Raw genomic sequence first — 56955 nt, forward strand, 5'->3', positions numbered from 1 at the left:
TCGTACGACACCATGCAGCCGCTGGAGAGCACCTACGGCGGCTATGTCGCCCAGCAGACCTCGCTGGCCCTCGAAGTCACCCCGGAGACCACCGACCTGCTGATGGGCCTGCCCTTCTACCACGAGAAGGGGTTCGGCCACTGGGAGCACGCCGAGACCGTCGCCGCCGCCGTCCGCGGCGTCCGCCTCGGCCTGTCCCGCACGGACGCCGACCGTGCCAACTTCGGCGTCGCCGCCTACGTGGACTTCGCGGCGAAGGAGGAGGACTGGACGGCGTACCGGGAGGGCTGGGTGCGGTGAAAAACCGCCTGCGCCCGGGCGGAGCGCGGTGCGACGATCCGGCGCATGACCGCCGACTCCGCGCCCTCCACCGCCGAACCGCTCACCCGCACCCCGCTCACCCGTGACGACCTCGCGCCCCTCGCCCGGGCGGCGACCGGCCGGCAGCACGGTCTGGCCGGTGTCGCCCGGCTGCGCGGCGGCACCAAGAAGGGCGTCTACCGGCTCACCTTCGACGACGACACGACGGCCGTCGCCTACGTCTGGTCGCCGGACGAGGACTACTGGGACGCCGGGCCCTCCGACCCCCGCGACCCCCTGTCCCACGGCACCGGCCTCGCCCTCCTCACCGCCGCGCACGACCGTCTCACCGCCGCCGGCGTGCGCACCCCCCGCCTCCTCCACGCCGACGCCACGCACACCCACCTCCCGGCCGACGCCGCGGTCGTCGAGGACCTGCGCGGCGGGAGCCTGGAAGCGGCCCTGGAGCGGGACCCGGACTCCGGGCGCGCCCGCCTGGAACAGCTGGCGGAACTCCTCGCCCTCCTGCACGCCCACGAAGGCCCGGCCTTCGGCAAGGTCGCGCTCGTCGACAACGGCGGTGTGTCCTCCGCCCCCTCCTGCGCACAGCGCGTCACCGAGGGCGCCCTGCGCGACATCGCCGCAACGGCCGTACGGGATGCCCGCATCGCCGCCGCCCGAGACGAACTCGAGGCCGCCGTACGGGAGATGGCCGCCGCCGTCCGCCCCCGCGCCCGGCACACCCTCATCCACGGCGAACTCGGGCCCGACCACGTCCTGCTGGACGACCGGGGCCGGCCCGCGCTCATCGACATCGAGGGCCTGATGTACTTCGACGCCGAGTGGGAGCACGTCTTCCTGGAACTGCGCTTCCACGAGGCGTACGACGCCCTGCGCGCCCCCGGTCTCGACGCGGACCGGCTGCGCCTCTACCGCCTCGCCATGCGTCTGAGCCTCGTCGCGGGCCCGCTGCGTCTGCTCGACGGCGACTTTCCGCACCCGGGGCCGATGCGGGCCATCGCCGAGCACAATCTGCGCATGGCGCTGCGGCTGATCGGACGCCCGGTACCGGGAACTTAATCTTCCGGTCGTCCGGACATCATGCGTGTTTTCCCTCCACGAACGACTGCGTTGGTTGTGCATGGACTGGGGGCGTCCTAGCGTCCACTTCTCCTATCCCTGTGAGGGTCACATTCTGATGCGATCGCTACTCACCAGTAAGGCCGTCCGTCGAGCTCTGCGCCCGGTGGCCGAACTCATCGACCAGCGCATCGAACGCCAGGTCCGGCGCATCGTCGGCACCAGCTCCGGCGGGAGCGCCGTCGGGACCGGGAGTGTCGCGAGCACCTCGTCCGACGCGCTGCAGAAGGAGCTGAAGACGCTCCGCGACCGCCAGCGCCCCCTGGAGCTGTTCTTCGACGGAACCGGGCGCGGCGCGTCGCGGCTGCCGTCCGCGCCCCATCTCCGCCGCACGATCGCGGAGCTGGCCGAGGTGACCGGGGACAGAGACGGCGCCGAGCGCAACGTCGCCCAGGCCTTCCGGCTGCTCATCGCGATGGAGGCGCTCGGGGTCGGCCGGATCGCCGGCGGCACCATGAACATCGTCGGCAAGCTGTCCGCCGTACCGCTGCTCGACCCGCCGAACGACGAGGTGCTGGAGATCGGCACCCTGTACGGGATGTTCGGCGCGGCCCTGATCCGGATGATGGAGCGGGCGGGGCGGGATCCCAGGCTGACGATCGTCGATCCGCTCGCGGGCACGCAGCTGCAGCCCGGCACCAGCATCGGCGACGACGCCTCCGGCACCCCCGTGCGGGGAGCGGCGGTCCGCACCAACCTGTCCCTGGCGGGCGCGGCCGGCGCCGCCGCCCGGATCCAGCAAGGCTTCTCCGAGGACCCGGAGGTCCGCGCCCTGGTCTCCGACCGCTCCTACGGCGTGATCATCGTCGACGGCGACCACTCCGCCGCCGGTGTGGCGGCGGACCTGGAGTGGGCCGAGAAGATCGTCGCGCCGGGCGGGATCGTCGTCCTGGACGACTTCGGGCACCCCAAGTGGCCGGGCATCAAGGAGGCGTTCGACAAGCACATGGCCACGGACACCCGGTTCACCTTCCTCGGCCAGGTGGCGCACTCGGGCTATCTGCGGGCGGAGGCCGCCTGAGGCGGCCCCGCGCCCGGGAAACCCCTCAGGACCGCCGACGGATCTTGTTCCCGAGCCACACGAGCGGGTCGTACTTGCGGTCCACGGCCCGCTCCTTCAGGGGGATCAGCGCGTTGTCCGTGATCCTGATCCCCTCGGGACAGACCTCCGTGCAGCACTTGGTGATGTTGCAGTAGCCGAGGCCATGCTCGTCCTGGGCCGTGCGCCCGCGGTCCAGGCCGGTCTCCTCCGCCGCGTCCAGCGGATGCATGTCCAGCTCCGCGACCCGCATGAGGAAACGGGGGCCGGCGAAGGCCTGCTTGTTCTCCTCGTGGTCGCGGACGACATGGCAGGTGTCCTGGCACAGGAAGCACTCGATGCACTTGCGGAACTCCTGCGGCCGGTCCACGTCCTCCTGGAACATGCGGTAGTCACCGGGGCCCAGCCCTTCGGGCGGGACGAACGACGGGATCTCCCTGGCCTTCTGGTAGTTGAAGCCGACGTCCGTCACCAGGTCGCGGACCACCGGGAAGGCACGCAGCGGCGTGACGGTGATCGTCTCGTCCCGCTCGAACACCGACATACGGGTCATGCACATCAGCCGGGGCCGGCCGTTGATCTCCGCCGAGCAGGAACCGCACTTGCCCGCCTTGCAGTTCCAGCGGACGGCGAGATCGGGGGCCTGGGTGGCCTGGAGGCGGTGGATGATGTCCAGCACCACCTCGCCGTCGTTGACCTCGACCTTGAAGTCCTCCAGGTCGCCGCCCTGCGCGTCACCCCGCCACACCTTGAAGCGGGCCTCGTAGCTGCTCACTCGTACAGCTCCTCTTCGGCGAGGTACTTGACCAGCTCCTCCTTCTCGAAGAGGGCGAGCAGGTCGGGGCGGATGGGGTCGGTGGTCTCGCGCGTGAGGGTGATCTGGCCGTGGGCCGGGTCGGTGGCCGCGAGTCCGCCGGTGGGGTCGGTCAGCCGGCACAGCAGGTTGACGTTGCGCCAGGCGCGGTCCATCGACGGGTGGTCCTCGCGGGTGTGGCCGCCGCGCGACTCGGTGCGCTCCAGCGCGGCCCGGGACACGCACTCGCTGACCAGCAGCATGTTCCGCAGGTCCAGGGCGAGATGCCAGCCGGGGTTGAACTGGCGGTGGCCCTCCACCCCGGCCCGCCGGGCCCGTACGCGCAGCTCCGCGAGTTTCTTCAGGGCCTGGGCCATCTCGCTCTCGCGGCGGATGATGCCGACGAGGTCGTTCATGGTCTGCTGGAGTTCCTGGTGGAGGGTGTACGGGTTCTCCGGCGGCGCCTCCGTCGGTTCCTCGACCTCCGCCGAGAAGGGGCGCAGCGCCTCCGCGGCGGCCGCGTCGACCTGGACGTCGTCCACCGCCGGGCGCTCGTGGGCGAGCCCCGCCGCGTACTCGGCGGCGTGCCAGCCCGCCCGGCGGCCGAAGACCAGCAGGTCGGAGAGGGAGTTGCCGCCGAGCCGGTTCGAGCCGTGCATGCCGCCGGCCACCTCGCCGGCCGCGTACAGCCCCGGCACCCCGCGTGCGGCGGCTGTGTCGGAGTCGACGGCGATGCCGCCCATCACGTAGTGGCAGGTCGGCCCGACCTCCATCGCCTCGGCCGTGATGTCGACGTCCGCCAGCTCCTTGAACTGGTGGTACATGGACGGCAGCCGGCGCTTGATCACCTCGGCGGGCATCCGCGTCGACACGTCGAGGAAGACTCCGCCGTGCGGGGAGCCCCGGCCTGCCTTCACCTCGGCGTTGATGGCGCGGGCCACCTCGTCGCGGGGGAGCAGCTCGGGGGGACGCCGGTTGTTGTCCGGGTCCTCGTACCAGCGGTCGGCCTCGTCCTCGGACTGGGCGTACTTCTCCTTGAAGACGTCCGGGACGTAGTCGAACATGAACCGCTTGCCCTCGGAGTTCCTGAGCACCCCGCCGTCGCCGCGCACCGACTCGGTGACGAGGATGCCCTTCACCGACGGCGGCCAGACCATCCCCGTCGGGTGGAACTGCACGAACTCCATGTTCAGCAGGGGTGCCCCGGCGAGCAGGGCGAGCGCGTGGCCGTCGCCCGTGTACTCCCACGAGTTCGACGTCACCTTGAAGGACTTGCCGATGCCGCCGGTCGCGATCACCACGGCCGGGGCTTCGAGGACGAAGAAGCGGCCGCTCTCGCGGTCGTAGGCGAAGACCCCGGAGACCCGGTTCCCCGCGGCGGAGCCGCTGTCGGGCGCCGTCTTGAGCACGCGCGTGACCGTGCACTCCTGGAAGACCTTCAGCCGGGACTCGTAGTCGCCGGTCTCCCTGTGGTCCTCCTGCTGGAGGGCGACGATCTTCTGCTGGAGGGTGCGGATCAGCTCCAGGCCCGTGCGGTCGCCGACGTGCGCGAGGCGCGGGTACTCGTGACCGCCGAAGTTGCGCTGGGAGATCCGGCCGTCCTTCGTGCGGTCGAACAGGGCGCCCCAGGTCTCCAGCTCCCACACCCGGTCCGGGGCCTCCTGCGCGTGCAGCTCGGCCATCCGCCACTGGTTGAGGAACTTGCCGCCGCGCATGGTGTCGCGGAAGTGCACCCGCCAGTCGTCGTGCTCGTTGACGTTGGCCATCGCGGCCGCGATGCCGCCCTCGGCCATCACCGTGTGCGCCTTGCCGAACAGCGACTTGCAGATCACGGCCGTACGGGCGCCCCGCTCACGCGCCTCGATGGCGGCCCTCAGGCCGGCGCCACCGGCCCCGACCACGACGACGTCCCACTCCTGCCGGTCGACCACGGACATCACAAGGCCCCACTCATCTAGAAGAAGCGCGGATCGTCGAAGACGCCGGACGCGACGAGATAGACGTAGAAGTCGGCGAGCGCCACGCTCAGCAGCGACGCCCAGGCGAGCTGCATGTGCCGGGCGTTCAGCTTCCCGACCCACTGCCACATCCGATAGCGCACGGGATGTTTCGAGAAGTGCCTGAGCTTGCCGCCGACGATGTGCCGGCAGGAGTGGCAGGAGAGCGTGTACGCCCAGATCAGCACGATGTTGACCAGGAAGACGAGGGTGCCGAGGCCCATGTGGCCCCACGCGTAGTGCTCGTCGCGGAAGGCGAGCACGGTGTCGTAGGTCAGGATCCCGGCGACGAGGATCGCCGCGTAGAAGAAGTACCGGTGGATGTTCTGCAGGATCAGCGGGAAGCGGGTCTCACCGGTGTACTTCTTGTGCGGCTCGGCCACCGCGCAGGCCGGTGGGGACGCCCAGAAGCCCCGGTAGTAGGCCTTGCGGTAGTAGTAGCAGGTCAGGCGGAAGCCGAGCGGGAAGATCAGGATGATGATGGCGGGGGAGATGCCCCACCAGCCGCCGAAGATCTCCCAGTTCGGGCCCGCCCGCATCGGTTCACAGCGCTCGGCCAGGCAGGGCGAGTAGAACGGCGAGACATAGGGCGCCGCGTAGTAGTCCGCGTCCGCGAAGGCCCGCCAGGTCGAGTACACGACGAAGGCCAGCAGACCGGCGGCGGTGGCCGCGGGGGCCAGCCACCACCGGTCGGTGCGCAGATGCGGGGCGTCGATCGCGGCACGCGTACCGGTGCGTACGCCGCCGCTGACGGGTTGAGGTTCCGTACCAGTGGCCAATTCATGACTCCGGTCGGCTCGGGACTCCGGGCGGTTCAGGGGGCACGGCGATCACGGGCGCCGAGTCCCTCGTCGTCCGTGTCGATCCACAGGGAGTCGTCGTAGGGGGTGTCGGGGATCGTGACGAGGTCGGGGCGCTTCTGCGCGGCCGGGGTGGAGGCCGCCTCGCGCAGCAGCGCGACGCTCTCGCGCAGGTGGTCGGCGTCGGCGCGGACGCGGCGCATCTCGAGCCCGCGGGTGCCGAGGTGCTGTTCCAGGCGGCCCACGGACCGCGACAGGTCGTCGAGACAGCGCTGGACCGATGCCAGATCGTCTTGCACGGACATGACGTGACCTCACTTCCGCGGGCCGGTGGCCCTGGACGGCGACGCTCATGTGCGCCTGCGAGTGTTGCGCGTCACACCTGTCGGTGTGAAGGCGTGTGCAGCGATTGGCCGATCGCGTGCCATCGGTGCACACCCGAACGCGCGCTGTGTGCGCCGGGAGCGTGCTGTGCTCCGCACGGGTGGGCTTGTGCGCCCCCGCCGCCGTGTCGCCCCCGGCAGGCGAACCCTTTCCTCTTCAGTGAGCCGTAGATCAGATCAGCTCCAAAATACTGCCAAATGTGAACATAACGCACTCCTATCAGCGGCGGCAGCGGCTTCCCGGAGGTACCTGAGATGTCCCACGACGGCGTCGGACCCCGCGCGGTCATGCGCTCGGTCGCCTTCCTCACCGCGGGTGTGCTCGCGGTCCCCACGCTGGCCGCCTGCGGCGCCGAGGACGAGGCCGGCAAGCCGCTGGCCGCCCAGGACATCGCCCCGGCCGCCCGTGGCCTGGTCGCCGAAGGCGGCACCCTGCGCTGGGCGGTGGACTCCGTACCGGAGACCTTCAACACCTTCCAGGCCGACGCCGACGCCACCACCACCCGGGTCGCCCAGGCCGTCCTGCCGTCGATGTACCGGCTCGACGCCGGCGGGCGGCCCGCGCGCAACGCCGACTACCTGGAGTCCGCGAAGGTCGTCGAGACCGAGCCCAAGCAGGTCGTCCTGTACAAGCTCAACCAGCAGGCCGTGTGGAGCGACGGCCGTGAGATCGGCGCCGCCGACTTCGCCGCCCAGTGGCGCGCCCTGTCCGGCAGGGACAGCTCCTACTGGACCGCCCGCAACGCCGGCTACGACCGCATCGAGAAGATCGAGCGCGGCGAGAACGACCTCGAGGTCCGGGTCACGTTCAGCCGCACCTACGCCGACTGGCAGTCGCTGTTCTCGCCGCTGTACCCGAAGGACGTCATGGGCACGCCCGACTCCTTCAACGACGGGGCGCGGCGCAAGCTGAAGGTCACCGCCGGGCCGTTCGTGGTCAAGCAGGTCGACCGGGGGAACGCCCGGATCCGGCTCACCCGCAACCCGCGGTGGTGGGGGCGGCCCACCAAGCTCTCCGAGATCGCGCTGACCGCCGTCAAGCGCGAGCAGCGGGCCGCCGCGCTCGCCTCCGGGAAGATCGACCTGGCCGACATCGACACGGCCACCGCCGAGCGCATCGACGGCGCCGCCCAGGGCGCCGCCGGACCGCTGACCGGCTCCGGCGGCCGCTCCGCCGCCAAGGCGCTGCGCTCCTGGGCCATCGCCCACGGCTCCGACGAGACCGCGGCCGAGGACGAGCAGTACGCCCGCAGGAAGCTGAGCCAGGCGATGGCGACGTGGGAACGCCAGCAGAAGGCGCTGCGCGACTACGAGGTGCGCAAGTCGCTGGAGCCGGCGTATACGCAGCTCGCGCTGAACGGCGCCGACGGTCCGCTCGCCGACGAGCGGGTGCGCCGGGCGGTGGCCCGGGCGCTGGACCGCAAGGAACTGGTCAAGCTGGTGCTGGGGCCGCTGGGCCTGCCCACGGTGCCCGTCGGCAGCCACCTCGCCCTGTCCGGGCAGGAGGCGTACGCCGACAACAGCGAGGCGCTCGGCGGACAGGACACCCAGGAGGCGCAGGCGCTGCTCGCGGACGCCGGGTGGGTGCCCGGCGGCCCGGTCAAGAAGCAGAAGAAGACGGAGAAGGCGGCCGGGGCCGAGGGCAGGAAGGCCGACGCGGACGAGAAGGACGGCACGGACCCCGCCGAGGGCGGCGACGACGGCACCTACATCGTCGGCGAGGACGACAAGGCGCCCGCGGAGACGGACACCGGGCAGCTCGCGCAGGACGGCAGGCAGTCCGTCCCCGGGCACGGCGCGCCCGGCGCCTACGCCCCCCGGGGCACCGCCGCCCCGGGCGGTGCCGAGCGCGGGGCGCTGGCCAAGGACGGCAAGGCGCTCACCCTGCGGTTCGTGCTGCCCTCCGGTCCGGGTGCGGAGCCCCTGCACCTGGTCGCCGGGCGGATCGCGCGGATGCTGGACAAGGTCGGCATCCGCACGGAGCTCACCAAGGTCTCCGACGAGAGCTACTTCAAGGACCACATCGCCTCCGGCCAGTACGACCTCGCCCTGTACTCCTGGCCCTCCTCCGCCTTCCCGGCCACCGACGCCCGGCCGATCTACGCCAAGCCGGTCCCGGCCGCCGACGGCTCGCTGAGCGTCGAGCAGAACTACACCCGGGTCGGCACCGACCAGGTCGACCAGCTCTTCGACGAGGCGATCTCGACCCTGGACGAGGAGGAGGAGCGATCCCTGATCCGCAAGGCGGACTCCCGTATCTGGGCGGCTGCCGGATCGATTCCCCTCTACCAGCGCCCCCAGCTCACGGCCGCGAAGAAGAACGTGGTCAACGCCGGCGCCTTCGGCTTCCAGACGCCGGTTTATGAGGACATGGGCTTTCTGAAGAAGGGCGCGAGGATCCCGGCGAGCGCGCCGGCGAAGAAGTGAGAAAGAAGTGAGGTGACATGAGCCTCGTGGCCCTGTGGAGGTCGTCCGCCGCGGGGCCACGTACCATGGGGTGAGGCCGTGGCGTGTCAAGCCCGGCAGGGCCCGCGTAACACAGACGTACGCAGCAGGGCCGGTCCTCACACTCCGGGAGAACGCCGCTTTATGGCCACGCGCCACGACATTCGCAACGTAGCCATCGTCGCTCACGTCGACCACGGCAAGACGACCATCGTCGACGGCATGCTGAAGCAGGCCGGTGCCTTCGCCGCCCACCAGCTCGACTCCGTCGACGACCGCATGATGGACTCGAACGACCTGGAGCGTGAGAAGGGCATCACGATCCTCGCCAAGAACACCGCGGTGAAGTACCACCCGAAGGACGGCGGGGACCCGATCACCATCAACATCATCGACACCCCCGGCCACGCCGACTTCGGCGGCGAGGTCGAGCGCGGTCTGTCGATGGTCGACGGTGTGGTGCTGCTCGTCGACGCCTCCGAGGGGCCGCTGCCGCAGACCCGCTTCGTGCTGCGCAAGGCGCTCCAGGCCCGGCTGCCGATCATCCTGTGCATCAACAAGACCGACCGTCCGGACGCCCGGATCGACGAGGTCGTCAACGAGACCTACGACCTCTTCCTCGACCTGGACGCGGACGAGGAGCAGATCGAGTTCCCGATCGTCTACGCCTGCGGTCGTGACGGCATCGCCTCGCTGACCAAGCCGGAGGACGGCACGGTCCCGGCCGACTCCACCAGCCTGGAGCCGTTCTTCTCCACGATCCTGGAGCACATCCCGGCCCCCACCTACGACGAGGGCGCCCCGCTCCAGGCCCACGTCACCAACCTGGACGCCGACAACTTCCTCGGCCGTATCGCGCTGCTGCGCGTCCACCAGGGCGAGCTGAAGAAGGGGCAGACCGTCGCCTGGATGAAGCGCGACGGGTCGGTCGCCAACGTGCGCATCTCCGAGCTGATGATGACCGAGGCGCTCACCCGCAAGCCGGCCGAGCAGGCGGGCCCCGGTGACATCTGCGCCGTCGCCGGCATCCCCGACATCATGATCGGCGAGACGCTCGCGGACACCGAGAACCCGGTTCCGCTGCCGCTGATCACGGTCGACGAGCCGGCGATCTCCATGGTCATCGGCACCAACACCTCCCCGCTGGTCGGTCGTGGCGGCACCGGCAAGGGTGCCGACGCCAAGTCGGCCGTCAAGGACCGCAAGGTCACCGCCCGCCAGGTCAAGGACCGCCTCGACCGCGAGCTGATCGGCAACGTCTCGCTGCGCGTGCTCGACACCGAGCGCCCGGACGCCTGGGAGGTGCAGGGCCGCGGTGAGCTGGCGCTGGCCATCCTGGTCGAGCAGATGCGCCGCGAGGGCTTCGAGCTGACCATCGGCAAGCCGCAGGTCGTCACCAAGGATGTCGACGGCAAGGTCTACGAGCCGGTCGAGCGCATGACGATCGACGTGCCCGAGGAGCACATGGGCGCGGTCACGCAGCTCATGGGCGTCCGCAAGGGCCGGATGGACAACATGTCCAACCACGGCTCCGGCTGGGTGCGCATGGAGTTCGTGGTGCCCTCCCGTGGTCTGATCGGCTTCCGGACCGAGTTCCTGACCCAGACCCGTGGCACGGGCATCGGGCACTCCATCCACGAGGGCCACGAGCCCTGGTTCGGCGCGCTCCAGACCCGCAACAACGGCTCCCTCGTCGCCGACCGTGCCGGTGCCGTCACCGCGTTCGCGATGACGAACCTTCAGGAGCGCGGTGTGCTGTTCGTGGAGCCCGGCACCGAGGTGTACGAGGGCATGATCGTCGGCGAGAACTCCCGCTCCGACGACATGGACGTCAACATCACCAAGGAGAAGAAGCTCACCAACATGCGGTCGTCCACGGCCGATGTGGCCGAGTCGATCGTGCCGCCGCGCAAGCTCTCCCTCGAGCAGTCCCTGGAGTTCTGCCGCGACGACGAGTGTGTGGAGGTCACCCCGGAGGCGGTGCGCATCCGCAAGGTGAACCTGGACGCCCGCGAGCGCGCCCGCGCCGCGAGCCGCGCCAAGCACGGCTGATCGCTGCCTGTTTCCCGATGACACCGGGCATCTCGCTGTACGGGGTGCCCGGTTGCGGTCGTAGAGGGCGAGGGTAGGGAAAACCCTTTATTTGCCAGAGCATGCCCCTCCGGGCGGACGGCGCCCACTACCCTGCTGCGGAAGTCGCCCTGACGGCCAGTTCGCGTCGGCCGGTACCGGCCCGCGGCACTCCGCCTTGCTGCGCAAGCGTGTTGAGAGCCCAGGGCCCGGCAGGGCGCCTTACATGGCGACCACGCCACTCGCAACTTGTTTTTTCGCCCCAGTGCGTTCGCAATTCGGACACCCGCCACCGATAGATGTGTAACAAGTCCGTTTCGCAGGGATCTTTCACCAAACCCTTTGTCCGGATTTTGGAAGATGTTAGCGCTAGCTGTGATCGAACCGAGACCTCAAGAGTGTGGTTCGGCCTTGGCGCATAGCAGATAGTTAGGCGCGTAGAGCTCGGATGAACGGGTCACGCGCTTCAGGCGGCACCCACTCACGAGCGCGGGGGCACCTGACCAACTCCGGCACCGGCGACGGGCGGTGCAGTGCTGTGTCGCGTGCTCCCTTTGCGGTGAACCAATGGACTCATGAGGAGGAACCCATGCGCGGTGCCAAGAGCGCCAAGTGGGTGGCAATAGCCGCGGTCGTGGCGCTGGGCGCGACGGCCTGTGGTGGGGGAAGCGGCGACAGCGGGGACGACAGCAAGGCCGCGATCGACCCGAACGGCAAGTTCTCGGTCGAGGTCGGCGAGCCGGAGAACCCGCTGCAGCCCGCCAACACCATGGAGTCCAACGGCAGCATCGTCATCCGCTCGCTGTTCTCCACGCTGGTCGACTACGACGCCAGCGGCAAGATCGTCATGGTGAACGCCCAGTCGGTCGACTCCACGGACAACAAGACCTTCACGGTCAAGCTGAAGCCGGGCTGGAAGTTCCACGACGGCACCCCGGTGACCGCCACGTCCTACGTCAAGGCGTGGAACTGGGCCGCCAATCCGGCGAACAAGCAGACCAACAGCTTCTGGTTCTCGGACATCGAGGGCTACGACAAGGTCGCTCCGGCCAAGGGCAAGCCCACCGCCACGGAGATGTCGGGCCTGAAGGTCGTCGACGACAACACCTTCACCATCACCCTGGCGAAGCCGCTGCCCTACTTCGTCTACAAGCTGGGCTACGAGGTCTTCGCGCCGCTGCCCGAGTCCTTCTACAAGGACCCGGCCGCCGCCGGCCAGAAGCCGGTCGGCAACGGCCCGTACAAGTTCGTCAGCTGGGACCACAAGAAGTCCATCGAGGTCGCCCGCTACGACGACTACCAGGGCCAGAACAAGGCGAAGAACGGCGGTGTGGTCTTCAAGAACTACACCAGCCTGGAGACCGCCTACCAGGACCTGAAGTCCAACAACGTCGACGTCCTGCGCCAGGTGGCCCCGAAGGACCTCCCGGTCTACAAGGCCGACCTCGGTGACCGCGCCGTGGACAAGCCCTACTCCTCGATCCAGTCGATCGCCGTGGCCTACTACACGCCGCAGTGGAAGAAGATCGACCCGAAGGTCATCCAGGGCCTGTCGATGGCCATCGACCGCGACACGATCACCAAGACGGTGCTGCAGGGCACCCGCGAGCCGGCCACCGGCTGGGTCGCCAAGGGCGTCCTCGGCTACACGCCGAACGCCGCCGGTGACATCACCAAGTACGACCCGGCCAAGGCCAAGGCGCTCATCGCCGAGGGCGGCGGCGTCCCGGGCAACGCCATCAGCATCCAGTTCAACGCCGACGGCGGCCACAAGGACTGGGTCGAGGCGGTCTGCAACTCCATCACCAAGGCCACTGGTGTGAAGTGCACCGGCGACTCCAAGGCGGACTTCCAGACGGACCTCCAGGCCCGTCAGAACAAGCAGGTCAAGTCGCTGTACCGCTCCGGCTGGGTGCTCGACTACCCGTTCATCGCCAACTTCATCCGCGACCTGTTCGGCACCCAGTCCGACGGCAACCAGGGCGGCTTCTCCAGCAAGGAGATCGACGACCTGATCGCCAAGGCGGACGCCGCCCCGTCGCTGGAGGAGTCGGAGAAGCTCTACCAGCAGGTCGAGAAGGAACTCCCGAAGTACATGCCGAGCATTCCGCTCTGGTACTACAAGGTCAACGCGGGCTACTCGGAGAACGTCACCGGCGTCGAGTACGCCCAGGACGGCGACCCGATCCTGACCGGCGTTCAGGTCAAGAAGAAGTAACCACAAGCCCGTAGTCCCGGGGCGCGGTCGGACCGCGCCCCGGGGAACGGCAGTGGCCGGGGGGCCCTTTCCGCACGCATCTTCCAGAGGTGCGCGGGGAAAGGGCCCGTCGGTGCTGTCGTGATTGACATGGAGGCACGATGGGGCGCTACGTCGCACGACGACTGCTCCAGATGATCCCGGTCTTCTTCGGGACAACCCTGCTGATCTTCCTCATGGTCTACGCCCTGCCCGGTGACCCCGTGAGCGGGCTGTTCGGCGACAAGGGCGGCAGCCCGCAGGTGATCGCAGCACTGAAGCACGAGTACGGCTTGGATCTGCCGATCTACGAGCAGTACTTCAACTACATGCGGGACATGATCCTGCACGCGGACTTCGGCACCCAGATCGCCAGCGGCCGCCCCGTCACCGACGTCCTGGGCGACGCCTTCCCGGTGACGCTGCGTCTGGCCGGCCTGGCCTTCGCCTTCGAGGCGGTGCTGGGACTCACGCTGGGCGTCCTCAGCGGTCTGCGCGCGGGCCGGGTCACCGACAACGCGATCCTGCTGATCACGCTGCTGCTGATCTCGGTCCCGGTGTTCGTCCTCGGCTTCATCCTCCAGATGGTCTTCGCCGACCAGCTCGGGTGGGTGGCTCCCAGCGTCAACGACGACACGGACCTCACCCAGTTCATCCTCCCGGCCGTCGTCCTGGGTACCGCGTCGCTGGCTTACGTGACCCGGCTGACCCGGACCTCGATCGCCGAGAACCTGCGCGCGGACTACATCCGCACGGCCGTGGCCAAGGGCCTGCCGCGCCGTCGCGTGGTGGGCGTCCACCTGATGCGCAACTCGCTGATCCCGGTGGTCACTTACCTCGGCGCCGACCTCGGTGCCCTGATGGGTGGCGCCGTCGTCACCGAGCACATCTTCAACATCCACGGCGTGGGCGGCACGATCGCCGAGTCCATCGTGCGACGCGAGGGCACCACCCTGATCGGCCTGGTGACCATCCTGGTCCTCGTCTACCTCCTCGCCAGCCTGCTCGTCGACCTGCTCTACGCGGTCCTGGACCCGAGGATTCGCTATGCCTGACGTGACCAAGACGGACGTCAAGGACGCCGTGGCCGAAGCCGCCGAGACTCCGGCGGCGGCACCGGCCACCCCCGCCAAGTCGGAGAAGGCCCGCAGCCTGTGGGGCGACGCCTGGGCCGACCTGCGCCGCAGCTGGATCTTCATCGTCTCCAGCCTGCTGATCCTGTTCCTGCTGACGATCACCTTCTTCCCCGGCTGGTTCACCAGCACGGACCCGATCCTGGGTGACCTGTCGAAGCACTACCTGCAGAAGCCGAAGCTGGGCGAGATAGGTTCGGCCGACTGGCTGGGCTACGACCAGCAGGGCCGCAGCGTGTACGCCCGTGTCATCTACGGCACCCGGGCCTCCGTGGCCGTCGGCTTCGGCACCACCATCGTGGTCACCCTCGCAGGCGGCCTGGTCGGCATGATCGCCGGCTATTTCGGCGGCGTCGTCGACTCGATCCTGTCCCGGCTGACGGATGTCTTCTTCGGCATCCCGTTCCTGCTCGGCACGATGGTCGCGCTGAACTCCTTCGAGCACCGCACGACCTGGGTGGTCATCGGCGCGCTCGGCTTCTTCGGCTGGACCCAGATCGCCCGTGTGATGCGCGGTGCGGTCATCACCACCAAGCAGGCGGACTACGTGCAGGCCGCGAAGGCCCTCGGTGCAAGCACTCCGCGCATCATGTTCCGGCACATCCTGCCGAACAGCCTCGCCCCGGTGATCGTCGTCGCCACCATCTCGCTCGGTGTCTACATCGGCGCCGAGGCCACGCTGTCGTACCTGGGCCTCGGCCTGAGCGGTGTGTCGTGGGGCAACGACATCTCCGACGGCGGCAACCAGATCCGCGTGGCGCAGTGGATCATGCTCTACCCGTCGATCATGCTCAGCATCACGGTGCTGGCGTTCATCATGCTCGGTGAGGCCGTCCGCAACGCCCTCGACCCGAAGATGCGCTGAGGGAGGCGTACGTGACCGTCATCGAAGAAACTTCCGTGCCCTCGCCGCGGGACGGCGGGGCCGACGGCGGCCCGCTGCTCGAAGTGCGTGACCTGCACGTCGAGTTCAAGACCCGGGAGGGTCTGGTCAAGGCCGTCAACGGCGTCAACTACAGCGTGAGCGCCGGTGAGACGCTGGCCGTGCTCGGTGAGTCCGGCTCCGGCAAGTCCGTGACCGCGCAGGCGGTCATGGGCATCCTCGACATGCCGCCGGCGCGGATCCCGCAGGGCGAGATCCTCTTCCGCGGTCAGGACATGCTGAAGATGTCCGCCGAGGAGCGCCGCAGGATCCGCGGACAGCGCATCGCCATGATCTTCCAGGACGCGCTCAGCTCGCTGAACCCGGTGCTGAGCGTGGGCTACCAGCTCGGTGAGATGTTCCGCGTCCACCAGGGCATGTCCAAGAAGGACGCCAAGGCCAAGGCGATCGAGCTGATGGACCGGGTGAAGATCCCGGCCGCCGCGGCACGCGTCAACGACTACCCGCACCAGTTCTCGGGCGGTATGCGCCAGCGCATCATGATCGCCATGGCGCTGGCCCTGGAGCCCGACCTGATCATCGCCGACGAGCCGACCACGGCCCTCGACGTGACGGTCCAGGCCCAGGTCATGGAGTTGCTCGCGGAGCTGCAGCGCGAGTACAACATGGGCCTCATCCTGATCACCCACGACCTCGGCGTGGTCGCCGACGTGGCGGACAAGATCGCGGTGATGTACGCGGGCCGGATCGTCGAGCGTGCCCCCGTGCACCAGCTGTACAAGCGGCCCGCGCACCCCTACACGCGCGGTCTGCTGGACTCGATCCCGCGCCTGGACCACAAAGGCCAGGAGCTGTACGCGATCAAGGGGCTGCCGCCCAACCTGCTGCGCATGCCGAGCGGTTGCGCCTTCAACCCGCGCTGCCCCAAGGCGCAGGACATCTGCCGCGAGGAGATCCCGGCGCTGGTGCCGGTCACCGAGCAGGACGGCAGCGAGCTGGTCGGCCGCGCCTCGGCGTGCCACTTCTGGAAGGAGACGATCCATGGCTGAGCTCAGCAAGAACGACGAGCAGCAGGACGCCACGCCGAACGTCTCCGAGGTGGAGGTCGTGGACGCCCACTCCGAGACGGAGGCGGTCGCCGCGATCGAGGCGCCCGTCGAGCGCGGTGAACCGATTCTCCAGGTGCGCAACCTGCAGAAGCACTTCCCGCTCACCCAGGGCATCCTGTTCAAGCGTCAGATCGGCGCGGTCAAGGCGGTCGACGGCGTCTCCTTCGACCTGCACCAGGGCGAGACCCTCGGCATCGTCGGCGAGTCCGGCTGCGGCAAGTCCACGGTCGCCAAGCTCCTGATGAACCTGGAGCGGCCGACGGCCGGCGAGATCTTCTACAAGGGCCAGGACATCACCAAGCTGTCCGGGCGCGCCCTGAAGGCCGTGCGCCGCAACATCCAGATGGTGTTCCAGGACCCGTACACCTCGCTCAACCCGCGCATGACGGTGGGCGACATCATCGGCGAACCCTTCGACATCCACCCCGAGGTGGCTCCGAAGGGCGACCGGCGCCGCAAGGTCCAGGAGCTGCTGGACGTCGTGGGTCTCAACCCGGAGTACATCAACCGCTACCCGCACCAGTTCTCGGGCGGTCAGCGCCAGCGCATCGGCATCGCGCGCGGGCTGGCGCTCAACCCCGAGATCATCATCTGCGACGAGCCGGTCTCCGCGCTCGACGTGTCGGTCCAGGCTCAGGTCATCAACCTGATGGAGAAGCTGCAGGACGAGTTCAACCTCTCCTACATCTTCATCGCACACGACCTGTCGATCGTCCGGCACATTTCCGACCGCGTCGGTGTGATGTACCTCGGGAAGATGGCCGAGATCGGCACGGACACGCAGATCTACGACCACCCGACACACCCCTACACCCAGGCGCTGCTCTCGGCGGTCCCCGTGCCGGATCCGGACGCACGCGAGCACCGTGAGCGCATCATCCTCACCGGCGACGTCCCGTCCCCGGCCAACCCGCCCTCGGGCTGCCGCTTCCGCACCCGCTGCTGGAAGGCCCAGGACAAGTGCGCCGAGGAGGTCCCCCTCCTCGCCGTCCCCGAGCGCTTCCAGGGTTCGGACACCCCGGCGGCCCACGAGTCGGCCTGCCACTTCGCGGAGGAGAAGGACGTCGTGCACGCGGCGTGACCCGCTGATCGGCAGACGCCGGTGCCCGGCACCTCGAAGAGAGGCGCCGGGCACCGGCCTTTTCCCGGAGGAAGGATGCTTCGAACGGCCCAGCCCAGCCGTTCCGGGTCATCCTCCTGACGCCCTTTGAACCCGTACGGGTGGGGTGAAAGTGCGTGAAAACCACCATGTGTCGATATTGACTGGTAAAGGATCCAGGTCCGGTGCAATACCCGGGTCCGGGCCCGGGTCAGTCAAGAGGAGGCACTCCATGCGTGGAGCCCCACACGCCACATGGGTCGCGTGCGCGGCGGCGCTGACGCTCGTGGCGACCGCCTGCGGGGGCGGGGCCGCCGGCAGCGACACCGGCGCGGTGCTCAGCTCCTCCTGGGGAGACCCGCAGAATCCGCTGGAGCCCGCCAACACCAACGAGGTCCAGGGCGGCAAGGTCCTCGACATGATCTTCAGGAGCCTGAAGAAGTACAACCCGGACACGGGCCAGGCCGAGGACATGCTCGCGGAGAAGATCGAGACGACGGACTCGCAGAACTTCACGATCACCGTCAAGGACGGCTGGACGTTCAGCAATGGCGAGAAAGTGACGGCGAAGTCCTTCGTCGACGCCTGGAACTACGGCGCGAGCCTGAAGAACAACCAGAAGAACGCGTACTTCTTCGAGTACATCGAGGGCTACCCGGAGACGCACCCCGACGACGGCAGCAAGCAGACCGCCGAGACCCTCTCCGGTCTCAAGGTCGTCGACGAGCGGACCTTCACCGTCAGGCTGAAGCAGAAGTTCTCGAGCTTCCCCGACACCCTCGGCTACGCCGCCTACGCCCCGCTGCCCCAGTCCTTCTTCACCGACCACGCCGGCTGGCTGAAGAAACCGGTCGGAAACGGGCCGTACACCATCGAGTCCTACGCCAAGGGCTCCCAGATGGAGCTGAGGACGTGGGAGGACTACCCCGGCCCGGACAAGGCGGTCAACGGCGGGGTGACCCTGAAGGTCTACACCGACAACAACACCGCCTACACCGATCTGATGGCCGGCAACCTCGACCTCGTCGACGACGTGCCCGCCTCCCAGCTGAAGAACGTCAAGAGCGACCTGGGCGACCGCTACCTCAACACCCCCGCCGGCATCATCCAGGTCCTCGCCTTCCCCTACTACGACAAGGACTGGAACAAGCCCGGCTCCGACAAGGTCCGCACCGGCCTGTCCCGGGCGATCAACCGCGAGCAGATCACCGAGACGATCTTCCAGAGGACCCGCACCCCCGCCTCCGACTGGACCTCCCCGGTGCTCGGCGAGGACGGCGGCTTCAAGGAGGGCCTGTGCGGGGACGCCTGCGACTACGACCCCGAGGCGGCCAGGAAGCTCATCGAGGAGGGCGGCGGCCTCCCCGGCGGCCAGGTGAAGATCACCTACAACGCGGACACCGGCTCCCACCGGCAGTGGGTCGACGCGGTCTGCAACTCCATCAACAACGCCCTCGGCAACGAGAAGGCCTGCGTCGGCAACCCCGTCGGCACCTTCGCCGACTACCGCAACCAGATCGGCGACCGGAAGATGCAGGGACCGTTCCGGGCCGGGTGGCAGATGGACTACCCCCTCATCCAGAACTTCCTCCAGCCGCTCTACTACACCAACGCCTCCTCCAACGACGGCAAGTGGTCCGACGAGAAGTTCGACCGGCTCGTCGACGAGGCCAACGCCGAGACCGACCCCGCGCAGGCGATCCGGACCTTCCAGCAGGCCGAGGAGGTCGTGAGGGACAACATGGCCGCCATCCCGCTCTGGTACCAGAACGGCAGCGCCGGCTACTCGGAGCGCCTGTCGGACGTCAGGCTCAACCCGTTCTCCGTCCCCGTCTACAACGAGATCAAGGTCAGCTGACCCGCCATGGGCCGGTATGTGATCCGGCGTCTGCTCCAGATGATCCCGGTGTTCATCGGCGCCACGCTGTTGATCTTCCTGATGGTGAACGTGATGGGCGATCCCGTCGCGGGGCTCTGCGGCGACCGCCAGTGCGACCCCGCCACCGCCGCCCAGCTGAAGAAGGAGTTCGGCCTCGACAGACCGGTCTGGCAGCAATACCTGACCTACATGGGGAACGTCTTCACCGGCGACTTCGGTACGGCGTTCAACGGCCAGCCGGTCACCGAGCTGATGGCGACGGCGTTCCCGGTCACCATCCGGCTCACGATCGTCGCGATCCTCTTCGAGATCGTCATCGGCATCACCCTCGGTGTCGTCACGGGCCTGCGCCGGGGCCGGCCCGTCGACACCGGCGTCCTCCTGGTCACCCTCGTCGTGATCTCCGTCCCCACCTTCGTCACCGGCCTGCTGCTGCAGTTGCTGCTCGGCGTCGAGTGGGGGTGGATCAAACCGTCCGTCTCCTCGGCGGCGACCTTCGACGAACTGATCGTGCCGGGCCTGGTGCTGGCCTCCGTCTCCCTCGCCTACGTCACCCGGCTCACCCGCACCTCCATCGCGGAGAACAAACGGTCCGACTACGTCCGTACCGCCATCGCCAAGGGGCTGCCCCGGCACCGGGTCATCACCCGGCACCTGCTGCGCAACTCCCTGATCCCCGTCGTCACCTTCATCGGCACCGACATCGGCGCCCTGATGGGCGGCGCGATCGTCACCGAGCGGATCTTCAACATCCACGGCGTCGGCTTCCAGCTCTACCAGGGGATCCTCCGGCAGAACACGCAGACCGTGGTGGGCTTCGTGACCGTCCTCGTCCTGGTCTTCCTGGTGGCCAACCTGCTCGTCGACCTCCTGTACGCCGTACTCGACCCGAGGATCCGCTATGCCTGACCAGCCGTACGAACCGGGGGGCGCCATCGCCGGGACCGGCGCGGGCGGTGCGATGGACCTGGCGGCGAGCGAGGGGGCGTCGCTGGAACAGCACCCCTCGGCCGCCTCCGGCGGACGCGCACCGGGAGGCCCGAAGGGCACGGGCCCCTTCGGGCCGGACGCATCGGCCGCCGCCGGCGGGCGCGCACGCTCCCTGGGCTCCGACGCCTGGCGGGACCTGCGCCGCAACCCCGTCTTCCTCGTCTCCGCCCTGATCATCCTCTTCCTGGTCTTCATCTCCCTGTGGCCCTCGGCCATCACCTGGGAGAGCCCTCTCCAGTGCGACCTCGCCAAGGCCCAGGAGGGCTCCCGGCCCGGCCATCCCTTCGGCTACGACGGCCAGGGCTGCGACGTCTACACCCGTACCGTCTACGGCGCCCGGACGTCCGTCACGGTCGGCGTCTGCGCCACGCTCGGGGTGGCGATCCTCGGCTCGGTCCTCGGCGGGCTCGCCGGCTTCTTCGGCGGGACGGGGGACGCCGTCCTGTCCCGGGTCACCGACATCTTCTTCGCGATCCCGGTCGTCCTCGGCGGTCTGGTCCTCCTCTCCGTGGTGACCAGCACTACGGTCTGGCCGGTCATCGGGTTCATGGTGCTGCTCGGCTGGCCCCAGATCTCCCGTATCGCCCGCGGCTCGGTCATCACCGTCCAGCAGAACGACTACGTCCAGGCCGCCCGCGCGCTGGGCGCCTCCAACTCCCGGCTCCTGCTGCGGCACATCGCGCCCAACGCCGTGGCGCCGGTGATCGTCGTGGCGACCATCGCGCTCGGTACGTACATCGCGCTGGAGGCGACCCTGTCCTACCTCGGCGTCGGGCTGAAGCCGCCGACCGTCTCCTGGGGCATCGACATCTCCGCCGCCTCGCCCTACATCCGCAACGCCCCGCACGCGCTGCTGTGGCCCTCCGGCGCGCTGGCGATCACCGTCCTCGCGTTCATCATGCTCGGCGACGCGGTGCGCGACGCCCTCGACCCGAAGCTGAGGTGACGGGCCCGATGCTGCTCGAAGTGCGCGACCTGCACGTGGAGTTCCGCACCCGCGACGGGATCGCCAGGGCCGTCAACGGCGTCACCTACGGGGTGGACGCCGGCGAGACCCTCGCCGTGCTCGGCGAGTCCGGCTCCGGCAAGTCCGTCACCGCCCAGGCGGTCATGGGCATCCTCGACACGCCGCCCGGCCGGATCACCGGCGGCGAGATCCTCTTCCAGGGCCGGGACCTGCTGAAGCTGAAGGAGGAGGAGCGCCGCAAGGTCCGGGGCGCCGAGATGGCGATGATCTTCCAGGACGCGCTGTCCTCGCTGAACCCCGTGGTCTGCGTGGGCGACCAACTCGGCGAGATGTTCGTCGTGCACCGGGGCATGGGGAAGAAGGACGCGCGGGCCCGGGCCGTCGAGCTGATGGACCAGGTGCGCATCCCGGGTGCGAAGGAGCGGGTCAAGGACTACCCGCACCAGTTCTCCGGCGGTATGCGCCAGCGCATCATGATCGCGATGGCGATCGCTTTGGAACCGGCGCTCATCATCGCCGACGAGCCGACCACCGCCCTCGACGTCACCGTCCAGGCCCAGGTCATGGACCTGCTCGCGGAGTTGCAGCGCGAGTACCACATGGGCCTGATCCTCATCACCCACGACCTCGGCGTGGTCGCCGACGTCGCCGACCGCATCGCCGTGATGTACGCGGGCCGCATCGTCGAGTCGGCGCCGGTCCACGACCTCTACAAGGCCCCGGCCCACCCGTACACCCGCGGCCTGCTGGACTCCATCCCGCGCCTGGACCAGAAGGGCCAGGAGCTCTACGCCATCAAGGGCCTGCCGCCCAACCTCATGCACATCCCGTCGGGCTGCGCCTTCCACCCGCGCTGCCCGATGGCCCGCGACGTGTGCCGGACGGACGTACCGCCGCCGTACGAGGTGTCCGAGGACCGCGCGAGTGCCTGCCACTTCTGGAGGGAGTGCCTGGATGGCTGAGCCGGTTCTGGAGGTCAGCGGGCTCGTCAAGCACTATCCGCTGACCAGGGGCATCCTCTTCAGGAAGCAGGTCGGCGCGGTGAAGGCCGTCGACGGCGTCGACTTCACGCTCGGCCGCGGCGAAACCCTGGGCCTCGTCGGGGAGTCGGGCTGCGGCAAGTCGACGGTCGCCAGGATGCTGGTCAGCCTGGAGAGGCCGACGGCCGGGACGATCAGGTACCGGGGCGAGGACATCACCCGGTTGTCGGGGAAGGCCCTCAAGGCCGTCCGCCGCAACATCCAGATGGTGTTCCAGGACCCGTACACCTCCCTCAACCCCCGGATGACGGTCGGCGACATCATCGGGGAGCCCTACGAGATCCACCCGGAGGTGGCCCCGAAGGGCGACCGGCGCAGGAAGGTCCAGGACCTGCTCGACGTCGTCGGTCTCGACCCCGAGTACGTCAACCGCTATCCGCACCAGTTCTCCGGCGGCCAGCGCCAGCGCATCGGCATCGCCCGCGCCCTCGCCCTGCGCCCCGAGGTGATCGTCGCCGACGAACCGGTCTCCGCGCTGGACGTCTCGGTCCAGGCGCAGGTCATCAACCTGCTGGACCGCCTCCAGAGCGAGTTCGAGCTCTCCTGCCTCTTCATCGCGCACGACCTGTCGCTCGTGCGGCACATCTCGGACCGGGTCGGGGTGATGTACCTGGGCAGGATCGTGGAGATCGGCCGGGACACCGAGATCTACGACCATCCCACGCACCCCTACACCCAGGCCCTGCTCTCCGCCGTCCCCGTACCGGACCCGGAGGCCCGCGAACACCGCGAGCGCATCATCCTCGCGGGCGACGTCCCGTCCCCGACGAACATCCCCTCCGGCTGCCGCTTCCGCACCCGCTGCTGGAAGGCCCAGGAGCGCTGCGCCCTGGAGGTGCCGGCCCTCGCGGTCCCGGAGGAGTTCCGCCGCACGACCGGCCCGGCCGCCCATGACTCCGCGTGCCACTTCGCGGAGGATGTATCGATCAGGCGCTCCGCGCCGGAGGTGGTGCTCCCACCCGAGGAGACCCGGGAGGATCATGTCAACGGGAGTGCATAGCAGCACATTTGTGCAGCAACCGCGTTAACACGCAGGCAACTTGGCTGACCCGGTTCCGATATACGGACGCGTCAGGCTGAACAGCGTACGGCCGTGCGGGTGCCGTAAACGGGCCGGGGCGCGCCATGTCGCCCCGGCCCGTTGCTGTTCTTTGCGCCTGAGCCGGCGCCGCTCTCGCGGACCTGGCTGGTGCTTCGTCGTGGTTCCTCGATTGATGGTTGCGGTGCTCCGTGGAGTGTCGCTGCTCAGACCAGATGGAGAGCGCGCCGGAGGAAGTCCACCTGAAGCAGCAGCAGGTTCTCGGCGACCTGCTCCTGCGGGGTCATGTGGGTGACGCCGGACAGGGGCAGGACCTCGTGCGGGCGGCCGGCGGCCAGCAGGGCGGAGGACAGGCGCAGGGCGTGGGCGACGACCACGTTGTCGTCGGCCAGGCCGTGCACGATCATCAGCGGACGGTGCGGCTCGGCGGGGGAGGAGAGCCCCTCGTCCGTGACGAGCGAGCTCCTTGCGTACGTCTCCGCAGCCGTCGTCGGGTCGCCGAGGTACCGCTCGGTGTAGTGGGTGTCGTAGAGCCGCCAGTCCGTGACCGGGGCGCCCGCGATGGCCGCGTGGAAGACGTCCGGGCGGCGCAGCACCGCCAGGGCCGCCAGATAGCCGCCGAAGGACCAGCCGCGGATCGCCACCCGGGTCAGATCCAGGGGATGTGTCTTCGCCAAATCCTGCAGCGCCTCGATCTGGTCGTCGAGGGTGACGGTGAGGTCCTGGTGGATCGCCTTCTCCCAGCCGGGGGAGCGGCCCGGCGTGCCCCGGCCGTCGGCCACGACCACCGCGAAGCCCTGGTCGGCGAACCACTGCGAGGTCAGATGCGCGTTGTGCGCGGCGAGGACGCGCGGTCCGTGCGGCCCGCCGTAGGGGTCGAGGAGTACGGGGAGGGGAGTGGGGTGCGAGGTGTCACCGGGGTAGTCCGTAGGCATAAGCACGGCGCACGGGATCCGCCGTGCGCCCCCCTCGATGAGCTTCACGCGGGGGGACAGACCAGGATCTTCCGCATACGACCGGACAGTCGCCACCGGCTTCCCCTCCCGCAGCACCCGTACCTGGCTCCCCGGCCGGTCCGGCACCGCCGACACCAGCACGGTCACGTTCCCGGAGCGCACCGCCGAGTGGACCCCGGGTTCCCCGGAAAGGCGCTCGACGCCGAGCTCGTTGACGCGGTAGACATGCACCTCGCCGGTCTCGGGGTGCTCGGTGTCCTCTCCGGCCGAGGCGGAGACCAGCACGTCGTCGGCCGTGACGTCCAGCACCGCCCGCACATGCAACTGCGCTCCGGTCAGCGGCCGTTCGCCCACCGCGAGGACCCGCGCACCCCCCTCGTCGGCGATCCGGACGAGCTGTCCCGACGGGCTCCAGCACGGCACCCCAGGGAAAAGATCCAGCCAAATCCGATCTTCGTCGGCGTGCACCATCCGGGTGGCCCCCGAGTCGGTGTCCACCGCCAGGAACAGCTGACTCCGCTGGTCGCGCGCTTGTACGAGCAGCAGCGGCGCACCCGCCGCTGACCAGTGCACTCGCGCCAGATACGGATAGCGCGCCCGGTCCCAGACGACCTCCGTGCGCGCGCCGTCGAGGCCGATCAGGAACAGCCGGACGTCCGCGTTGGCCGTCCCGGCCACCGGATACCGGACGTGTTGTGGGTCACGTTTCGGCTGGGCCGGATCCGAGATCCACCACTGCTCCACCGGCGTGTCGTCCACCCGCGCCACGAGCAGCCGGTCGGACTCCGGAGCCCACCAGAACCCCCGCGAACGCCCCATCTCCTCAGCCGCGATGAACTCGGCCAATCCGTAGGAAACCGACTCCGACTCCGGTTCGGCGAGTGCCAGATCGCCCTCCCCCTCGGCGCCCACGACCCGCAGGGCGCCCTGCGCGACGTACGCGACGAGCCGTCCGTCGGGCGAGGGGCGGGGGTCGATCACCGGTCCGGCGACGGGGAGCTCGCGTGCCGTGCCGGCCCGCAGCTCCGCCGTGAAAAGCCGCCCTGACAAGGCGAAAGCCGCCAACTCGACGGCCTCGTCGGTGGCGTAGCCGACGATCCCCGCACCGCCCTCGCGGCTGCGTTCGCGGCGCGCCCGCTCCTCGGGCGAGAGGTCCTCCGCGGCGTCGCCCAGGAGCGCGCGGGGGTCCGCAGCCACGCGCTCTTGACCGCCCGCCGGATCGAGCACCCACAGCGCGCCCGCGCGGTCCGTGCCGGAGTGCGAGCGCAGGAACACGACACGGGAGCCATCGGGGGCCACCGTGAACGAACGCGGCGCGCCGAGCGTGAAACGCTGGGTGCGGGCGTGCCGCCGGGGGAAGGAGTCGGACTCGGTCGTCATGCCCTGACCATATTGGCCATGCGCCCCCTTGTGCGGCTGTGCGCCACTCGATGCGCACGCACTCATAGTTATGATCACTAGCGCTGTGTGGGTATGAACCTGCTGGCAGTTGTATGGATTTACAAGTTCCCTCGCTCTGTTTCCCCCACGTACCCGGGTTCTTGGAGGTGAGCCGCCGTGGCACTCTCGATTTCGGCGGTGGTGCTGCTGGCGATCATCGTCTTCTTGCTGATCAAGAAGTCAGGACTGAAGGGTGGTCACGCGGTTGTCTGCATCCTGCTCGGCTTCTACCTCGCCTCCTCGACGGTCGCGCCCACGATCAGCGATCTGACGACGAGCGTGGCGAGCATGATCGGCAGCATCAAGTTCTGACGCGGGCCGAGGCTTGGGCTCCGGTGGGTGCGTGACCGGAGCCCGCCCTGCGCCGCCATGACTCGCGCCTTCCCCGCATCCGGGTCCGTAAGCCTGACGGGTCTGGAACGAGTGCGGGGCGGAAGCGGGGGCGCGTGAGATCGGCCGGCAGGCGCGGCTGTCGCCGTCCTGCGGCAGAATGGCGCTGTTCCAGGAGTAACCGCTCGTGTCCGGCTGTCGGTGCCTGCAGCGCTGTGTCTGGTCGCCGTCCTCAGCGGAGCCACGTCCCTGGCCGCGATCGCCCGCTTCGCAGCCGATACCGACTCCGACCTGCGAGGCCAGCTCGGACTGACCTCCGGCATCCCGAACGTCTCCACGCTGGGGCGACTCCCGGCGCGCCTGGACGGCGACGCCCTGGACGACGCTGTGGGTGCCTGGCTCGCCCGGTACGCCGCCGACCCGGTCGACGAACCCGGTGGCACGCTGGTCTCGGCCTGGCGGTCGACGGCAAGACCTTGCACGGATCCCGCACCGACGGCAGCGCAGTGCACCTGCTTGCCGCCGCGCCGCACGCCTACCAGACCGTGATCGCCCAGCGCCAGGTCGCCGCGGGGAGCACGAGATCCGCCTTAGTGCCTGTTTCTCATCTGGGAGGTCGTCGGCAGTTGATCGTCAACGTTAGGGTTGCTTCCTGGATCAAGCGCCTGGGGGGCGGATGAGGCGGGGGCGTTTACTGTGCATGTCGGCCTGTGCTGGGCTGGTTGCGGTCGTCGCCGCAACGACGGGCTGCACGAGCCGTTCGCAGGAGTCATCCAGCGACGACATGGCGCCGGAAGCGCGGACGTATTTGTCGAAGGCGCTGAGCATCATGGAAGAGCACTCTCTTCTCCGGCATCAGGTCGACTGGGCGGACGTGCGGAGCAAGGCGTTCACGCAGGCACAGGGTGCGCGGAAGCCGGCCGACACTTACGGGGCGATCGGCTCCGCATTGCAGACTCTGGGCGACGGCCACAGCGCCTTCTGGGAGCCGGAGCAGGCAAAGGAGAACCTGGGATCCTCCGCGGCCTCTCTCGATGGCCTGCAGGGCCGTTCACTGAAAAACGGTATCGGCTACATCTCTCTCCCCGGAGTGCAGGGATCTCAAAAGGCGTACGACGAGTACGTACGGCAGGGCCGAGATGCCGTGGCGAAGGCGGACCAGGCGGGATCCTGCGGCTGGGTGGTGGATCTGCGTTCGGATACGGGCGGCAACATGTGGCCGATGCTGGCTGTCGTGGGGCCCATCCTGGGCGATGGCAAGGTCGGTATGTTCGTGGATGCCGACGGCAAAAAGTCCGTCTGGTCGATCAAGCACGGTGCCCCGTACGAGGACGGGAAGCTGGTCGGCTGGGACGAAGGCCAGCCGGTGACCAAGAGCATGCCACCGGTCGCGGTATTGACCGGCAAGCGGACAGCCAGTGCGGGTGAAGCGGTCGTGGTGGCCTTCCGGGGGCGTCCGGACACCCGATTCTTCGGCGAGTGGACCTATGGCGTGCCCACGGGGAACGAGGGATACCGCCTGTCTGACGGAGCCATGCTGATCTTGACGGAACTCAAGGACGCGGACCGTACGGGCCGTACCTACGATGCAGCGATCCCACCGGATGAAGAGATCGTCAAGGACCCGCGCCCAGTGGCACGCGGTCGGGACGAAGTTCTGGAAGCAGCCCGGAGTTGGCTACTTGAGCAGAACGCCTGCCGACAACCGTGAACTGCTCAGCCACTCACTGGCGCTGTCTGAACCGGCTGGTTGGGTGCGGCGGTCCGGAGACTGATCAAGCGGCTTCTGGCATCACGTAGCCATGGTCGACGTCGCGGCGTTCGGCTGGACCAGTCTTGCTGCGGGTGGGCCGCCGGGTCATGAGTGTGATCGCTGCCCAGGTGATGAGCGACTCGCTCATTTCGGGCAGGCGTTCGTGGTCGCGGCAGTGCCGGCGGGCCCGCATGATCCACGACCATGAACGCGACCACCCATCTGCGGGGCAGGACGACGAAGCCCTTGGCGTCGGGCGGGCGGCGGACGGTCTTGATGGTGATGTCGAGGTACTTCTTGGCCCAGGTGATCAGCTTGCCGCCGTAGGCGGGTCTGTCTGAACTGCTCCGGGTCTGATGGAGGCTCGATTCCCTGAGAGGGACCGCCAGGCCGAGACCAGCGTGCCACCGGGTTCGTCGACCGGGTCGGCGGCGTACCGGGCGAGCCAGGCACCCACGGCGTCGTCCAGGGCGTCGCTGTCCAGGCGCGCCGGGAGTCGCCCCAGCGTGGAGACGTTCGGGATGCCGGAGGTCAGTCCGAGCTGGTCACCAGCGACTTGCGGAACGCGGATCGGCAGAGGCAACGCGGGTCGCAGCGCTTGAGCTGGACGAGTCCAAGATCTTCGTGAAGCTGCGCCAAGTGGTGCGCTCCGTCATCGCGAACTCCCCGGACGCGGAAGAGAGCGATCAGTCGGTCCGCTTGCTGGTTGAGTAACAAACGGACCAGAGATCGTGATCAGTCCTCGGACGCGAACGACACGAAGTTGGTCCAGGCCTCCGGCGAAAGCTGGAGGCGGGGGCCGGCGGTGTGCTTGGAGTCTCGGACGTGGATGGTGTCGGGGGTGTTGGCGACCTCGACGCAGTCGTTCGGGTTGCTGGTGTCGCTGTAGCTGCTCTTGAACCACACCAGTTCGGAAGCGCCTTCGGTAGAGGCCTTGCGGATCATGCTTCTCCCAGCAGTTGCTCGATGAAGGCCTGTGACTCCCGTGCGGTCAGAGCCTCGGCCCGGATGATGCCATAGCGCAGTTCGAGGATTCGTAGCTGCCTCGGGTCGTGGACGGGGCGGCCGTTGAACTCGTCGTCCATGCGCCCAACCGCCGTGCCGTCACCGAACTTCAGCACCTGGATCCGTCCTCCCGTACCAGGGTGGTCCCAGCGGTCCATCGGCATCACCTGAATTTCGACGTTCCGCAACTGGGCCATTTCAAGGAGGTGTTCAAGCTGCTTTCGGTGCACCATCTTGCCCCCAACCGGGCGCCGCAGCGTCGTCTCTTCCAGGACGAAGCTGAGCTCAGGGGCCGGCGAGCGCTCGTAGATCGCCTTCCTGGCCATGCGCGCGGCCAACGCTTTCTCCAACTGATCCTCCGGGGCCGTGGGGCGCCGTGTCATCAGCAATGCTTTTGCGAACTCCTGTGTCTGAAGGAGGCCATGCAGGGCGTGGCTGCCATATGAGAGCAGCTCGACTGCCTTTGCCTCCAAGTCCGCCAGGTCTCGCACCTTCTTCGGATACCGGACCTTCTCCACGTCCTCCTTCATTGCCGAGAGCAACCCACCCGCCCCCAACACCTCGTCCGCCCTGTCCAGGAACTCTGGCCGGGGGATCCGCTTCCCGCTCTCCAGTTTGTAGACCATGTCCTCGCCGTAGCCGACGGCCTCGCCGAACTTGCTCGCCCGCATCCCCACCGCTTCCCGGCGCAGCTTCAGCTGCCGCCCGACCGTGGCGACGATCGCGAGCCCCCACTCGTCGTCCGGGTCCACCTCCCAACCCGGCTCGTTCCCCTCGCCCTTGAGCAGCACCGCCTCGCCGTCCATCTGCGTCATGCTGGACCCCTCCGTCGTACGAACGTGCCGCGACGCTTACCAGTACGGCGGCTCCGGACAGTTTGTACGCGTCCGGACAACACCCGGACAGTCACCGTACGCAACCGCGTCGTCACTTTTCACGGTAAGCGTTGCTCGCCACTCTGGGTGACGTGATCCACGAAACCGCTGCCCCCGAGGCCCAATCCGACCGTCTCATCCGGAACTTCAGCGTGCGCCTGTCTCCCACGCCTCGCGGGGCACGCCTCAGCCGTCTTCTCGCGGCCGAGCAACTGCACTCCTGGGACATTCCCTTGGACCCGGCACGTCAGATCGTCGCCGAACTCGCGGCGAACGCCACCGTCCACGGTCGTGTCCCTGGCCGTGACTTCCGCCTCAACATGTACGTCCTCGCCAACACGCTGCGCATCGAAGTGACCGACACCCATGGCGATCGACTGCCGAGTCTTCAGCACCCCGCTCTGGACGCCGAGTCCGGCCGTGGCCTCCTCCTCGTCGAGGCCCTGGCCGACCGCTGGGGCGTGACGTCCGAACCGCGCCCGCGAAAAGCGGTTTTTGGGCAGAACTGAACCTCGCACCAGAAGCCGACGCCCCGCCCTTCGGCGCGAGAGGTGCTCTGTCCCAACACACCTAACGGGCCCTGTATGGCCGAAACCCGTACACACCGTTGAACGCTCCTGCGAAGCCCCAGAAGATGGTCATGGACGGGTGACGCGATGCCGGTCCTTCAGGGCTGGTGGGACGGGGGTTGAGCGGTGACGGTGTGCGGCGGCGCGGTGGTGAGCGGTACTCGATGAGGAACCGTATGCAGGTCGCGATCCAGATCATGCTGGCATTGGTCGCCTGCTTACTCGGGATCGCCACCAACTACGCGACCAGCTCCGACAAGGCTCCCTGGGTGCTGGAGGCGATCCAGCGGTTCTCCGTTCCGGCTATCGGTGTGCTGATCGTGGCGCTTGTTGTCGGGCAGGTCGTCGTCTATCGACTGGAGAATCCCGCGCCTCCCAGGATCGAGTGGCCGCGTGCGCGAGTGCCGTATCCGGGGCTCGATGCGTTCGACGAGGACGAGGCAGCCGTCTACTTCGGCAGGGAGGCGCAGGCTGCCGAGCTGACGCGCAGGCTGCACGCCACCGCGGCCCGGCCCGCGGAGCGGTTTCTGGTGCTGGTCGGGGCCTCCGGGAGCGGAAAGTCCTCGCTGGTCAGGGCCGGGGTGATGCCTCGTCTACGGGACCGCCGCTGGACCGTCGTGCCGGCCTTCGCGCCCGGCGTCAACCCGCTGGGCGCCCTCGCGGGTGCGCTGGCGGCTGCCGCCGACAGGCAGGAACCGGCGAGTGCCGTACTGCGCAGACTGCGCCAGGGGCCGGACGCGCTACGAGGTGAGCTGTCGCGGTTGCGTGGTGGACGGTTCCGGCGGGTGCTTCTCGTGGTTGACCAGTTCGAGGAGGTCGTCACTCTGGCGGGGGAGCGTGAACGCGCCCAGTTCCTCGATGCGCTGCGTGCCTGCGTGGAACAGGACCCTGCGGTCCGTGTACTGGTCACCCTCCGAGTGGATCTGCTCGGCAGGCTCCTCGGCGCTGGCCAGGCGGATCTCTTCCAGCACCCCGTCGTCATCGGCGCACTGGGCAGAGCACAGCTCATCGACGTCGTGGAGCGGCCCGGGGCTCTCGTCGGGCTCCGCTTCGAGCCCGGGGTCGTCGACTCCATCGTGAGCGAGACCGGCACGGACGACGCGCTGCCTCTGCTCGCCTACCTTCTCCAGGAGCTGTTCTACGCTTCCGGCCCCGGCGGGACAGTGACCGAGGAACTGTACCGGCGGCTCGGCGGAGTACCCGGTGCGCTGGCGCGCCAGGCGGACAACACCGTTTCCGCGCTGGGCGCGGGTGTGGGGATCGATTTCATCCTCCGCGTTCTGCTCCGGTTCGTCACCGTCGAGGGGCAGGAGGTGGCCCGCCGTCGTGTGCCGCTGTCCGAACTCGACGAGCGGGACCGCCATGTCGTCGATGCCTTCGTCGAGGCGCGGTTGCTGCGCACCGACGTCACAGGCGCAGGCTCCGCAGCCGAAGGCAGCGAGCCCTGCGCGCAGGTGACGCACGAGGCGCTGTTCCGCCAGTGGGCCCCGCTGCGGCAGGAGGTCGAGGCGCGGGCCGAACGACTTCGCGAGCGTGCCGAACTGGAGCGGTGGGCCACCGACTGGGAGCGCGCCGGTCGCAGCGACGACTACCTCCTCACCGGGGAACGCCTCACAGCGGCCCGGCGCTGGCTCGAAGCGCTGGAGGAGGCCGGGCAGGCGTCCGAGGCGACTCGCGCGCTCGTCGAATCCTCGCAGCGTCGTGACCTGACCTTCCTGAGCCAGGTCTCCGACAGCATCGGCCATCAGGTTCTGTTGAGCGCCGAGAGCGAACCAGAGCGTTCCCTCCTGCTTTCGCTTGCCGCGCTCGGCGAGTGCGCGCCCACGGCCTCGGCCCGACGGGGGCTGATGGCGGCACTGGCGGCGAGTCACCTCCGCGCGCGGCTCGACGGGCACACGGACACCGTCCGGCACATCGCCTGGTCCCCGGACGGACGGTTGCTGGCCACGGCGTCCAGGGACGGCACGGGCCGCTTGTACGACGCGCCGTCCGGACGCGCACGGCTGGTGCTGCCCTGCGACGGCGTCATGGTCGAGTCCGTCACCTGGTCGCCGGACTCGGCGAGGCTGGCGACCACCGGCCGTGACCGTGTCGTACGGATCTGGGACGCCGTCTTGGGGGCACCGGTCCGGCTGCTGACGGGTGCCGGGGACCTCAACAGACAGGTGGCCTGGTCGCCGGACGGCCAGCATGTCGCGGCGAGTTCCAAGGACCGGATCGTGCGGGTCTGGGAGGCCGACACGGGGCGGCTCGTGCATGAACTGCGCGGGCACGGCGATGACGTGTGGGGTGTGGCATGGGCGCCGGACGGCGGCCGCCTCGCCTCCGCCTCCCATGATCAGACCGCGATCGTCTGGGATCTGGCGACCGGGTCGCCGGCCACCACACTCACCGGGCACTCGGACTTCGTCGAGGGCATCGCCTGGTCACCGGATGGACGGCACATCGCCACCGGCTCCGGGGACCACACCGCCCGTATCTGGGACTCCGGGACCGGCGACCTGCGCCTGTTGCTGAGAGGACACACCGACTATGTGTGGAACCTGGCCTGGTCGCCGGACGGACGGATGCTGGCCAGCGCCTCCTCCGACCGAACAGTGCGCGTCGTCGACACCGAGGACGCCAAGGTCCTGGCCGTGCTGCGGGGCCACGCGGACACCGTGTGGGGCGTCACCTGGTCACCTTGCGGGACGATGCTCGCCACCAGCTCCACCGACGGCACGGGCAGGGTGTGGGACCTGCGTCCACGCGGCGCCGAGGTCGTCATGGCTGACGGGCACCGAGGCCCGGTGAACCAGGCCGCTTGGTCCGGCGACGGCAGTCGTATCGCCACGGCCTCGGACGACGGCACCGTACGGGTATGGGACCCGGCTACCGGCGTGCCGGCGGGGCCGGTGACCGAGGTGACGGACCGGATCTGGGCCGTCGCCTGGGCTCCACAGGGGGAGCGGCTCGCGTTCGGCACGAACGACGGCCTGTTTCGGGTCGTCGATGGGCGTGGGGGCACGCTGTTTGAACAGCAGGGTGAGGTTGTGGAGGGGTGTGCCTGGTCGCCGAACGGTGGGCGGATCGCCCTCGGAGGTCATGACGGCGCCGTACGTGTTCTGTCCCTACCGGACGGGATCGAGCTGCTGAAACTGACGGAACACCAGGACTGGGTGGGCCGAGTTGCCTGGTCACCGAGCGGACGGCGGCTCGCCAGTTGTTCCGACGACCGTACCTGCCGACTGTGGGATGTCGCGGAGGGACGGCAGTTCACGGTGTTGCGCGGCCACGACAACTACGTGGAGGACGCTGCCTGGTCCCCCGACGAGACGAGGGTTGCCACCGCTTCCGGCGACTGGACGGCCGCTGTGTGGGACGTCCTCACCGGACGGCGTATCGAGGTACTGAAGGGGCACGAGGGACGTCTGCGCGCCATCGCCTGGTCACCCGACGGCCAGCACATCGCCACGGGCGCCGACGACCGCACCGTACGGGTGTGGTCCGCCACCACTCTGGAGGAGATCTCCGTTGTCGGTGTGCACCAGGACAAGGTGACCTCCGTGGCCTGGTCCCCGGACGGTACACGGCTGCTCACCGGGTCGGCCGACGGGACCGCGCGCGTGTGGCGGGCGGAGCCGGACTACGACCGACTGGAGGCGACCGCCCGGGGAAGGGTCTTCCGCACCCTCACTCACGAAGAACGGCGGCAGCATCTGCTGCCGCTCGACCACGCATGACGGGGGGTCAGTAGGCCGACTCGACCGTGCGCTCTTCGGTGCGGACAAGGTAGTCGTCCGGGTTCAGACCCATGGCCTCGCGTTCGGGCGACGACCAGTACAGCGCGTTGCGTTCGGCGAAGGTCTCCGGGCCGTCGTACGAGATCAGCCAGAGGAACTGGTTGCTCTCCCGGTCCAGCCAGGCCCCTCCGATCGTGAACCCCAACTCCAGCCGCAGAGGAACGATTTCCTCCCGCCATCGCCTCGCCCACTCGTCGAGCAGGCCGTCCCGGACCGTGTACGTGCGCAGTTGTGTGGTCTTCGGCATGGCATACATCCTCTCCTGGCGGAGAGGTCCGTGTGCCACCGGAACCCGAGACCTCGTGCTCCGGTGCGAGGGGCGGTCTTTCCCAAGAACCACGGCGGTGAAATGACCTCACCAAGCCCCACCCCGTCCCTCCCGCCCGCAGCGCTCGCTCACTCGCGCGAGTGAACATCACCAACTCGGGTGGAATTTGGGCCTATTGCCTGACCTACTCTCAGCGCAACAGCACCCGCAGAAATGCGACGGCCCCCGCCGGGACGGCAATCCCAGTGCGAGGGCCTGACCACCGAGAAGGAAAGCCCCTTCCTGATGGATACGCAGAACCCTAGCGTGCCCCCGCACGCCCAGTCCCGCTCTGCCGCCAACAAACACCCGAACCGGCGGCACTTCGGCGGACTCGTCCACGACAACGCCCGGCACGCCGAACGCTTCACGGTGATCGGGAATCACCTCGCCCAGCATCAGGAACTGTCTCTCCTGGCGATCGGCCTCGGTGTGCACATCCAGTCGCTGCCCGGCGGCGCCCACATCGACATCAAGTCCCTCGCCATGCGTTTTCCCGAGGGCGCCACCCGCATCGCCGCCGCCCTGCGCGAGTTGGAAGCCCACGGCTACCTCCGGCGCGAGCGCGAGCGCATCCCCGGCGGTCGCATCATCACCCGCACGGTTTCCTGTAACCAGCCCGGCCATCAGCGTCGTACGGCCGTCGAACGCGCCCAGAGGGCTTCCGCCAAGCCGAAGGAGCGCACCCGCACTCCCCACAAGCCCCTCCCCGCCGTCCCGCGCCCCACGCACCTGTACGCCAACCTCCTCAAGGCGGCCACAGACCTCCTCGCCGACCTGCGCCGCCACGACTCCCGTCTGCTCCTCTCTGCCTGTGACGTCACCCACCTGGCCCCCGGTGTCGCCGCCTGGCTGGAGCGAGACGTCAGCCCCACGGCCGTACGCCAGGCCCTGACCGCCGATCTCCCGCCCGAGGGCCTCCGCCGCCCCGCCGCCCTCCTGGCCCACCGCCTCACGGCCCTGCTGCCACCCCCGCCCCCGTTCCGCGCCGCTCCCGCCACGCCGCCGCCGGCCGTCAGGCACCCGCTCCGGAACTGCGACGGCTGCGACCGCGGCTTCCGCTCGCCCGAGCCGGGCGGCCGTTGCCGCGACTGCCGGACGCCATCAGCCGCGGCCTTCTGAAGACCCACCACCACTCAGGCAAGGAACCGCATGGTCAACTCGTCCCACGAGGCGATGCACCGCATCTTCCAGGAGTACCCCGGCCTGTTCACGGGCGTCTCCAAGGTGCTCGGCCTCCCGACCATCCAGCCCACCTCCGTCACGGTGCTCCCCACCGATCTCACGGAGACCCAACCCATCGAACGTCGTGTCGACACACTGTTGCGTTTCGACGGCGACGCCCCGGTCCTGCTGGCCGTCGAAGCGCAGAGCGCGAAGGACCCGCACAAACCCGCCAGCTGGGCCTACTACCTGTCCTTCCTCTACACCAAGTACAAGACCCCGCCCCTGTTGCTGGTGGTCTGCCAGGATCGGGCCACAGCCGAGTGGGCTGCCCGACCCGTGCCCATCGGCCCCGAATGGTGGGCCGCACTGACGCTGCGCCCGCTCGTGGCCGGTCCGCACAACATGCCCTTCATCACCGACCCGGACGAGGCCCGCGCCGACCTGGCGCTGGCCGCCCTGTCCGCCATCACACACGCGAAGGATCCGGAGGTCAGTGGGATACTGAAGGCCCTGTCCACTGCTCTGCGGCACGTGCCGGAAGCCGTCGCCGACCCGTTGTCGAACTCACCACACGAGGCCTGGACAGCGTGCGCCGGGCCGCAGAATTCTGGAGGAACCTGGTGGCCGTGGACCTTTCCTTCTACAAGTCGTCCATCTCCGAAGAGATCCGTGACGAGGGGCGTGCCCAGGGGCGGGCCGAGGACATCCTGCTTGTCCTGGAGGCACGTGACATCGCCGTCCCCGAGGAGATCCGCGAGCGCATCACCGGCTGCGACGACGCCGACCTCCTCCGCCGCTGGCTCACCCGCGCAGTCACCGCGCCGTCCGCCGAGGACATCTTCAAGGAGCCGGACGACAACGCGTGAGCCGCCGGAAGCCGTCCCCCCGGCTCCGGCCGGGCTCGACGGCTCCCGCATTCGGACGAGCCCGCTCCGGAAAACCGAAGGACCGGAATCGGTCACCTTCCTCCGAGCAGCCCTTTGTCGCTTGAAGCCGGCCCGTACGGCTCGGCAACGGCTTCTCTGAACGAAAAGATACTTCGCAGTCGCTATCCGCAGATCACTCGGTGACGCAGCGACTGGATCGAGCGCATCGCGCTCGCCATCGCCCACGTACTCGACGACGAGGGAGGCGAGGCGGCCGGGTAGGAGGCGGGGGGCGGGTGGGGGCCTCGTAGGGTTGCCCCATGACGGAACTGCCCTCCACCGGCCTCCGGCCGGGGGGACCCCCATCGCGCGCCGCTCGGCGTCTGCTGCTGGTGCACGCGCACCCGGACGACGAGTCGATCAACAATGGCGCGACCATGGCCAGGTATGCGGCCGAGGGTGCCCACGTGGCCCTGGTCACCTGCACCCTCGGTGAACGCGGCGAGGTCATCCCGCCCGAGCTGGAGCACCTCACCGGCGCCGCCCTGGGCGGGCACCGCCTGCGCGAGCTGAAGGCCGCCATGGCCGAACTGGGCGTCGAGGACGTCCGGTTGCTCGGCGGCGCCGGCCGCTACGCCGACTCCGGGATGATGGGCATCCCCGACAACGACGACCCCGCCTGCTTCTGGCAGGCCGACGTCGACACCGCCGCCGGCTCCCTCGCCGAGGTCGTCCTCGAGCTGCGCCCCCAGGTCCTCGTCACCTACGACGACAACGGCGGCTACGGCCACCCCGACCACATCCAGGCCCACCGCGTCGCCATGCGCGCCGTGGAGCTCGCCGCGCACGCCGGCTGGAGCGTCCCCAAGGTGTACTGGAACCGCGTCCCGCGCACCGTCGCCGAGGCCGCCTTCACGCGGCTCCAGCAGGAGCTGCCCGGCCTGCCCTTCGCCCAGAGCGCCACCGTCGCCGACGTCCCCGGCGTCGTCGACGACGACCACATCACCACGGAGATCGACGGCACCGCGTACGCCGCCGCCAAGGCCGCCGCCATGCGCGCGCACGCCACCCAGATCGAGGTCGCCCCCGACGGACGCTCCTTCGTGCTCTCCAACCAGCTCGCGCAGCCCCTCTTCGCCACCGAGTACTACGAGCTGGTGCGCGGCGAGCGGGGCGAGCCCGGTGTCCCGCCGGCCTCGGGCCCGGGGAGCGCGGAGAGCGGCGGCCGGGAGACCGACCTGTTCGCGGGGCTGGAAGGGGTGGCCTGATGCCCGACCGCGGTTCGATGCTCACCCAGCCCCTCCCGCGGCCCTCCGCCGGACGGATCGCCGCCTACCTCGGGCTCCTGCTGCTCGGTGCGGTCGCCGGCCTCGCCGGGGCGCTCGTGCAGGCCGGCTGGTTCCCCGGCGGGCTGCTGCTCGCGCTCGCGGGCGCCGCCGGGCTCTTCCTCGGCGGGGCACGCGCCGTCCGCAGCCGGGGCGGGGCCGTCGCGCCCGCCGCCGGCTGGATGGTCTCCGTCGTCCTGCTCACCGCGGGCCGCCCCGAGGGCGACTTCCTGTTCGGCGCGGCAGGCGGCTCCTACCTCTTCCTGCTCGGTGGCATGGCCCTGGCTGTGATCTGCGCCACCCTTGGCTCCGGGCGGCAACCGGTCGGCGGCGACGTCCGACTTGCCAAGTGACGTACCACTTCTCCCTGGCGCGACCGTGCGAGTCCCGTGTGGGTTTCCCCGGCGGTCGTGGGATACGGGCCAGAAGTGGCCAGTATGGTGGTGCGCGCCGCCGAGCTGCCCGTGAGGTTGTGGCGGGCGGCGGAGCCAACCTGGAGAACCTGCCTTGAGTCGTGAAACTGACAGTCCGTCCTCCGGGCCCAACGGGCGCGGCGGAGCCGCATACCCTTCGGGCACGCCGCCGTACGGCATCCCCGTGGTGTCCGACGGCGGTGCGGACGCGGGCCGTTCGGCCGCGCAGCCGGAGGAACGCAAGACCACCGAGACCACGCTGACGACCCGGATCCGGATCAACATCCCCGGGTCGCGGCCCATTCCGCCGGTCGTCGTGCGCAAGCCCGTCGCGGAGGCGGAGGGCGCGGGCGAGAAGGGCGGTGCCGACGCGCAGGCCGCGGGCTCCGCCAAGGGAGCGCGCGCCGCGAAGGCCTCCGGAGCCGCGGGCGGCGGGAGTTCCGCCGCTGCCGCGGGGCCCGTCGAGGCACCCGCCGAAGCGGCGCCGTCGGCCGAGGAGAAGACGAGCGACTGGTTCGCACCGCGCAAGTCCGGGCCGGCCAAGGGCGGTCAGGGCGGCGGCTCCACCAACGGGGCCGCAGCCGCAGGCGGTTCGGCTGCGGGCACCGCGACGGGTGCCGGCGCCGGTTCGCCTGCCGCCGCCAACGGAGGTGCGCGTCCGGCCGGTTCGGCTTCCGGTGCGCCCGGTGGCGCACGTCCGGGGGCCGGGCGGCCCGGCGGTGTCGTCGGTTCCATGAGCATGCCGGGTGCCACCCGCCCCGGCGGTACGAACGGTGCCGGGCTCGCCGGCGCCACCGGCGGTCCCGTGGCTCCGGGACACGGCGGCGGCACCGGCTCCTTCGATGTGACCGAGGTGCTCGCCGCGGGCCCGCTGGGCAACGGCGCGCGTCCGGGGCAGGGTGGTGCCACCGAGCCGCGCCGCGACGACCTGCCGTACTTCTCGGACAACGGCGACGGCCGGAACGGCCACGCCGGGGCCAACGGCCAGGGCGGCGCCCCCGGCGGTCCCGGTGGCCCGGGCGACCCCCAAGACTTCAACGGTCCGGACGGCCCCGGCCGTCGCGGTGGCCGGGGCGGCCCGCAGGGCCCCGCCGGACCGACCACCGGCCCGGTCACCGGCGACGGCCCGTTCGTCCCGCCGATGCAGGGCTCGGCTCCCGGCGCGCCCGCCGGCGCCGTGGGCGCGCCGCACGCGCCCGGTGGCCCCGGCGCCCCCGCCGGTCTCGGCGGCCCCGGCACCGGTCGCCTCCCCGGCGGCGGTCTCAGCGACGACACCGCGATCCTCACCCCGCAGAAGCCGGCCCCCGAGCCCGGTCCGGGCGGCTACGGCCGGCATGACAACGTCTCCGGACAGACCGTCACCAGCGGCATCCCGGTCGTGCCCCCGCCCGGTCAGGGCGCCGGCCCCGGCGGGCCGTTCGCGCCCGGCGCGCACACCGACGGGCCGACGCCGCCCACCCCGCCGAAGCGGTCCGAGCCGACCACGCAGAGCACGCCCGCGGCCGGCTCGAAGAAGAAAAAGAAGAAGGGCCGCAGCAAGCTGGTCCTGCTCGGCGGCGTGGTCGTCCTCGCCGGCGCCGGCGCCTACGGCGCCGGGCTGCTGATGAACCACTCCGACGTGCCCAAGGGCACCACCGTGCTCGGCGTCGACATCGGCGGCGGCACCCGCGACGACGCCGTCAAGAAGCTCGACGACGCCTTCGACAAGCGGGTCACGCAGGCGCTGAAGCTGTCCGTCGACGGCACCACCGTCACCCTGAAGCCGGAACAGTCGGGCCTGCAGTTCGACATGCAGGCCACGGTCGACGCGGCCGCCAAGAGCGACTACAACCCGGTCTCGGTGATCGGCTCGCTGTTCGGGGAGCACCGCGAGGTCGAGCCGGTCATGCCGGTCGACGAGGAGAAGCTGCAGGCCGCCCTGGAGGCCGCCGCGGGCGGCTCCGGCTCGGCCACCGACGGCACGATCAAGTTCGAGTCCGGCAAGGCCGTCGCCGTCTATGGCAAGGCGGGCAAGGGCATCGACGCCGCGAAGGCCGGGACGGCCGTCGTGGACGCCTACCGCGCCCAGGTGGAGAGCGGCACGGCCACCGCGGTGAAGGTCCCCACGACCACCAAGCAGCCGACGGTGTCCAACGCCGAGGTCGACCGGATGATGAAGGAGTTCGCCGAACCGGCGATGTCCGCCAAGGTCACCGTCGAGACCGACCCGGCGCACTCCGTCCCGATGAGCCCGAAGAACTCCCTGTGGAAGTTCCTGGGCGTCAAGGCGGTCAACGGCAAGCTCGTCGAGTACTACGACAAGGCCGCCCTGGAGGAGCTGTACGGCGGCGCCTTCGACGGCGTCCTGATCACCCGCGGCAACGGGCAGAAGACGCCCGTCACCGTGGAGGACGTGATCAGCGCCCTGCGCCCGGCCCTGAAGAGCGAGACGGACCGGGTCGGGGTCATCGACACCGACCCGAGCTGACGCGACACCTCCGCGAAGGGCACCCGGCACCATCGCCGGGTGCCCTTCGCGCATGACATCCGTCATACGGCACTCCGGACGCCCGACACTGCCGCCCACCCGGCCCCCGGGACGACGATCGACGTATGACGACGACACCACCGGTGGTCGAGTTCGACCAGGTGAGCAAGGGTTTCGGGGACGTACGGGCAGTGGACGGGCTCAGCCTCGCACTGCACCCGGGGGAGACGGTGGCGCTGCTGGGGCCCAACGGGGCCGGCAAGTCGACCACCCTCGACCTCCTCCTCGGCCTCAAGTACGCCGACAGCGGCACGGTCCGTGTGTTCGGCACGAGCCCGCGCGAGGCGATCGTCGCCGGGCGGGTGGGCGCGATGCTGCAGAGCGGCGGGCTGATGGACGAGGTCACCGTCGCCGAACTGGTCGGCCTCGCCTGCGAGCTGCACCCGCGGCCGTACCGGCCCGCCGACGTGCTGGCCCGCGCGGGCGTCACCCAGATCGCCGACCGCAAGGTCGACAAGCTCTCCGGCGGTCAGGCCCAGCGTGTCCGCTTCGCCCTCGCCACCGCCGGCGACAGCGACCTCATCGTCCTGGACGAGCCCACCACCGGCATGGACGTCACCACCCGCCGGGCGTTCTGGGCCACCATGCGCGAACAGGCCGACCAGGGCCGCACGGTCCTCTTCGCCACCCACTACCTGGAAGAGGCCGACGCGATCGCCGACCGCGTGCTCGTCCTGCACCGCGGTCGCCTGCTCGCCGACGGCACGGCCGCCGAGATCAAGGCGAAGGCCGGTGCGCGCCGCATCTCCTTCGACCTGGACGGCGAGATCGACGAGCCCGCCCTGCGCACCCTGCCCTTCCTCACCACGCTGACCGTGTCCAACAGCGGCTCCGCCGCGGGGTCCGGCCCGACCGTCCGCATCCAGTCCGCCGACGCCGACGCCACCGTCCACGCCGTCTACGCCCTCGGCCTGTACCCCCGCAACCTGGAGGTCGCCGGCCTCGGCCTGGAGCAGGCCTTCGTCACCCTCACCGCCGCCGAGGAGGCACGCACCTCATGAACGGCCTGATCAAGCTGGAGCTCACCCGCGCCCTGCGCAACCGCAAGTTCCTGTTCTTCTCGGTGATCTACCCGTCGGTGCTGTTCCTGCTCGTCGCGGGCAGCGCCGACAGCACGACGAAGGTCGACGGCACCGGCCTGACCCTGCCGACCTACATGATGGTCTCCATGGCCTCCTTCGGCGCCCTCACCGCCGTCCTGATGGGCAACAGCGAGCGCATCGCCAAGGAACGGGAGAGCGGCTGGGTACGGCAGCTGCGGCTGACCCCGCTGCCCGGCCGCGGCTATGTCCTCGCCAAGACCGCGAGCGCCGCCGTCGTCAGCCTGCCGTCCATCGTCGTCGTCTTCGCCGTCGCCGCCGCCGTGAAGGACGTACGGCTGGACGCCTGGCAGTGGCTCGCGCTCACCGGCGCGATCTGGGCCGGCAGCCTCGTCTTCGCCGCCCTCGGCGTCGCGCTCGGCTACCTCGCGAGCGGGGACGCGGTCCGCCCGATCACGATGATCACCTACTTCGGCCTGTCGATCCTCGGCGGCCTGTGGATGCCGACGACGACCTTCCCGGCCTGGCTGCAGGACATCGCGAAGTGGGTGCCCACCCGCGCGTACGCTGCCCTGGGGCAGGCCATCGAGCAGAACCAGGTACCGCACGCCCAGGACCTCGCCGTCCTCGCGGTCTTCTTCGCCCTGTTCACCGGCGGCGCGGCCTGGCTGTACCGGAAGGACACGCTGAAGGCGTGAGCGGCATGGGCATCGGCATCGGGCAGCGCCCGGAGAACCGCAGGCAACGGATCGTCAAGTCCCTGTGGACCGGCATCTGGCTGGTGTACCTGAGCGCGCCCGTCACCGACCTGCTGCACGGCGGTCACAGCGCCGGCGTCCGGGTCCTCGGCTGGATCGGCCTCGCCGCCTTCGTCGGCTGGTACATGGTGCTGGTCTTCCGCACCGGGCGCGGCGAGCGCAACGGCCTGGTGCTCGGCTCCCTCGGGGTCCTCACGGCCCAGTCCACCGTCCTCGCCCTCACCCTGGGCCGCGAGTGGCTCGTCCTCTTCGTCTACGTCTCGATCGCGTCCGGCGCCGCACTGCCCCTGCGCCTCGCCCGCTGGACCATCCCGGCCACGTCCGCCCTGATGGCCGCGCTCGCGTTCGCGGTGCCGGGCGGCCGGGCCTACCTGGCCGGACTCCTCGTCCCGGCGCTGCTGGGCGGCTTCGCCATGACCGGCGTACGCGAACTCGTCCGGACGACCGTCGCCCTGCGCGAGGCCCGCGCCACCGTCGCCCAGCTCGCCGCCAACGAGGAGCGCCTCCGCCTCGCCCGCGACCTGCACGACCTGCTGGGCCACTCCCTGTCCCTGATCACCCTGAAGAGCGAGCTGGCCGGCCGTATGCTCCCCGACCACCCCGACAAGGCGGCCCGGCAGGTCGCCGACATCGAACAGGTCAGCCGCCAGGCCCTCGTCGACGTCCGCGAGGCCGTCACCGGCTACCGCCGCCCCCGCCTCACCGCCGAACTCGCCGGCGCCCGGGCCGCCCTGACCGCGGCCGGCATCACCGCCGGGATCCCCGCCGAACCCGACCTCGCCGGCGTCCCCGAGGACAGCGAGTCCGCCCTCGCCTGGGCCCTGCGCGAGGCGATCACCAACGTCGTCCGGCACAGCGGCGCCCGCCGCTGCACGGTGGAGCTCCTGCGCCGCCAGACCCTCGACGGCCCCGTCCTCGAACTCGCCGTCGAGGACAACGGCTCCGGCGCCTCGGGCCAGGGCCCCGGCAACGGCCTCACCGGCCTCACCGAGCGCCTGCAGAAGGCGGGCGGCACCTTGGACGCGGGCGGCATCCGGCACGGCTTCCGCCTGGTCGCCCGCGTCCCGGCGGGCCCTTCGCCGGACGTAGGATCCGGGCCATGAGCGGCACGATCAAGGTCCTCCTGGCCGAGGACCAGTCGATGGTCCGCGAGGCACTCGCCGCCCTGCTCGGTCTCGAGGACGACATCGAGGTGGTCGCGCAGGTGGCCCGCGGCGACGAGGTCCTCACGGCCGCGCGGACCCACGACATCGACGTGGCCCTCCTCGACATCGAGATGCCGGGCGCGACGGGCATCGAGGCCGCGGCCCGACTGCACAGCGAGATCCCGGAGGTGAAGCTCGTCGTCCTCACCACCTTCGGCCGCCCCGGCTACCTCCGCAGCGCCATGGAGGCCGGCGCCGACGCCTTCCTCGTCAAGGACGCCCCCGCCGCCCAACTCGCCGACGCCATCCGCAGGGTCCTGAGGGGGGAACGGGTCATCGACCCGGTTTTGGCGGCAAACGCCCTGGCAGAGGGCGCGAATCCGCTGACGGAGCGGGAGCGGGAGGTCCTGAGGGCAGCGGCGGACGGCTCCACGAACGCGGAACTGGCGGCGGCGCTTCACCTCTCCCAGGGCACGGTCCGCAACTACCTGTCGACGGCGATCCAGAAACTGGCGGTGCGGAACCGGGCGGAGGCAGTACGGGTGGCAAGGGAGAAGGGCTGGCTGTAGCCGGCGAGGCGCGCGGGGAGGTATCGACAGGCGGCTGCGCCGCGAGCAACCACGCATGCACCCGCAGACGCCGCACAACCCTCAGTTGAGCCTCGCTCGCGCGGCGAACGCCTGCTCCCGCACCCGCTCGGCCGCCCCCTCGTCCACAGCCCCCAGGATCTCCGCGTACGCCTCCAGCTCCACCGCCCCCTCGACGAAGTCCCCTCGCTGCACCAGCACCTGCGCCCGCTCGTACCGCAACCGAGCCGGATGAGAAGGCAGCAGCAAAGACAACTCCACCGCCCACAGGGCGACATCCGACCGCTCCGGCCGAGCCACGGCCCACGCCCGGATGTTGTTCAGGATCCGCAGCACGACCTCCAACGGCTCCGCCGGCACCAGCATCGACGCATCCAGCGGAGCCCCCGTCGCCCCCGCGACCAGCAACTCCGCATCACGCCCCGTCAACACCCGCCCCCCGTCGAACGGATCGACCAGCACCTGCTGCTCCGGAGGACCGAACCCCACCACGAAGTGCCCCGGCAGGGCGACCCCGTACACCGGTGCCCCCGCCCTCCGCGCGACCTCCATCCACACCACGGACAGCAGGATCGGCAGCCCGCGCCGACGCCGCAGCACCTCGTGCAGCAGCGAGGACTCCAACCGCTGGTAGTCCGCGGCGGAGCCATGGAACCCGTACCGCTCACCGAGCAGCTCCCGCAGCGCCACCGCCCACGACCGCGGCCCGCCGGGCCGGAAGGGCACCTGCCCCGCCAGCCGGTCCAGCTCGACCTGCGCGGCGTCGAGCCCGGCCTCGTCGAGCGTCCGGTCGGCCTCCGCGGCCACCAGCAGGCACAGCACGGCCAGGTCGGGCCGCTCGGCCCGCGCCTCCTCGGCGAACCGCCGCCGCACCTCGGCGGGCTCGAACCCGGTCACGGCGCTCCAGCCTCCGGTTCCCGGTAGTGGTGGTACGAGTGATGCGCGCCGAAGCCCAGCCCGGCGTACAGCGCCCGCGCTCCCCCGTTGTCCTCCTCGACCTGCAGCCAGCCGGCGGACGCCCCCTCCTCCAGCGCCCGCTGCGCCAGCGCGGCCATCACCACCGTCGCCAGCCCTCGCCGCCGCTCCCCGGGATCCACCTCGACCGCCGCGAACCCGGCCCACCGTCCGTCCACGACACACCGCCCGATGGCGGCCGGAGCCGCCCCCGCCTCGCCCGGCACGGAGGCGAACCACACCGACGGCCCGCTCCCCAGCACCCGCAACGCCACCTCGCTCACCCCCTTGCGCCGGTACCGCGCCAGCCACGCCTCGTCGGCCTCGCGGGCGAGCACCACACCCTCAGGCTCCGCCCGGTCGGCGACCGGCGCCAGCGCCCCGATCCACAGCTCGGCGGTCACCTCCCGCACCCACCCGCGCCGCTCCAGCTCCGCGCACAGCAACTCCTGGGCGCCCTCGGCCCCGGTCGCGGTCTGCACATAGGCGGGCAGCCCGCGCTCGCCGTACCACCGCCGTACGGCGTCCAGGGCCGCGTCGAGCGGCACACCGGGGTCGCCGAGGGGGAGGACGGAGTTCGCGCGGCGGGTGAATCCGGCGGCGGCCCGCAGCTCCCACTCGCCGAGCCGCTCGCTCTCCAGGGGCTGCCAGGCCCGCGCGGCGACCCGCGCGAGCTCCTGGTACGAGGCGGCCGGCCCCCGGCGGCGCGCCGGAGCGGCCGGGACGACCTTTCCGGCGACCAGCGACGACTCGTCAATACGGACGCTTTCGCCGCTCTTCCGTGTGATCACCAGCACACCGGCGTCCCATGATGTGAGAACACCCACCGTGTCGGTGAATTTCCCCTCCGTGACTCCAGGTTCGCTCAAGCGCCGCACGGAAACACGTTTGCCCACGTCAGCAGTGGTGATTCGGACCTCGAGGCGTCCGGCGGCCGAGAATTCCACAGGTCGGTCCACCCCTCCTGTTCGGATCATGCCCAGGAACGGAGATACTAGGGGCGGGCATCGACGACGCCGCGCTCCCGCGCGCCAGGCGGCGGAGCCTGTGGGAGGCCCGCCAGCGCCCTATCGAGGAGGAACGACAGCGTGACCTACGTCATCGCGCAGCCTTGTGTCGACGTCAAGGACAAGGCGTGCATCGAGGAGTGCCCGGTCGACTGCATCTACGAGGGCTCCCGGTCCTTGTACATCCACCCGGACGAATGCGTCGACTGTGGTGCCTGTGAGCCGGTCTGCCCGGTCGAGGCGATCTTCTACGAGGACGACGTGCCGGAGGAGTGGAAGGACTACTACAAGGCGAACGTCGAGTTCTTCGACGAGCTGGGCTCGCCCGGCGGCGCCAGCAAGCTGGGTCTGATCGAGCGCGACCACCCCTTCGTCGCCGCGCTGCCGCCGCAGGCCGAGTAACCACGCAAGCGGCCCGCATCACCGCGCCGCCTCGGTCCCGTACGGCCTGATCGCCCTTGATCGCCGTACGGGACCGAGGCGTTTGCGGTACGAGCCGCCGTACCGACGAAAGTGAGCCAGTAACCGTGTCCGCAGTCTCCGACCGTCTGCCCACCTTCCCCTGGGACAAGCTGGAGCCGTACAAGAAGACGGCTGCCGCGCATCCGGACGGCATCGTCGACCTCTCCGTCGGCACCCCGGTCGACCCGGTTCCCGAGCTGATCCAGAAAGCGCTGATCGACGCGGCGGACTCCCCGGGCTATCCGACGGTCTGGGGCACCCCCGCACTGCGCGACGCGATCACCGGCTGGCTGGAGCGCCGCCTGGGCGCCCGCGAGGTCACCCACCGCCACGTCCTGCCGATCGTCGGCTCCAAGGAACTCGTCGCCTGGCTCCCCACCCAGCTGGGCCTCGGCCCCGGCGACAAGGTCGCCTACCCGCGCCTGGCCTACCCGACGTACGAGGTCGGCGCCCGCCTGGCCCGAGCGGACTACGAGGTCTACGACGATCCGACGAGCCTGGACCCCACGAACCTCAGGCTCCTCTGGCTGAACTCCCCGTCCAACCCCACGGGCAAGGTGCTGTCGAAGGCCGAGCTGACGAGGATCGTGGCCTGGGCGAGGGAGCACGGCGTCCTGCTCTTCTCCGACGAGTGCTACCTCGAACTGGGCTGGGAGGCCGACCCGGTCTCGGTCCTCCACCCGGACGTCAACGGCGGTTCCTACGAGGGCATCGTCTCGGTCCACTCCCTCTCCAAGCGCTCGAACCTGGCCGGCTACCGAGCGGCCTTCCTCGCCGGCGACCCGGCCGTCCTGGCCCCCCTCCTGGAGATCCGCAAGCACGGCGGCATGATGACGTCGGCCCCGACGCAGGCCGCGGTGGTGGCCGCCCTGGGCGACGACGAGCACGTCCGCGTCCAGCGCGAGCGCTACGCGGCCCGCCGCACCCTGCTCCGCGAGGCCCTGGTGAACCACGGCTTCCGCATCGAACACAGCGAAGCCAGCCTCTACCTCTGGGCCACCAGGGACGAGTCCTGCTGGGACACGGTCGCCCACCTCTCCGACCTCGGCATCCTGGTCGCCCCGGGCGACTTCTACGGCCCGGCGGGCGAGAACTTCGTACGCGTGGCACTGACGGCGACGGACGAGCGGGTGGCGGCGGCGGTAGAGCGCCTCAAGAGCCGGTAGACGCTGTTCCTGGCTGTGGGCAGTCGTTCCGGGTGGGCACAGCCTGAGGCGCCGGGTGCCGTGCAACCCGCCCCGGCCCCTGCCGACGTAAGCCAGCACAAGGCGACGGGGTCCAGGGAAACACCCTGGACCCCGTCGCCGTTCAGGTCGGCGCTCAGCTGAGCGGCAGGCCGCCCTTGGTCAGCGAGTCCGTCGGCAGCCCGTTCTTCTTCGCGGTCGATGTGGTGTCACGCAGGACGGCGTCGGCGGAGCCCGCCGCCTGCTTCACGGCCTTGCCGCCGGCCTTGTCCGCATCCGGCACCGCCTGCTTGACCGTCTTGCCACCGGTCTCGCCCGCGGTCCTGGTCACCTTCTGCGCCGTGCTGTCGACCGTGTCGCCGACGTTCGCCCCGTCCAGGGCGGTCACACCGCCGAGGTCCGGGGTGGCGGGCAGGTCGGGCGCCGCGCTGGCGGAGCCGGCCGCACCGACCCCCGCAGCCGCTCCCGCAGCGACGAGCAGCGCGGCACGGGCGATCCTGCGGGTCAGGGGGAGGGACATGATGCTCCTTCGACAGGGAAACAGTCGTTGATCGTCCGGGCTCGGACGCAGTGACTACCGCTCGAAGCCCGCGAAGGTTGCGGACGGCCGACGTAAAGAGTTGGCAATGCGTCGCATTATCGCCTGCGGATGAAAAGGGGCAAAAAGCATCCGGTGTGAAAGCCCGCCAAACCCCGAAGCCCTTTGTTCTCAAGGGTTTCGGCGGATACCGGGATGAGGGCGCGAAAACCTGACCGCACGGCATCCCGGACCCGCCGCACATAACCCGTGAGGGTGAGGACCCGTACTACCGCGCGGTGACGATCCGTACCGCGCTCGTACCGGAACCGGCCGCCGAACCCGAGGCCCCGGCGGCCTCCGTCCCGCCCGTCCTGGTCGCCCGCCACTTGCTGTCGGTGTTCCCGGCGACCCACTCCCGCCCGGCGTATGTGACGCGCTCGATGTGCAGGGCCGAGGCGTTGGCCACCGCCCAGTGGGCGAGCTGCCAGCCGCGCTCGCCGATGTCGCGCCCGGCGGTGGTCTCGCCGGTGACGGGCAGCGTCACGGTCCGCCCGCTGGTCTCGGCGGCGGGCACGTCCGCCGCCTCGGCCGTGTCGACCTCCGCGCCCGCCTCTTCGAGAGCGTTCCGCCCGAAGTCCCGGACGAGCGCCGCGCGCACCGCGTCCGGACCTGTGGCCGTCGCGGTCTCCGGGCGCCCCTCGCAGGTCAGCGTGGCCGCCGAGGTGCCGGTGAGCGCGGCGGCCAGCAGCGTGGCGTCCGGCTCGTGCTTGGCGTACGCCTCCGGGTAACCGCTGCGCTGCACGCGCTGCGCGGCGACGGTGAGCGGCAGCTCGGTGTAGTCGGGCACCTTGGCGAGGTGCTCGTAGAAGATGTCGGCCGCGTAGGTGGGGTCGGTGACCTCCTGCGGGGTGCCCCAGCCCTGAGAGGGCCGCTGCTGGAACAGGCCGAGCGAGTCCCGGTCGCCGTGGTCGAGGTTGCGCAGCGCCGACTCCTGCAGCGCGGTCGCCAGCGCGATGGTCACGGCCCGCTCGGGCATGCCCCGGTCGGTGCCGACGGCCGCGATCGTGGCCGCGTTCACCGCCTGCTCCGGCGAGAACTCGTACGTCGTTCCCGTGCCCTCGGAGGAAACGACTCTGCACCCCGGATCGCCCGCGCCGCCGCTGACGTACTGGACCACGACATAACCCGCGATGGCGGACAGGACCATGCAGGCCGCCCCGAAACGGAGGAGGCGGCCGCGGCGCTTGGGGGAGGGTGTCGGCTCTGGCACCCGTACAAGGTACTGGAGAGTAGGGAGACCGGGGAGGCGAGATGCGAACGGTGGGGCCAGCGCGACGCACAGTCGGCGCGTTAGGGTCGTCGGCATGGCCGAGACCCCGCTTGACCTCACGCTGGATGCCGCTCTGCTCACCGCGCAGCTCGTCGACTTCCCCTCGGAGAGCGGCACCGAGAAGCCGCTCGCGGACGCGATCGAGGCCGCCCTGCGCGCCCTGCCGCACCTGACCGTGGACCGCTACGGCAACAACGTGATCGCCCGCACCCATCTGAGCCGGCCGGAGCGGGTGATCCTCGCCGGCCACATCGACACGGTCCCGATCGCCGACAACGTCCCCTCCCGGCTGGACGAGGACGGCGTGCTCTGGGGCTGCGGCACCTGCGACATGAAGGCGGGCGTCGCGGTGCAGCTGCGCATCGCGGCGACGGTCCCGGCGCCGAACAGGGACCTGACCTTCGTCTTCTACGACAACGAGGAGGTCGCCGCCGACCTCAACGGCCTCAAGCACGTGGCCGAGACCCGTCCCGAGTGGCTGAAGGGCGACTTCGCGGTCCTGCTGGAGCCCTCCGACGGCCAGGTGGAGGGCGGCTGCCAGGGCACCCTGCGGGTCCTGCTGAAGACGAAGGGCGAGCGGGCGCACTCGGCGCGCAGCTGGATGGGCTCCAACGCGATCCACGCGGCGGCCCCGATCCTGGCCCGCCTCGCCGCGTACGAGCCGCGCTACCCGGTCATCGACGGCCTCGAGTACCGCGAGGGCCTCAACGCGGTGGGCATCAGCGGCGGCGTGGCCGGCAACGTCATCCCCGACGAGTGCGTCGTGACGGTCAACTTCCGCTACGCGCCGGACCGCAGCGCGGAGGAGGCCATCGCCCATGTCCGCGAGGTCTTCGCCGACTGCGGGGTCGAGGAGTTCGTCGTCGACGACCACAGCGGCGCGGCCCTGCCCGGCCTCTCCCACCCGGCCGCCGCGGCCTTCATCGAGGCGGTGGGCGGCACCCCGCAGCCCAAGTACGGCTGGACGGACGTCTCCCGTTTCTCGGCACTCGGCGTTCCCGCGGTCAACTACGGCCCCGGCAACCCGCACCTGGCGCACAAGCGGGACGAACGCGTGGAGACGGCCAAGATCCTTGCGGGGGAGGAGCGGCTGCGGGCCTGGCTCACGGCATGAGGGATCCCTGTCGGCACTTCATGGCGGACACGCCGACGTCCCCCGCCCGTAACCCGCGTAGATCTAGTCTGAGGTGGAACAACCCGCAAGCGGAGGGAGCTCATATGGCTACCGGCAACCCCGAGGGCAAGAAGCAGCCACCGGAGGAACAGCGCCTGGGACCGGTCCTCCGAAGGCGGGATCAGGTACAGCCGAGCACCACGGACCAGCGTCTGCTGGACGAGCGTGCCCCCTCCGACTGGGTCCACACGGACCCCTGGCGGGTCCTGCGCATCCAGTCGGAGTTCATCGAGGGCTTCGGCACCCTCGCCGAACTCCCGCCCGCCATCAGCGTGTTCGGCTCGGCCCGGACGCCGGTGGACTCGCCCGAGTACGACGCGGGCGCGCGGCTGGGGCGCGCCCTGGTCGAGGCCGGCTGGGCGGTCATCACGGGTGGCGGCCCCGGCGCGATGGAAGCGGCCAACAAGGGCGCCTGCGAGGCGGGCGGCATCTCGGTGGGGCTGGGCATCGAACTGCCCTTCGAGCAGGGGCTGAACCCCTACGTCGACATCGGCCTGAACTTCCGCTACTTCTTCGTCCGCAAGATGATGTTCGTGAAGTACGCGCAGGGCTTCGTGGTCCTGCCCGGCGGCCTCGGCACCCTGGACGAACTCTTCGAAGCCCTCACCCTCGTCCAGACCCAGAAGGTCACCCGCTTCCCCATCGTCCTCTTCGGCACGGAGTACTGGGGCGGCCTGATCGACTGGCTGCAGAACACCCTGATCGCCCAGGGCAAGGCGTCCGAGAAGGACCTCCTCCTCTTCCACGTCACGGACGACGTGCAGGAAGCGGTGGCGCTGGTGTCCAAGGAGGCGGGACGCTAGCCGCTGGGCCGGGCAGGCTGAGGTGACCGGCGTGGGGGTCGCCCGACCGGCGGCTCCGCCCCCGGACCCCCGGGCCTATGCCCACCCCCCACCCGACTCGGTCGGCTGAGAAGCGGGCCTCACGCTCAACCCGCCCGGCGGCGCCTGACAAGCACCGGGCAGGGCAATCCAGCCCGTGTGGGGGTGCCTGGCGAGCGCCGGGTCAGGGCATTTCAGCCCGTCCGGCGTTTGAGGACGAGGCCCGTTCAGGGCCGAAGCGGGGTGCGGGGCGGCAGCCCCGCGTGGGGTGCAGGGGCGCAGCCCCGCCGGGGGTACAGGGGGGCGGAGCCCCCCCCTGGCGGGGTCGAAGGGGCGGAGCCCCTGGGGACGGGAAGGGTAGGGGCGGCGGGGGCGAGGAAAAACTACGCGAGCCCCCTCCGCGCCACCGCCGGCTGCCGGTGCCCGGCGATCGACGCCACCATGTCCAGCACCTGCCGTGTCTCCGCGACCTCGTGCACCCGGTACACCTGAGCCCCCAGCCACGCCGACACCGCCGTCGTCGCCAGCGTCCCCACCACCCGCTCCTTCACCGGCCGGTCCAGCGTCTCTCCGACGAAGTCCTTGTTGGACAGGGAAACCAGCACCGGCCACCCCGTCTCCACCATCTCCCCGAGCCGCCGGGTCGCCTCCAGACTGTGCCGGGTGTTCTTGTTGAAGTCGTGCCCGGGGTCGATGAGGATCGACTCCCTCGGCACGCCCAGCCCCGCCGCCCGCTCCGCGAGCCCGACGGTCACCCGCAGGATGTCGGCCATGACGTCGTCGTACGTCACCCGGTGCGGACGCGTCCGCGGCTCCGCACCCCCGGCATGGGTGCACACCAGCCCCACCCCGTACCGCGCGGCGACCTCCGCCAGCCGCGGGTCGACGCCACCCCACGCGTCGTTCAGCACATCCGCGCCCGCCTCGCAGACGGCCTCCCCGACCTCCGCCCGCCAGGTGTCCACGCTGATGATCACGTCGGGGAAGCGCCGCCGCACCTCGGCGACGAAGCCGACCGTCCTTCGCGCCTCCTCCTCGGCGGTCACCTCTTCGCCCGGCCCGGCCTTGACCCCGCCGATGTCGATGATCGCGGCGCCCTCCGCCACCGCCTGCTCCACCCGCGCCAACGCCGGCTCGTCACGGAAGGTCGCACCCTGGTCGTAGAAGGAGTCCGGGGTCCGGTTCACGATCGCCATGATCACTGGCTCGTGCGTGCCGAACTCCCGCCTGCCCAGCCTGAGCATCTCCTGTGACCTTTCCTGGTACGTCCTGGACATCCGCCGCCTGCGACCCTAACCGTCACACCCGCATGGCACGATCGGACCCTGACACATTCGACACCGAGCACAGCGAGCGTGGGGACCCACCGATGGTTATGTTCTTGTTCCTGGTCGTCGCGCTCGCCGTCGTGGTCGCCGCGGTGACACTCGCCGTGGTGGGCGGCGGCGAGGGCACCGGACCGCTGCCCGAGGTCGCCCCGGAGCGGCCGCACGACCCGCTGCCCCCGGACCGCCCCCTCGACCGGTCCGACATCGACCGCCTCCGCTTCCCGCTCGCCCCCCGCGGCTACCGCATGGCGGACGTCGACGACGCCCTCAACCGTCTTGGCGCCGAGCTCGCCGAACGCGACGCCCGTATCGCCGAACTGGAGTCCGCCCTGGCCGGCGCCCAGCCCCACGAGGCCCACCAGCCCCACATCTCCATGGAGAAGCCCCGGCAGGAGGAGCAGCGGTGAGTGACGCCACCGCCCTCGCCGGCCCGGACGGCGCGCTGCGCTGCCCCTGGGCCCTGTCCACGCCGGACTACGTGACGTATCACGACGAGGAGTGGGGCCGGCCGGTCCACGGCGACGACGCGCTGTACGAACGCCTCAGCCTGGAGGCCTTCCAGTCGGGCCTGTCCTGGATCACCATCCTGCGCCGCCGCCCCGGCTTCCGCGCCGCCTTCGCCGACTTCAAGATCGCCTCGGTCGCCGCCTTCACCGACGAGGACCGCGCCCGCCTCCTCGTCGACCCGGGCATCATCCGCAACCGCGCCAAGATCGACGCCACCCTCGCCAACGCACGGGTGCTGGCCGAGTGGACGCCGGGTGAGCTGGACGAACTGATCTGGTCCCACGCCCCCGACCCCGCCGGGCGCCCGGTCCCCAGGAGCCTGACCGACGTCCCGGCGGTCACACCCGAGTCGACGGCCCTGTCCAAGGCGCTGAAGAAACGGGGGCTGCGCTTCGTGGGGCCGACGACGGCGTACGCGCTGATGCAGGCGTGCGGGCTGGTCGACGATCACCTGGAGACGTGCGTGGCGAGGCGGGGCTGAGCCCCGCCCCGGCCGACGGTCACCTTCCCAGGTACTTCGGCGCCTCCTTGTTCACGAACGCCTGCACCGCGATCCCGTGGTCCTCCGACTGTCCCGCCCGCGTCTGGAGCTCGTCCTCCTTCTCCAGCGCCTCGGCCAGCGAGTGGGAGACCCCGTAGGCCACCGCCTCCTTGATCGCCGCGTACGCCACCGTCGGCCCCTCGGCCAGCGCCCGCGCGACCTTCTCGGCCTCGGCCCGCAGCTCGGCGGAGGGAACGACCCGGTTGGCGATCCCCAGCTCGTACGCCTCCTGCGCCTTGACGCTGCGCGGGAAGAGCAGCAGGTCGGTGGCCCGGCCGGGGCCGACCACGCGCGGAAGGGTCCAGGAGACGCCGGAGTCGGCGGTCAGCGCCACGCCCGCGAACGACGTGTTGAAGGCCGCCGTGTCCGCCACGATCCGGTAGTCCGCCGCGAGCGCGAAACCGAAGCCCGCCCCGGCCGCGACGCCGTTCACCGCGGCGACGACCGGCTTGGGCGCCTCGGTCAGTGCCCGCACGATCGGGTTGTAGTGCTCCCGGACGGTGGTCATGGTCTGCCCCGAGCCGGTCTCCCGGTCGGCGGCCAGCAGTCCGATGTGCTCCTTGAGGTCCTGGCCGACGCAGAAGGCCCGGTCACCGGCGGCGGTCAGCAGCACCGCGCGGACGGCCGCGTCCTCCGCCGCCGAGCGCACCGCCTCCCGCAGGGCGACCTTGGTCGCGATGTTCAGCGCGTTCATCGCCTCCGGGCGGTTCAGGGTGATCGTCGCGAGCCCGTCGCTCACCTCGTAGAGCACGGTGTCGGCCATGGGGTGTCCCCTCCGGTGTCGCTGCTGCGGCGTACCGACCGGTACGCCCGTCTCCGAAGGACAGCATGAAGGACGGGGACCGCGCAGCACGTGTGACCTGCGTCAAAGAATTCGGGACGATTTCCGGTCGGGGGAAGTCCGTGCGGATGCGAAGTATCGCAGTCACATCGCCGAATTGAGTGGTTTTGCTCGCGCGCGTTGCCCAAGCGATGCCAACCGATGTTGGTCATCGGGTCCTGAGATGCGGGATAATGGCTTGGAAGCAATGTGTTCGATGCCGGTGTCGCGTGTCCCCGGACCGCGCGTGCCCTTCACGGGCCGTCGGCTTTGACGGTGAGCTGGTTTCAGGAAGGGGAACGAGCATGGCGGCCATGAAGCCGCGGACGGGCGATGGCCCGCTCGAGGTGACCAAGGAGGGGCGGGGCATCGTCATGCGCGTTCCGCTCGAAGGCGGCGGTCGGCTCGTCGTCGAGCTGACCCCTGACGAGGCCGACGCGCTCGGCGACGCCCTCAAGAAGGTCGTCGGCTGACGCGCAAGCGACCATACCCTTTCAGCCGCCCCGGCGCCCTCTTGGGTGCCGGGGCCGCTGTTTCGCCCCCGAAGCCCTCAAGGACACGGCCTCGCCCGGCCGGGGCCACGGTCACCGAACCCCACGGTCAGCGCTTGACCGCGCACAGGAGCCCGTCCCCCACCGGCAGCAGCGACGGCACCAGCTCCTGGCTCTCCCGCACCGCCCGCAGCAGCTCGCGGATCCGTATGACCTCCGTGGGCTGCGGGCCGGAGTCGATCGTGCGGCCGTTGGCGAAGACCCCCTCGAACACCACCAGGCCCCCGGGGCGCAGAAGGCGCAACGATTCAGCGAGGTAGTCCATGACCTCGAGGCGGTCGCCGTCGCAGAAGACCAGGTCGTAGCCCGCGTCCGCGAGGCGGGGCAGGACGTCGAGGGCGCGGCCGGGGATGAAACGGGCCCGGTTGCTGGCGAAGCCGCAGGCGCGGAAGGCCTGCCGGGCGAACTGCTGGTGCTCCGGCTCGGGGTCGACGGTCGTCAGGACGCCGTCGGGGCGCATGCCGTACAACAGGTGGATCCCGGAAACGCCGGTGCCGGTACCGATCTCCGCGACCGCCTTCGCGTCCACGGTGGCGGCGAGCAACCGCAGTGCGGCGCCCGTGCTGGGCGACACCGAGCGCAGCCCTGCCTCACGGGCCCGGTCGCGGGCCCAGCGCAGCGCTTCGTCCTCGGCGACATAGGCGTCGGCGAACGCCCAGCTCGTCTGCCGGTTGCCGGTAATGACCCTCTCCTGTCCCCGTGGTTGCCTGGGCGTGACTGTATCCGTTGCCGCCGGGAACCCGCAGATGGGACCGGGCGTTTGAAGGGGTGGGAAAGACGACGGGGGGACACAGTTGGATCACGACGAGGGACGAGACGCCGAGCAAGTGCTGACGCAGCCGTATGAGCCGTATCAGCACAGATCAAATTCTCGTAAAACCGCTTATCCGGAGCTAACGGGCGAGGTGGCTATGGTAGGGGCTCCACTGGACACCACCAGAGCCGACAGGGGAGGTGCGGCTGCACCTGTGGACCGGGGAGGAGTGCTGCGGCGCTTCCTCGGGTCGGCGGGCAAGCCGAAATCCGTGAACGACACTGCTGACCACAGCCACGCCGCCGGTCCTGCGGCCGGCCACGCCCAGACCGCGACCTTCTCCACCGACGCGGACGGGCAGGCGTGGACTCCGCCCACGTGGGAGGAGATCGTCAGCATGCACAGCGGCCGGGTCTACCGGCTCGCCTACCGGCTCACCGGCAACCAGCACGACGCCGAGGACCTCACCCAGGAGGTCTTCGTCCGCGTCTTCCGCTCCCTGTCGACCTACACGCCGGGCACCTTCGAGGGCTGGCTGCACCGCATCACCACCAACCTCTTCCTGGACATGGTCCGCCGCAAGCAGCGCATCCGCTTCGACGCGCTCGGCGACGACGCCGCAGAGCGGCTGGCCAGCAAGGAGCCCACCCCGCAGCAGGTCTTCAACGACGCCCACTTCGACGCGGACGTCCAGCAGGCCCTCGACACCCTGGCGCCCGAGTTCCGCGCCGCGGTCGTCCTGTGCGACATCGAAGGACTGTCGTACGAGGAGATCGCCGCGACCCTCGGCGTCAAGCTCGGCACGGTCCGTTCGC

Annotated in this window: 50 protein-coding genes and 3 pseudogenes (2 of these 53 only partly in view); 37 read left to right on the forward strand and 16 right to left on the reverse strand. The window is 70.2% G+C overall.

Annotated elements, in window-relative coordinates; genetic code table 11:
- The 3 genes from IE263_RS09145 to IE263_RS09155 form a co-directional block, all read left to right on the forward strand.
- A protein-coding gene (locus IE263_RS09145; RefSeq protein WP_189934365.1) for a glycoside hydrolase family 18 protein crosses the window boundary here: on the forward strand, positions 1-300 show its final stretch. 867 nt of this gene lie to the left of the window's left edge; 300 of the gene's 1167 nt are visible here — the last part of the coding sequence; its start codon lies off the left edge, out of view; its stop codon occupies positions 298-300.
- A gap of 45 nt (positions 301-345) precedes the next feature.
- Positions 346-1380 carry a phosphotransferase gene (locus IE263_RS09150; RefSeq protein ID WP_189934145.1) on the forward strand — a complete coding sequence of 345 codons (1035 nt, stop codon included), beginning with the start codon at positions 346-348 and terminating at the stop codon, positions 1378-1380.
- A 118-nt stretch (positions 1381-1498) separates the two neighbouring features.
- A complete protein-coding gene (locus IE263_RS09155; RefSeq protein ID WP_189934147.1) occupies positions 1499-2461 on the forward strand; it encodes a class I SAM-dependent methyltransferase in 963 nt (320 codons plus the stop codon).
- A 25-nt stretch (positions 2462-2486) separates the two neighbouring features.
- On the opposite strand, the gene IE263_RS09160 is transcribed toward IE263_RS09155, so the two are convergent.
- From IE263_RS09160 to IE263_RS09175, 4 genes are read right to left on the reverse strand one after another with little or no spacing between them, the layout of a single operon-like run.
- On the reverse strand, positions 2487-3254 hold the full coding sequence (locus IE263_RS09160; RefSeq protein WP_189934149.1) for a succinate dehydrogenase/fumarate reductase iron-sulfur subunit: 768 nt from the start codon (positions 3252-3254) through the stop codon (positions 2487-2489).
- Positions 3251-5209, reverse strand: a complete 1959-nt coding sequence (locus IE263_RS09165; RefSeq protein WP_189934150.1) for a fumarate reductase/succinate dehydrogenase flavoprotein subunit — start codon at positions 5207-5209, stop codon at positions 3251-3253. Before IE263_RS09165 ends, IE263_RS09160 begins: the two co-directional genes overlap by 4 nt.
- Before the next feature lie 17 nt (positions 5210-5226).
- The gene (gene sdhC / locus IE263_RS09170) at positions 5227-6048 is read right to left on the reverse strand and encodes a succinate dehydrogenase subunit SdhC (protein ID WP_189934152.1); all 822 of its coding nucleotides are present in this window, start codon (positions 6046-6048) and stop codon (positions 5227-5229) included.
- Positions 6049-6083: 35 nt separating this feature from the next.
- Positions 6084-6374, reverse strand: a complete 291-nt coding sequence (locus tag IE263_RS09175) for an Rv0250c family protein (protein WP_189934154.1) — start codon at positions 6372-6374, stop codon at positions 6084-6086.
- Between the two features lie 333 nt (positions 6375-6707).
- Here IE263_RS09175 and IE263_RS09180 point away from each other — a divergent pair, with 333 nt between their 5' ends.
- The 12 genes from IE263_RS09180 (at position 6708) to IE263_RS09235 (ending at position 23303) form a co-directional block, all read left to right on the forward strand.
- Positions 6708-8879: an ABC transporter family substrate-binding protein gene (locus tag IE263_RS09180; protein ID WP_189934156.1), complete on the forward strand. Its 2172-nt coding sequence runs from the start codon at positions 6708-6710 to the stop codon at positions 8877-8879.
- 162 nt (positions 8880-9041) lie between these two features.
- Positions 9042-10949 carry a translational GTPase TypA gene (gene typA, locus IE263_RS09185; protein WP_189934158.1) on the forward strand — a complete coding sequence of 636 codons (1908 nt, stop codon included), beginning with the start codon at positions 9042-9044 and terminating at the stop codon, positions 10947-10949.
- A 607-nt stretch (positions 10950-11556) separates the two neighbouring features.
- Positions 11557-13185: a peptide ABC transporter substrate-binding protein gene (locus IE263_RS09190; protein WP_189934160.1), complete on the forward strand. Its 1629-nt coding sequence runs from the start codon at positions 11557-11559 to the stop codon at positions 13183-13185.
- A 140-nt stretch (positions 13186-13325) separates the two neighbouring features.
- Complete coding sequence (locus IE263_RS09195) at positions 13326-14258, forward strand: ABC transporter permease (RefSeq protein ID WP_189934162.1); 933 nt, start codon at positions 13326-13328, stop codon at positions 14256-14258.
- Positions 14251-15201, forward strand: a complete 951-nt coding sequence (locus tag IE263_RS09200) for an ABC transporter permease (RefSeq protein ID WP_189934164.1) — start codon at positions 14251-14253, stop codon at positions 15199-15201. Before IE263_RS09195 ends, IE263_RS09200 begins: the two co-directional genes overlap by 8 nt.
- Before the next feature lie 11 nt (positions 15202-15212).
- Complete coding sequence (locus IE263_RS09205) at positions 15213-16268, forward strand: ABC transporter ATP-binding protein (RefSeq protein WP_189934166.1); 1056 nt, start codon at positions 15213-15215, stop codon at positions 16266-16268.
- On the forward strand, positions 16261-17409 hold the full coding sequence (locus tag IE263_RS09210) for an ABC transporter ATP-binding protein (RefSeq protein ID WP_189934168.1): 1149 nt from the start codon (positions 16261-16263) through the stop codon (positions 17407-17409). The genes IE263_RS09205 and IE263_RS09210 overlap by 8 nt, the downstream gene beginning before the upstream one ends.
- Positions 17410-17659: 250 nt before the next feature.
- Positions 17660-19285, forward strand: a complete 1626-nt coding sequence (locus IE263_RS09215; RefSeq protein ID WP_189934170.1) for a peptide ABC transporter substrate-binding protein — start codon at positions 17660-17662, stop codon at positions 19283-19285.
- 6 nt (positions 19286-19291) lie between these two features.
- Positions 19292-20215 (forward strand): ABC transporter permease, encoded by a 924-nt coding sequence (locus IE263_RS09220; RefSeq protein ID WP_189934172.1) that lies wholly within the window; start codon positions 19292-19294, stop codon positions 20213-20215.
- Entirely contained in the window at positions 20208-21242 is a 1035-nt protein-coding gene (locus tag IE263_RS09225; protein ID WP_189934174.1) for an ABC transporter permease, read from the forward strand. The genes IE263_RS09220 and IE263_RS09225 overlap by 8 nt, the downstream gene beginning before the upstream one ends.
- 8 nt (positions 21243-21250) lie before the next feature.
- Positions 21251-22225 carry an ABC transporter ATP-binding protein gene (locus IE263_RS09230; protein ID WP_189934176.1) on the forward strand — a complete coding sequence of 325 codons (975 nt, stop codon included), beginning with the start codon at positions 21251-21253 and terminating at the stop codon, positions 22223-22225.
- Complete coding sequence (locus IE263_RS09235; RefSeq protein ID WP_189934178.1) at positions 22218-23303, forward strand: ABC transporter ATP-binding protein; 1086 nt, start codon at positions 22218-22220, stop codon at positions 23301-23303. The genes IE263_RS09230 and IE263_RS09235 overlap by 8 nt, the downstream gene beginning before the upstream one ends.
- A gap of 245 nt (positions 23304-23548) precedes the next feature.
- Here IE263_RS09235 and IE263_RS09240 read toward each other — a convergent pair whose 3' ends face one another.
- Positions 23549-25678 carry a S9 family peptidase gene (locus IE263_RS09240; RefSeq protein WP_189934180.1) on the reverse strand — a complete coding sequence of 710 codons (2130 nt, stop codon included), beginning with the start codon at positions 25676-25678 and terminating at the stop codon, positions 23549-23551.
- Positions 25679-25855: 177 nt separating this feature from the next.
- On the opposite strand from IE263_RS09240, the gene IE263_RS09245 reads away from it, so the two are divergent.
- From IE263_RS09245 to IE263_RS09255, 3 genes are all read left to right on the forward strand, one after another.
- Complete coding sequence (locus IE263_RS09245) at positions 25856-26050, forward strand: hypothetical protein (RefSeq protein WP_189934182.1); 195 nt, start codon at positions 25856-25858, stop codon at positions 26048-26050.
- Positions 26051-26269: 219 nt separating this feature from the next.
- Complete coding sequence (locus IE263_RS09250; protein WP_189934184.1) at positions 26270-26617, forward strand: transposase family protein; 348 nt, start codon at positions 26270-26272, stop codon at positions 26615-26617.
- Positions 26618-26852: 235 nt separating this feature from the next.
- On the forward strand, positions 26853-27779 hold the full coding sequence (locus IE263_RS09255; protein ID WP_189934186.1) for a S41 family peptidase: 927 nt from the start codon (positions 26853-26855) through the stop codon (positions 27777-27779).
- Positions 27780-27894: 115 nt separating this feature from the next.
- On the opposite strand, the pseudogene IE263_RS48340 reads toward IE263_RS09255, so the two are convergent.
- From IE263_RS48340 to IE263_RS09265, 3 genes and pseudogenes are all read right to left on the reverse strand, one after another.
- A pseudogene (locus tag IE263_RS48340) lies at positions 27895-28150 on the reverse strand (IS5-like element IS4811 family transposase); the annotation flags it as partial.
- Between the two features lie 406 nt (positions 28151-28556).
- Positions 28557-28766: a DUF397 domain-containing protein gene (locus IE263_RS09260; RefSeq protein ID WP_189934188.1), complete on the reverse strand. Its 210-nt coding sequence runs from the start codon at positions 28764-28766 to the stop codon at positions 28557-28559.
- Positions 28763-29641, reverse strand: coding sequence for a helix-turn-helix domain-containing protein (locus IE263_RS09265; RefSeq protein ID WP_229910865.1), 879 nt, complete (start codon positions 29639-29641; stop codon positions 28763-28765). Before IE263_RS09265 ends, IE263_RS09260 begins: the two co-directional genes overlap by 4 nt.
- Positions 29642-29793: 152 nt before the next feature.
- On the opposite strand from IE263_RS09265, the pseudogene IE263_RS09270 reads away from it, so the two are divergent.
- Together IE263_RS09270 and IE263_RS09275 are read left to right on the forward strand one after the other, a co-directional pair.
- A pseudogene (locus tag IE263_RS09270) lies at positions 29794-30275 on the forward strand (ATP-binding protein).
- 171 nt (positions 30276-30446) lie between these two features.
- Positions 30447-33992, forward strand: coding sequence for an nSTAND1 domain-containing NTPase (locus tag IE263_RS09275; protein WP_189934192.1), 3546 nt, complete (start codon positions 30447-30449; stop codon positions 33990-33992).
- Positions 33993-33999: 7 nt separating this feature from the next.
- On the opposite strand, the gene IE263_RS09280 is transcribed toward IE263_RS09275, so the two are convergent.
- Positions 34000-34299 carry an NIPSNAP family protein gene (locus tag IE263_RS09280; RefSeq protein WP_189934194.1) on the reverse strand — a complete coding sequence of 100 codons (300 nt, stop codon included), beginning with the start codon at positions 34297-34299 and terminating at the stop codon, positions 34000-34002.
- A gap of 306 nt (positions 34300-34605) precedes the next feature.
- On the opposite strand from IE263_RS09280, the gene IE263_RS09285 reads away from it, so the two are divergent.
- The 9 genes and pseudogenes from IE263_RS09285 (at position 34606) to IE263_RS09325 (ending at position 44169) form a co-directional block, all read left to right on the forward strand.
- A complete protein-coding gene (locus IE263_RS09285) occupies positions 34606-35481 on the forward strand; it encodes a helix-turn-helix domain-containing protein (RefSeq protein WP_189934196.1) in 876 nt (291 codons plus the stop codon).
- Between the two features lie 30 nt (positions 35482-35511).
- Positions 35512-36392, forward strand: a pseudogene (locus IE263_RS09290) (RpnC/YadD family protein).
- 320 nt (positions 36393-36712) lie between these two features.
- On the forward strand, positions 36713-37660 hold the full coding sequence (gene mshB, locus IE263_RS09295) for an N-acetyl-1-D-myo-inositol-2-amino-2-deoxy-alpha-D-glucopyranoside deacetylase (protein ID WP_189934198.1): 948 nt from the start codon (positions 36713-36715) through the stop codon (positions 37658-37660).
- Entirely contained in the window at positions 37660-38070 is a 411-nt protein-coding gene (locus IE263_RS09300; protein WP_189934200.1) for a DUF6113 family protein, read from the forward strand. Before mshB ends, IE263_RS09300 begins: the two co-directional genes overlap by 1 nt.
- 154 nt (positions 38071-38224) lie before the next feature.
- On the forward strand, positions 38225-40597 hold the full coding sequence (locus tag IE263_RS09305; protein ID WP_189934202.1) for a hypothetical protein: 2373 nt from the start codon (positions 38225-38227) through the stop codon (positions 40595-40597).
- A 125-nt stretch (positions 40598-40722) separates the two neighbouring features.
- The gene (locus IE263_RS09310) at positions 40723-41658 is read left to right on the forward strand and encodes an ABC transporter ATP-binding protein (protein WP_189934204.1); all 936 of its coding nucleotides are present in this window, start codon (positions 40723-40725) and stop codon (positions 41656-41658) included.
- The gene (locus IE263_RS09315) at positions 41655-42395 is read left to right on the forward strand and encodes an ABC transporter permease (protein ID WP_189934206.1); all 741 of its coding nucleotides are present in this window, start codon (positions 41655-41657) and stop codon (positions 42393-42395) included. The genes IE263_RS09310 and IE263_RS09315 overlap by 4 nt, the downstream gene beginning before the upstream one ends.
- Positions 42392-43558, forward strand: coding sequence for a sensor histidine kinase (locus IE263_RS09320; protein WP_189934208.1), 1167 nt, complete (start codon positions 42392-42394; stop codon positions 43556-43558). Before IE263_RS09315 ends, IE263_RS09320 begins: the two co-directional genes overlap by 4 nt.
- Positions 43555-44169, forward strand: coding sequence for a response regulator transcription factor (locus IE263_RS09325; protein ID WP_189934210.1), 615 nt, complete (start codon positions 43555-43557; stop codon positions 44167-44169). The genes IE263_RS09320 and IE263_RS09325 overlap by 4 nt, the downstream gene beginning before the upstream one ends.
- Before the next feature lie 81 nt (positions 44170-44250).
- On the opposite strand, the gene IE263_RS09330 is transcribed toward IE263_RS09325, so the two are convergent.
- Positions 44251-45084: a SirB1 family protein gene (locus IE263_RS09330; protein WP_189934212.1), complete on the reverse strand. Its 834-nt coding sequence runs from the start codon at positions 45082-45084 to the stop codon at positions 44251-44253.
- Positions 45081-46088 (reverse strand): GNAT family N-acetyltransferase, encoded by a 1008-nt coding sequence (locus IE263_RS09335; protein WP_189934369.1) that lies wholly within the window; start codon positions 46086-46088, stop codon positions 45081-45083. The genes IE263_RS09330 and IE263_RS09335 overlap by 4 nt, the downstream gene beginning before the upstream one ends.
- A gap of 141 nt (positions 46089-46229) precedes the next feature.
- On the opposite strand from IE263_RS09335, the gene fdxA reads away from it, so the two are divergent.
- Together fdxA and IE263_RS09345 are read left to right on the forward strand one after the other, a co-directional pair.
- Complete coding sequence (gene fdxA / locus IE263_RS09340) at positions 46230-46550, forward strand: ferredoxin (protein WP_003998156.1); 321 nt, start codon at positions 46230-46232, stop codon at positions 46548-46550.
- A gap of 125 nt (positions 46551-46675) precedes the next feature.
- A complete protein-coding gene (locus IE263_RS09345; protein WP_189934214.1) occupies positions 46676-47776 on the forward strand; it encodes a bifunctional succinyldiaminopimelate transaminase/glutamate-prephenate aminotransferase in 1101 nt (366 codons plus the stop codon).
- A 154-nt stretch (positions 47777-47930) separates the two neighbouring features.
- Here the strand turns inward: IE263_RS09345 and IE263_RS09350 are convergent, their stop codons facing one another.
- The gene (locus IE263_RS09350; RefSeq protein ID WP_189934216.1) at positions 47931-48314 is read right to left on the reverse strand and encodes an ATP-binding protein; all 384 of its coding nucleotides are present in this window, start codon (positions 48312-48314) and stop codon (positions 47931-47933) included.
- 286 nt (positions 48315-48600) lie between these two features.
- A complete protein-coding gene (locus IE263_RS09355; RefSeq protein WP_189934218.1) occupies positions 48601-49584 on the reverse strand; it encodes a VldE C-terminal domain-containing protein in 984 nt (327 codons plus the stop codon).
- Between the two features lie 94 nt (positions 49585-49678).
- On the opposite strand from IE263_RS09355, the gene dapE reads away from it, so the two are divergent.
- Positions 49679-50758: a succinyl-diaminopimelate desuccinylase gene (dapE, locus tag IE263_RS09360; RefSeq protein WP_189934220.1), complete on the forward strand. Its 1080-nt coding sequence runs from the start codon at positions 49679-49681 to the stop codon at positions 50756-50758.
- A 104-nt stretch (positions 50759-50862) separates the two neighbouring features.
- Positions 50863-51621, forward strand: a complete 759-nt coding sequence (locus tag IE263_RS09365) for an LOG family protein (protein ID WP_189934221.1) — start codon at positions 50863-50865, stop codon at positions 51619-51621.
- A gap of 401 nt (positions 51622-52022) precedes the next feature.
- On the opposite strand, the gene folP is transcribed toward IE263_RS09365, so the two are convergent.
- On the reverse strand, positions 52023-52883 hold the full coding sequence (folP, locus tag IE263_RS09370; RefSeq protein WP_189934223.1) for a dihydropteroate synthase: 861 nt from the start codon (positions 52881-52883) through the stop codon (positions 52023-52025).
- A gap of 125 nt (positions 52884-53008) precedes the next feature.
- Between folP and IE263_RS09375 the strand changes: the two genes are divergently transcribed.
- Together IE263_RS09375 and IE263_RS09380 are read left to right on the forward strand one after the other, a co-directional pair.
- A complete protein-coding gene (locus IE263_RS09375; protein ID WP_189934225.1) occupies positions 53009-53374 on the forward strand; it encodes a DivIVA domain-containing protein in 366 nt (121 codons plus the stop codon).
- On the forward strand, positions 53371-53955 hold the full coding sequence (locus IE263_RS09380; protein ID WP_189934227.1) for a DNA-3-methyladenine glycosylase I: 585 nt from the start codon (positions 53371-53373) through the stop codon (positions 53953-53955). The genes IE263_RS09375 and IE263_RS09380 overlap by 4 nt, the downstream gene beginning before the upstream one ends.
- A 19-nt stretch (positions 53956-53974) precedes the next feature.
- Here IE263_RS09380 and chcB read toward each other — a convergent pair whose 3' ends face one another.
- A complete protein-coding gene (gene chcB, locus IE263_RS09385; protein WP_189934229.1) occupies positions 53975-54778 on the reverse strand; it encodes a 2-cyclohexenylcarbonyl CoA isomerase in 804 nt (267 codons plus the stop codon).
- A 362-nt stretch (positions 54779-55140) separates the two neighbouring features.
- Here chcB and IE263_RS09390 point away from each other — a divergent pair, with 362 nt between their 5' ends.
- Positions 55141-55308, forward strand: a complete 168-nt coding sequence (locus IE263_RS09390) for a DUF3117 domain-containing protein (protein WP_003966491.1) — start codon at positions 55141-55143, stop codon at positions 55306-55308.
- Positions 55309-55435: 127 nt separating this feature from the next.
- On the opposite strand, the gene IE263_RS09395 is transcribed toward IE263_RS09390, so the two are convergent.
- Positions 55436-56134 carry an O-methyltransferase gene (locus IE263_RS09395; protein ID WP_308430597.1) on the reverse strand — a complete coding sequence of 233 codons (699 nt, stop codon included), beginning with the start codon at positions 56132-56134 and terminating at the stop codon, positions 55436-55438.
- A gap of 235 nt (positions 56135-56369) precedes the next feature.
- Between IE263_RS09395 and sigE the strand changes: the two genes are divergently transcribed.
- Positions 56370-56955, forward strand: the 5' portion of a protein-coding gene (sigE, locus tag IE263_RS09400; RefSeq protein ID WP_189934373.1) for an RNA polymerase sigma factor SigE. It continues 125 nt past the right edge of the window; the window shows 586 of its 711 coding nt (coding positions 1-586); it begins with the start codon at positions 56370-56372; its stop codon lies beyond the right edge, outside the window.

The organism is Streptomyces aurantiogriseus, assembly GCF_014649375.1.
In the GTDB taxonomy this organism is placed as follows: domain Bacteria; phylum Actinomycetota; class Actinomycetes; order Streptomycetales; family Streptomycetaceae; genus Streptomyces; species Streptomyces aurantiogriseus.

Excerpts from the sequence above, each read along its gene's own strand:
- IE263_RS09260 (WP_189934188.1), bottom strand. The coding sequence starts at position 28,766 with ATGATCCGCAAGGCCTCTACCGAAGGCGCTTCCGAACTGGTGTGGTTC.
- mshB (WP_189934198.1), top strand. The coding sequence starts at position 36,713 with ATGACGGAACTGCCCTCCACCGGCCTCCGGCCGGGGGGACCCCCATCG.
- IE263_RS09155 (WP_189934147.1), top strand. The coding sequence starts at position 1,499 with ATGCGATCGCTACTCACCAGTAAGGCCGTCCGTCGAGCTCTGCGCCCG.
- IE263_RS09315 (WP_189934206.1), top strand. The coding sequence starts at position 41,655 with ATGAACGGCCTGATCAAGCTGGAGCTCACCCGCGCCCTGCGCAACCGC.
- IE263_RS09265 (WP_229910865.1), bottom strand. The coding sequence starts at position 29,641 with ATGACGCAGATGGACGGCGAGGCGGTGCTGCTCAAGGGCGAGGGGAAC.
- IE263_RS09225 (WP_189934174.1), top strand. The coding sequence starts at position 20,208 with ATGCCTGACCAGCCGTACGAACCGGGGGGCGCCATCGCCGGGACCGGC.
- IE263_RS09190 (WP_189934160.1), top strand. The coding sequence starts at position 11,557 with ATGCGCGGTGCCAAGAGCGCCAAGTGGGTGGCAATAGCCGCGGTCGTG.
- IE263_RS09390 (WP_003966491.1), top strand. The coding sequence starts at position 55,141 with ATGGCGGCCATGAAGCCGCGGACGGGCGATGGCCCGCTCGAGGTGACC.
- folP (WP_189934223.1), bottom strand. The coding sequence starts at position 52,883 with ATGCTCAGGCTGGGCAGGCGGGAGTTCGGCACGCACGAGCCAGTGATC.
- IE263_RS09180 (WP_189934156.1), top strand. The coding sequence starts at position 6,708 with ATGTCCCACGACGGCGTCGGACCCCGCGCGGTCATGCGCTCGGTCGCC.
- IE263_RS09150 (WP_189934145.1), top strand. The coding sequence starts at position 346 with ATGACCGCCGACTCCGCGCCCTCCACCGCCGAACCGCTCACCCGCACC.
- IE263_RS09275 (WP_189934192.1), top strand. The coding sequence starts at position 30,447 with ATGCAGGTCGCGATCCAGATCATGCTGGCATTGGTCGCCTGCTTACTC.
- IE263_RS09175 (WP_189934154.1), bottom strand. The coding sequence starts at position 6,374 with ATGTCCGTGCAAGACGATCTGGCATCGGTCCAGCGCTGTCTCGACGAC.
- IE263_RS09350 (WP_189934216.1), bottom strand. The coding sequence starts at position 48,314 with ATGTCCCTCCCCCTGACCCGCAGGATCGCCCGTGCCGCGCTGCTCGTC.
- IE263_RS09310 (WP_189934204.1), top strand. The coding sequence starts at position 40,723 with ATGACGACGACACCACCGGTGGTCGAGTTCGACCAGGTGAGCAAGGGT.
- IE263_RS09235 (WP_189934178.1), top strand. The coding sequence starts at position 22,218 with ATGGCTGAGCCGGTTCTGGAGGTCAGCGGGCTCGTCAAGCACTATCCG.
- dapE (WP_189934220.1), top strand. The coding sequence starts at position 49,679 with ATGGCCGAGACCCCGCTTGACCTCACGCTGGATGCCGCTCTGCTCACC.
- IE263_RS09375 (WP_189934225.1), top strand. The coding sequence starts at position 53,009 with ATGGTTATGTTCTTGTTCCTGGTCGTCGCGCTCGCCGTCGTGGTCGCC.
- IE263_RS09300 (WP_189934200.1), top strand. The coding sequence starts at position 37,660 with ATGCCCGACCGCGGTTCGATGCTCACCCAGCCCCTCCCGCGGCCCTCC.
- IE263_RS09215 (WP_189934170.1), top strand. The coding sequence starts at position 17,660 with ATGCGTGGAGCCCCACACGCCACATGGGTCGCGTGCGCGGCGGCGCTG.
- IE263_RS09365 (WP_189934221.1), top strand. The coding sequence starts at position 50,863 with ATGGCTACCGGCAACCCCGAGGGCAAGAAGCAGCCACCGGAGGAACAG.
- IE263_RS09220 (WP_189934172.1), top strand. The coding sequence starts at position 19,292 with ATGGGCCGGTATGTGATCCGGCGTCTGCTCCAGATGATCCCGGTGTTC.
- IE263_RS09230 (WP_189934176.1), top strand. The coding sequence starts at position 21,251 with ATGCTGCTCGAAGTGCGCGACCTGCACGTGGAGTTCCGCACCCGCGAC.
- IE263_RS09255 (WP_189934186.1), top strand. The coding sequence starts at position 26,853 with ATGGCGCCGGAAGCGCGGACGTATTTGTCGAAGGCGCTGAGCATCATG.
- IE263_RS09240 (WP_189934180.1), bottom strand. The coding sequence starts at position 25,678 with ATGACGACCGAGTCCGACTCCTTCCCCCGGCGGCACGCCCGCACCCAG.
- IE263_RS09280 (WP_189934194.1), bottom strand. The coding sequence starts at position 34,299 with ATGCCGAAGACCACACAACTGCGCACGTACACGGTCCGGGACGGCCTG.
- IE263_RS09165 (WP_189934150.1), bottom strand. The coding sequence starts at position 5,209 with ATGTCCGTGGTCGACCGGCAGGAGTGGGACGTCGTCGTGGTCGGGGCC.
- typA (WP_189934158.1), top strand. The coding sequence starts at position 9,042 with ATGGCCACGCGCCACGACATTCGCAACGTAGCCATCGTCGCTCACGTC.
- chcB (WP_189934229.1), bottom strand. The coding sequence starts at position 54,778 with ATGGCCGACACCGTGCTCTACGAGGTGAGCGACGGGCTCGCGACGATC.
- IE263_RS09200 (WP_189934164.1), top strand. The coding sequence starts at position 14,251 with ATGCCTGACGTGACCAAGACGGACGTCAAGGACGCCGTGGCCGAAGCC.
- IE263_RS09285 (WP_189934196.1), top strand. The coding sequence starts at position 34,606 with ATGGATACGCAGAACCCTAGCGTGCCCCCGCACGCCCAGTCCCGCTCT.
- IE263_RS09210 (WP_189934168.1), top strand. The coding sequence starts at position 16,261 with ATGGCTGAGCTCAGCAAGAACGACGAGCAGCAGGACGCCACGCCGAAC.
- IE263_RS09325 (WP_189934210.1), top strand. The coding sequence starts at position 43,555 with ATGAGCGGCACGATCAAGGTCCTCCTGGCCGAGGACCAGTCGATGGTC.
- IE263_RS09195 (WP_189934162.1), top strand. The coding sequence starts at position 13,326 with ATGGGGCGCTACGTCGCACGACGACTGCTCCAGATGATCCCGGTCTTC.